The organism is Pedobacter sp. Leaf41, from assembly GCF_001422545.1.
Taxonomy (GTDB): domain Bacteria; phylum Bacteroidota; class Bacteroidia; order Sphingobacteriales; family Sphingobacteriaceae; genus Pedobacter.
Window position 1 is genome coordinate 57,672 of sequence record NZ_LMLE01000013.1, and the last position, 56,806, is coordinate 114,477.

Here is a 56,806-nt window from a genome sequence, read left to right on the forward strand (position 1 = left end):
ATATATTGGCCGCCCAACTAACATGAATTTTATAGGAAAAAGCTACATTGGTAATCCTAAGTATGAAAATATTATGCAAATGCCTGATGGAATGACAGAGGCTAATATTGGCATTAACTTATACTCTAAACCAGGATGGGGACTAGATATTTTGAGAAATGAGATTTTAGGTGAGGACCGATTCGATTATGCGTTTCGTCAATACATTAAAAACTGGGCTTACAAGCACCCAACTCCTTATGATTTTTTCCGCTCGATGGAAAATGCTGCAGGAGAGGATTTAGCTTGGTTCTGGAGAAGTTGGTTTTTAAATAGCTGGAAAATGGATCAGGCCATTGGTTCGGTTGAGGAAATTAAACAAGATGGAAACTTATCAGGATATTCTATCCGTGTAAATAATTTGGAAAAAATGCCAATGCCAATTATCCTTCAGGTAGAAACTAAAAGTGGTAAGAAAAGTATTGTAAAAGTACCTGTTGATGTTTGGATGAAAAATACCTCGTGGTTGGTGCGGTTCCCAACCACTGAAGAAATAGTATCAGTTACCTTAGATCCAAATAAGGTTTTACCAGATTCGAATCCTGACAATAATACCTGGACCGCAGGAAAGTAATATTCAGTTTTCGAAAGCCCTTAAATGCAAATTTAAGGGCTTTTATTTTTATGGTGATGAATAAAAAAGAGAACGTTTTTCAAGTTTATAATAAAATTGCTGATTGGTTTGCGGAAAACAGACCTCGTAATTTAATGGAGAAACCTTATCTGGATACAGTTATTGAGTTGATACCAAAGGGTGCAAGCCTGCTAGATTTAGGCTGTGGAAACGGAAAACCCATTATGGAATATTTCCTGCAATCAGGGTTTATGGTAACAGGTGTTGATGCAAGTGAAAAAATGTTGACATTGGCTAAACAAAATTTTCCGGCAGAAGAATTTCTCTTTCAAGATATGCGCAAGCTTAAACTTGAAACCAGATTTAATGCAATTATTGCCTGGAATAGTTTTTTTCATTTACCAGCGGAGGATCAGCCGAAAATGTTTGAGATATTTGCCAATCATCTCCTTCCAAATGGAATAATTTTATTTACCTCGGGCACAAAAAGAGGAGAGGCGTGGGGAATAAATGGTGGCGAAAATCTTTTCCATGCTTCGCTCGATACCGACGAATACCATAACTTGCTGGTTAAAAACCAATTTAAAATTTTAAATCAAACCGTAAATGATCCTTCATGCGGCAATGCAACGGTTTGGCTCGCACAATTTAATCCGCAATAGTTTTATAATTTATTTAGCTTTGTACATGGTCGATCAACAGAAAAATAATCCTCTTCACGGAATCACTCTTGAGAAAATCGTAACTGATTTGCAGGCGCATTATGGGTGGGAGCAGTTAGGGTCGCTAATTAGAATCGACTGTTTTAACAACAATCAAAGCATTAAATCAAGCCTCAACTTTTTGCGTAGAATGTCTTGGGCTCGTAAAAAAGTCGAAGATTTGTTTTTAGATACTTTTCATAAATAGCACTTACTCATATGCTTTTTGCAATCCTTTTCTCAAATCAAACAACAGCCATTGTTTGCTGGTAACTTCTTCCTTTTTCGTTTTCAATAGCTCCAGAAAGTCTTTAACACCAAGCTCTTCATTTCCATTACCATGGATAAGCACAATACTTCCATTATTTGCTTGTTGTCCTTTTGCTAACCAGGCATCGCTTCCAATTGGGATTAAACCATAAGCTTCAATTTTTTGCACAATACTTCTATCAGAAACTAAACCTGGAAAACGGAAAAAAATAGAAGGTGTCAGCCCGTTTTTGAGCATGAGTTTTTCATTCTCTAAAACCTCTGTATCCAGGTCGGTACCAGGTGCAAGTAGAAAGTTTTCGGCCAAAGGAAGGTTATTTACATCATGATTATAAGAATGATTTATCCAGGTGATATCTAAGTCTTTTTGGTTGACCAAATCTTTCAGCCAATTTAGGTCGTCCTGGTGTTTTAACATCCATTTCCCCGAAACCGAAATGGCCAGAGGCGCTGGCTGTTCTATCTTTTTAAATTCATCAAATACCGATTGAAAAATAATTCTGTCTAAGGGTTTGTGAGAGGGACAAAGGTCAATCGTTAATGTTATTCCTTGTTCTCTTGGTAGGGCATTATCGATGCCTGCATCTTGTATTTGAAAATCTTTCGCGGCAGCCGCTGTTAAAGATTTTACGTATGGGCTGGTTTTAAATTCGGTTAAGATCTGTGCCCATGGTGTTCTACTTATAACATAATTTGAAGCGCGGTCAACTTTGCTATCAAGCGTCTGCGGATTAACAAGCAATAAATATTGTTGCCCATCATTCTCAAAATTCCGAATGCCAATTAGTTTTTCAGTACCCTTATTCGCAACAAGATAATCTAATTTGTATTTCTTAATCGATTTAAAGTTTTGACCCAAACTCGAACTGGTGCTGAGAAGAAGAACAGAAATAATGAAATAAAAGAACCTGAAGCGTTTCATCTTTTGCTTATTTAAAATCTTTCTAATTTAATGCAAAAATTTTATCTTTACCACATCGCCATGAACAAAGAAAAACTAAAATTATGGTTTAAGCGTGTGGGCTTAATCGGGTTTTTATTCTTCCTGATAAAAGGATTAATCTGGCTAGTGGTATTCTATTTTATCGGCAAAAACGTTACCTAAAAGTAAACATCAGGTTGGCGATAAAATTCCAAACAAAAACAATCGCGATAGCAAAAAACTTAGCCACGTAAAAGTTTGTGCCGTTTTTACGTTGATGGAAAAGATATATAATACCGGTATTTAATGCCAATCCGATTATACTTACCACAGTAAATTTGCTAAACTCGGTTCCCCAGTGGATGTTGGTGCTTTGAAAAGTCCAAACGCGATTAATTAAATAATTGTTGGTTACAGCGAAAATGAAACCTAGCGCATTGGCCACGTATTTATTTATTTTAATTTTCTCTTTGCAAAGCCAGGTCACGCCGAAATCAATTGCCATTCCAAGCAAGCCCGTTACACCAAATTTCAGAATGCGAAAAAATAACTCCATGCTATTGTATTCTTACCAGATAAAAACGTTCTAAAACCTGAGGGCGTGTTTTAGCATTAATAAACTTTCCCGTCAGTTTTGTGATGTGAAAGTATTCAAATGATTTGAGGATTTGCGTATTGTAATCCTTTTTCAATCGCTCCATTTCTGGCTCCCAAACATAGATCACCATGTTCTTATCCCTCTTATGCTTGTTCAATGTCTCAAAATCCCAAAAATACTGGGGCTCTCCATTCGCATAGAAATCGAAAGAGTAAGCATCAGGATACATCAATACTGCTGGTTTAGCATTCGGGTGGTTTTCCTTTAACCAAATGCCCGCTTCCATTCCCGATTCATATTTGAGTAAAGCAGGATAAAAGAAACCTGAAAGAAAAATCATCAAGCTGATAGAAATCATGCTACTTCTGGCAATGATGGTTTCAATTTTTAATCCTCTAAAAAATAATACGGATAAAAATAGCAAAACACTTAGCATCGCGTTTGCAACAGAGAAGTATTCGAATTTGAAAAATATCGAAACGCAGATTAATATCACTACAATTAAAACTGCCAAAACCGTTTGAGCGATGAAAAATATTTTCAGACTTTTCCCTTCTAGTTTCTGTAAATACAGAGCGGTGATCACGGCAAATTGCGGTAAAATAATCAATATATAATGCGGTAATTGAAATTTGGACAGTGAAAATAGCAGAAAAGTGATGGCCGCACTTGTCCAGATTATAATGCTTTCTGGCGGCAAAGTAACTCTGTTTTTCTTTTTGAAAAGATTAATTACCGCAGTATAAAGTAAGATAGACCAAGGTAAAAAAGCCCAAATGGTGGTGTGCAAGAAAAATGATATATCGCCTTTGCCTTTTATTGGTCCGTTATTAAAAAAGCGACCAAACTGACTGTCCCAGAAAAAGAATTTTAATCCTGAAACTCCGGTTTTTCCAAATACAATTTTTTCTGGATGCAAATCAAACTGAACATACAAGGTGTAAAGTTCGGGAATAATAAAAACTAGAATTAGCACTATCGCAAGCCACCATTTCAGTTTTAATAACTCTTTATATTGTTTGGTGATGACCCAATAAAGGATAAAACCACCAAAAACCGGAATCAAAACAAAGATTCCTTTGATCATAATGGCGCATGCTGCGAAGAATGAACCTAAAACGATATGCCAGAAAGACCCTGATTGCGCTTTGTAATAATGGTAAATGGCTGCCAAAGTAAATGTTGTAATGTAAACTTCGGCCCTTACATCAAAAGTTGATATTAAGATGTGTAAAGAACTTAGAAAGATTAACGCACTTATTAAGCCCGTTTTATGGTTATAAATATCTTTCGCCAACTTATACAGATAACCGGCTCCAAGCAACCCAAACAAAAACGAAGGCAGCTTATAAGCAAAGGCATTTATGCCGAGAATTTTGAAAGAGGCTGCTGCCAGCCAAAAAGTTAAATGTGGTTTGTCAAGCCAATCTGCACCACGAACGTAAATGTTAATCCAATCATTACGCAAAACCATATTTTTGGCTATTGATGCATATAGCGCAGAATCTGGTTCCATAATCCCACCAAAGAGTGCCAGCGAACTGATTACAGTAATAATTCCGATTAGAATTTTATATAGCTTGATGTCTTTCAATTTCATTTACTGAAAGCAAATATGAGTAAAAATAAGTCAATTTTTTTGAACCTTTAAAGATTAACAAAGCCAAAGCCTTATCTTTGTTGCATGACAAAGTTATCGGTAAACATCAATAAAATTGCTACGTTAAGGAACAGTCGCGGAGGTAATAATCCTGACTTAGTGAAGGTTGCCTTAGATTGTGAACGTTTCGGTGCACAAGGGATTACGGTACATCCACGCCCAGATGAACGCCATATTCGTTATCAGGATGTTTACGATTTGAAAGCTGTAATTGCCACTGAATTTAATATTGAAGGCAATTGCCGTGAAGATAAATTTGTTGATCTCGTTTTAGCTAATAAACCTGCACAAGTTACATTAGTGCCAGATGCCGAAGGACAAATTACTTCTAACCACGGTTGGGATACGATAAAAAATAGGGATTATTTAAAAGAGATGGTTTCGGTTTTTCAAAAAGAAGACATTCGCGTTTCCATTTTTGTCGATCCGGTAGTTGAAATGGTTGAGGGAGCTGCAGAAACGGGCACAGATAGAATCGAATTATACACCGAGGCTTATGCTCATAACTATTACGCTGATAGAGAAAAAGCAATCGTTAACTACATCGCCGCTGCACACCACGCAAATAGATTAGGTTTAGGAATAAATGCAGGACATGATTTGGATTTGCACAATCTTCATTATTTTGCCCAAAGCATTCCTGGTTTATTGGAAGTTTCTATTGGTCATGCACTCATCAGCGATGCGCTTTATTTGGGTTTAGAAACTACAGTTCAAAAATATTTACAACAACTCGCTTAGTTACGAGTTAAAGGTTTTGAGTTGTCTGGCTCGGCAAAAAAAAATGCCTGACAAATTAAACCTTCACTCAAAATTATTTCTAAACCCGTAACCCGTAACCCGTAACCCGTAACCCGTAACCCGTAACCCATAACCCGTAACATGTTAAAAGGAATTCTCCTTGTTTTTTTTGGTGCCTGCAGTTTCGGTATCCTTTCTACTTTTGTAAAACTCGCATACCACGATGGATATTCTCTCGGCGATGTTACCGGTGCTCAGGCTTTTTTTGGCGCAGTAATTCTTTGGGTTTTGTTTTTCTTTCAAAGCAGAACTTCAAAGTATAAGACACAAAAAGTAAAGCTAATTACACCCAAGTGGAAAATGATTCTGGCTGGAATCTGTACGGGCTTAGTAAGTATTTTCTATTATCAGTCAGTTAAACTTGTGCCAAACTCAGTGGCTATCATTTTGCTCATGCAATTTATTTGGATGAGTATTTTACTGGAGTTTATCATATACAAAAAGAAGCCGTCGGGATTACAGTTTTTAGCGATCCTTTTGGTTTTGGGTGGAACAGTTTTAGCAAGTGGTATGTTAGAAACAACTATTTCAAGTTTGAGCTACAAAGGCATTGGCTTTGGTTTGCTTGCTGCGATTTGTTATGCAGGCTTTTTAATGTTAAGTGGAAGAATCGGAAACGAATATCCACCACTGCAGAAAAGTGCGTTAATGATTACTGGAGCATGTATCTTAATCTTTATTCTGTTTCCGCCTGCATTTCTATTTAATGGCGCATTAAACGGAACTTTACTTAAATGGGGGCTAATTATTGCCGTTTTCGGAACAGTAATTCCACCGTTATTTTATGCTGAAGGTGTTCCCCGCATTGGGACAGCGTTGAGCTCAATTTTAAGCGCAGCAGAATTGCCTGTTGCGGTAATGATGGCAGGCTTTGTATTGCAAGAACAAGTTTCATTTTTACGTTGGGTAGGCGTGTGTGTCATCTTATCGGCAATGGTGTTGCCCAATTTGAAGTATTTGAAGAAACGTTGATGTTTTACCGCAAAGGAAGCAAAGACAGGGCACAAAGATTACTAATTTGGGTGCTCAAATTTTTACTTCTCTTCCTTTGCGAAAAACTTAGTGTTCTTCGCGGTTAGAATAAAAAAATAAATACCTTTAAAAAGCAAAAACAAAAACATGAAAAAGCAAATTCTTTATATTCTCTCTTTTCTAATTATCGGCTTCGCCGGATGTAAAACTAAAACAACCATCAATCAGGATGAGGCGGGAGAAGTGATTACAGATTACTTAAAAGCCAACCCTGAGTATAAAACCATTCGTTTCAACTTTGGAGAAATTAAGTTTAACAGCACGAATGAAATGTTTGAGTTAGGGAAATACAAATCATTAGCAAGTAAAGGATTAGTAACTTTGAATTTAAAAGAAGCGAAAAAGAAGTTCCTTTCTAAAGATAGCAGTTTCGTATATCAAATAACTTTAACTGATAAAGCGAGTCCACTGGTTTTGAAACAAGATGCCGATAAAGCTACTGTTAAAGCCATTACCTACGTTTTAGCAGACGAAAAGCCGGTTAACTTTGAGCAGGTAAATTCGAGCACAGCGAAGGTTACCGTTTCCTTAAAAATGGTGACTACCGATTTTGAACCTTTTGATAAAGACGCCAATAAAAACAGCAACTTCATTACGAAGACTTACAAGCTGAAGTTGAGTAAAGATGAAGGTTGGAAAGTGCAGAAGTAAGGGGGTATCAAGTAATAAGTCAAATTCATTTCAGCATCCGAACTGCAAGATAAATTCGGCTCGCGAGCTTTCGGAGCTGGCCGAAGGTCGTCCTTGCGAGGCACGAAGCAATCTCATTTAAGAAAATAACTCAAGAAATTAGACTGCTTCTCCCGATAAAGAATCGGGATCGCAAAGACGGAAATTTAAAAACGTCAATTGCAGGTATGAAGCATCTGCAAGCGATGAAAAAAATGCTTCGTGCCTCAGCATAACAGAAACCTAAAAAAGATTGTAGAAAATGGCGGCAACAAACTTTAATTTTTGTAGCGTTACTGCTTTCCAAATAAATGAAATTTCTTCTTGAAATGAACAAACGTTTGTCTTTAAATACAAACTTAAAATCTACCAATTTTGTCGCCTTTAAGCGCAAATAAGACACCTTTTTTACACTGATATATAGCAAAATACAATATCGTTTTTCCTACCTTTGCAGCAAATTATTATTCATACCTGCATGAGCTTAAATATCCACTACAAGGAAGATTTTCAAAATCGTCATATTGCACCAAATGAGGCAGATACTGCTGAAATGTTGCAAGCTGTTGGCGTAAATTCTATTGATGAGCTGATTGAACAAACTGTTCCGACGGCAATTAGGTTAAAACAACCATTAAATTTGCCTGCGGCGAAGTCAGAAACTGAATATCTGGGTGCTTTAAAACAAACCTCATTGTTGAATAAAGTTTTTAAAAGCTTTATTGGTCAGGGTTATTATGATACCATTACCCCGGGTGTAATTTTACGTAACGTATTTGAAAATCCAGGATGGTATACGCAATATACACCATATCAGGCCGAAATTGCACAAGGTAGGTTACAGGCATTGTTAAATTTCCAAACGATGGTAATCGATTTAACCGGAATGGAAATTGCAAATGCATCGCTTTTAGACGAAGGTACGGCTGCGGCAGAGGCGATGTTTATGCAATACAGTACGCGTAAAAATCAAGCTGCAAAAAAATATTTCGTTTCAGATTTAGTTTTTCCTCAAACGATAGATATTTTAAAAACCCGTGCTAATCCTTATGGTATTGAATTAGTCATCGGCAGTCACTTGGATTTCGTAGCTACCGAAGATTTTTTTGGTGCGATTGTTCAATATCCGGCAGGTAATGGAGAAGTTTTCGATTACAAAAACTTTGCTTCTGAATTACACAATCAAAATATTAAATTAACGGTTGCAGCTGATATTTTAAGCTTAACCTTATTAACGCCTCCAGGCGAATGGGGTGCTGATATCGTGGTAGGTACAACGCAACGTTTCGGTATTCCGATGGGTTTTGGCGGTCCACACGCAGCATTTTTTGCAACTAAAGAAGAATATAAACGCTCAATTCCAGGTCGTATTATTGGTGTAACCATCGATAGCCACGGCGATTACGCATTACGTATGGCTTTGCAAACCCGCGAGCAACACATTCGTAGAGATAAAGCAACTTCGAACATTTGTACGGCGCAAGCATTATTGGCCATTATGGCTGGTTTTTATGCAGCTTACCACGGTCCGAAAGGATTAAAAGCCATTGCAGAACGTACGCATGGTTTGGCGGTTAGTTTAGCGTCAACTTTAAAAAGTTTAGGTTACGAGCAATTAAATTCAGCTTATTTCGATACCATTCGTTTCGATTTAGGCGACTTAAAAGGTGGCATTCATTCAGGTTGTTTAGATAACGAAATCAACTTAAATTATGTGGGTAACGTGGCTACCATCTCTATCGATGAAACTACTACTTTTGAAGATGTTGCATTAATTGCTAAAATCTTCGCTAAAGTAAAAGCGGTTGCTGCTGATCAGGTTGAGGTTGTCGAAAATGTTGAAACTGTAATTCCATCAGCTTTACAGCGTACTTCAGTGTACTTAAGTCACCCAATTTTCAATTCTCACCATTCAGAGCATGAAATGTTGCGTTACATCAAATCATTAGAGGCGAAAGATTTATCGCTTTGCCACTCGATGATTGCTTTGGGTAGCTGTACCATGAAATTAAATGCTACGGCAGAAATGATTCCGGTAACCTGGTCTCACTTTGGTCGCATCCACCCATTTGCTCCAGCAGATCAGGTTTTGGGTTACTATTCGGTTTTCAATGAGCTTGATAAATGGTTAAGTGAAATTACTGGTTTCGCAGCGATGAGTTTACAGCCAAATGCTGGTGCTCAAGGTGAATATGCGGGTTTAATGGTTATTCGTGCTTATCACCATGATAGAGGCGATTTCCACCGTAACGTTGCGCTAATTCCTGCATCTGCTCACGGTACAAATCCTGCTTCTGCAGCAATGGCTGATATGAAAATCGTTGTTGTAAAATCTTTAGAAAATGGTAACATCGATGTTGAAGACTTAAAAGCAAAAGCAGAGTTACATAAAGACAATTTATCTTGTTTGATGGTGACTTATCCATCAACTCACGGTGTATTCGAAGAAAGCATTATCGAAATTTGTGAAACCATCCACGCTAACGGCGGACAGGTATACATGGATGGTGCAAACATGAACGCACAGGTTGGTTTGACTAGTCCAGCTAATATTGGTGCTGATGTTTGCCACTTAAACTTACATAAAACATTCTGTATTCCTCACGGTGGTGGAGGTCCTGGAATGGGCCCAATCGGTGTGGCGAAACATTTAGTTCCTTATCTTCCAGGCCACGCTGTGGTTGATATTGATAAAGGAAAATCAATTTCTGCAGTATCATCTGCACCATGGGGCTCAGCTTCAATTTTGATTATCTCGCATGCTTATATTGCCATGATGGGGTCGGAAGGCTTAACTAATGCCACTAAATATGCGATCTTAAACGCAAATTATATGAAAGCTCGTTTAGAGCAACACTACCCAGTGCTTTATTCAGGTGCTCAGGGTCGTTGTGCACACGAGATGATTTTAGATTGTCGCTCATTTAAAGCCTTCGGAATTGAGGTTACGGATATTGCGAAACGTTTAATGGATTATGGTTTCCATGCGCCAACAGTTTCATTCCCCGTTGCAGGTACTTTAATGGTTGAGCCTACAGAATCGGAGCCTAAACATGAATTAGACCGTTTTTGTGATGCTCTAATTGCGATTAAAAAGGAAATAGACCAGGTAGAAAATTTGACTTTTGATAAGGTTGATAATCCACTGAAAAATGCTCCTCACACTGTTGCGGTAATTACCGCCAATGATTGGGAACACGCCTACAGTCGTCAAACTGCTGCATTTCCACTTCCGTATGTATTAGAGCGCAAGTTCTGGCCATCGGTTGGTCGGGTAAATGATAGCCATGGCGATAGATCATTAATTTGTGCTTGTCCGCCGGTTGAAAGTTATTTAGAAGAAATAGTGCCTTAAAAAGGCTGAGGGTATAAAGTCGGAAGGTTTAAGGTTTTTTCTTTCTAAAGCCTAATTCTTTCTGGCGCGGTACGAAGCAATCTTAATTAAATAAATTTATCTGCAAGTTTTGTGAATTCATTTTCATAAAGCTTGCAGATTTTTTTTTGGAAATGAATTCTCCAGAAATTTGAACCTTTTTTAGGCTGGTATGTGGTTTGTAATTATTAGGATGCATAAAACAATTTTGACGATGAAAAAAATGATTTGCCTAATGGCACTAATTGTAAGCTGTAATTGCATTCGTGCACAATATGTAGAACCTGAAAAGGCAGAGAAGGAAGCAATTAAAAGAAAAGCTACTGAAATTATTACTTATCCTTCTATAAAATTCGATTCCGTACAAACTCGAAATGCTTTAACAGAAGGAAAAGGGAAAATAACTGGGGTAGCTTTTACACGCCCAAGAGGTACTTATGGGGCAAATAATCCCCCAAAGAAAATTTTAGCTGGAAAAGTTAAGATTCAACTTTTCCCGGTAACACCTTATTTTGAAGAATATTATAAACTTTGGAAAGATAAAAGCAAGAATAACCCAAAAAATAATAAATATGTGTACATGGCTGATCGGGCATTTCGTTTGCGTTTAGAAGCGATTACCAATAGTTCCGGTGAATTTACTTTCCCCAATATGAAGCCTGGTAAGTATTATTTGTTTGCGAACGTTAATTATGATCTGAGTTATAATGATAAAGAATATACTGGGAGTGGATATAATGCTTATGGAAAAACAGATTATTACAAGCAAAACGCTTATGCTAAAAACTATAATGATTTTTTAGAAACGTTTGTTGAAGTTAAAACAGATGGAGAAACGGTAAACATAAAATTGAAAAATTAAAATATTTAATTTATTCTCATAGAACTGCTGTTTTTTTGCCCTAAATGATCTTCATCGGGTGGATATCTGCATGATGTATATATTCATCCGATGACTTATCCTTATTATTTAAACGTTCCAAAATGCCATAATATCCCAGATGGATCATGAAGGAAACATTCACTGCCCCAATCCTCATTTCGGATGGTACTCAGTTTTACATTCTCATATTTATTTGGTAAATCCAGTTTAATAAGCTCGTTGTAGAATTCTTCAACGTTCTCAACTTCCATAAAGATCATGGTGTTATCAATCCAATCTTTTACATATGCATTTTGCAAATAAAAAGACAGATTGCCCATAGTAAAAACTGACATTTGATCGCCTAAAGTAGCTTCATCAAATCCTAAATCTCTATAAAAATTTCTAGATGTTTCGAAATCTTTAGCCCCAATAAAGGGACGTATTGATTTTACCTGTTTGTTCATTTGGTCAATTTTAGATTAAAAACATTGTTATTTCTTGCAACGCAGTATCAATCATATTAATATCGATTGTAACCCAAGATTAAGAAATGTCGTCTGATACTGCAAATAAAATTTAAATGAAAAAAATACTTACGTTATTCATAGTAACAGCCATTAGTTTCAGCTTTAGTCAGGCACAAACCTTTGAAGTTAAAGTAGATAGTTTACTTAGCCAAATCTTTAAAGACAAAAACGGACCCGGAGGTGTATTCATGGTGGCCAAAAATGGCAAACCCGTTTATCAAAAAGCCTTCGGTAATGCAAATATTGAGTTAGATGTTAAAATGGCACCCCAAAATGTATTTCAGTTGGGTTCAATGACGAAACAATTTACAGCCATAGCCATCTTAATGTTAGTTGAACAAGGGAAAATGGATTTGCAAAAACCTATTTCAACCTACATTCCAGACTACCCTATGGGAGATAAGATTACAGTTCATCATTTGCTTACCCACACTTCTGGTATAAAGGATTTTACTAAAATGAAATCCCTCAATCAGATTGCGCAACAAAACCTGTCTCCCAAACAGATGGTCGATTTTTTTAAAAATGAGCCTGTAGATTTTAATCCTGGAGAAAAGTTTGAGTATAATAATTCGGGTTATGTGATCCTTGGATATCTTATTGAATTGGTTTCTGGTGATACCTATGAAAACTACATCAACAAAAATATTTTTCAAAAGATTGCTATGAAACATTCACGGTATGCCTCTGATACGGCTATTATCAAAAATCGGGCTTATGGTTATCAGCAGAAAACAACAGGCTATGTTAATAAAACCGCTATTAGCTTTAGTATTCCTTTTTCATCAGGTGCTTTAATGTCTACTGTAGATGATATGCTGCTTTGGCAAAATGCCTTAAACAAGGATGTACTCTTGAAACCCGAAACCATTAAAAAAGCATTTACAAAGTATAAATTAAATAATGGTGAACCATTTAATTATGGTTACGGCTGGCATTTAAAAGATATTGATGGAATAGCTACCAGAGAACATGGTGGTAGCATATTTGGATTTAAAACAATGGGGGTATATATCCCCGATCAGGATATTTATGTACTTGGTTTAAGCAATTGCGATTGTAATTCGCCTACACAAGTGGTTAAAGATATAGCCGGGCTGGCTTTAAAAACGTTAAATAAAAAATAAGCTTCAAGTTTAATTAAACCACAGCAATAATATGGTGTCCATAGAATGATTATGAATAAATCTTTTATTTTTGAAAAAACTTAACATAGGTCAATCATAAAGGATGAGCCTTAATTATATCTTTGTATCACAATTAAAAAAAACCAAACATGAAATTAAAAATCTCTTCAATCTTTTTATTAGTGGCAGTTGTATCATTGTCAGCTTTTAAAAGCCCTGTTAAACCAGTAGCTTATACTGTTGATCCGGCAAAATCTACCATCACTTGGATTGGTAAAAAGGTAACTGGTTCACATAATGGAACAATCGCTTTACAATCAGGAACTTTAAATGTTGATGGTAAAAAAGTAACTGGCGGAACTTTCACAATTGATATGAATTCTATCAAAGATGCTGATGGTAGCGCAAAATTAGAAGGTCACTTAAAAGCAGATGATTTCTTCGGAACAGCAAAATTCCCAACTTCAACTTTCGTAATTACTAAAGTAGCTGGTTCTGGTGCTTCATTAACGGTTACAGGTAATTTAACCATAAAAGGAATTACTAAACCAGTAAGTTTCCCAGCTACAGTTGCGGTGAATGCTGATGGTACTGTTTCTGCTTTAGCTGGTAAAATTTTAGTGGATAGAACTAAATATGACATTCGTTATGGTTCGAAATCTTTCTTCGATAGCATTGGCGACAAAGCAATTGATGATAACTTCGAAATCGGCGTGAAATTAGTAGCTAAGAAATAAAACCTCCCAACCCTCCCCTGAGAAGGATGGCTGAAAAAAGAAAGGTCTCGATTTTATCGGGACCTTTTTTTGTGTTGTCATAGCGAAGTATGAAGCAATCCTTGTACGCCTGTAGTAGACTTTTTATGAATTCTATCTTGATTTTGGAAAGCAATTGCGGTATAATTATTAAAGTTTATTCCCGCCATTCGCTGCAATCTTTTTCAAACTTATAGGTTTAAATAAAAGTATTTTCGCTGCTGTCGGGTTTAGGTACTTAATGGGCTACAAGAAACAAAGACTTTCAAACTGCAGGATTTGGTTAAAGCCTTGGTTGCTTTATTTATTTCCCGTCAGTTAAAACTGAATTAAATGAAATTCATTGCCAAGCGGTTTTGCCAGCTTTAATCTTTTTACTTTAGCTTTTAAGCTTTTCCTGTGACTTGTTTTTTCGACTTACATTCATTGCCGTTGGCTTCAACCAACGGGTGAAAATTCAATTATCTTATCCTGAACCCGCCGTCAATTTCATCAACAAAACCCGTAGCCTGATCTTTACTGTGGTAAAATAAACATTCCCAGTTTTCATCAGCAGCTCTTTTTCCAAATTCCTTTCGTAATTCCATCGCTTTGCGGCCATCGAAATCGTATTTGGCAATGAAGTTTTTGATTAATTCGCCAGGTTCTGGCAATACATCGCCTCCAAAAAAAACTTTCTGATTCCCCTCAGTTAATAGAAAAACCTGGTGGTTTGGGCAATGCGCACCTGTAAATTCAAATGCAATGGTTTCATCCAGATTTCCATCGCCTTCTACAAACTTCAACTGTGCATTACGTTGCAGGTATTCGAAAATATCGGTGTGGTAAGAGCTTGATGTGCTACTAAAAGCAGTTTCCCATTCGCCACGATTGATCACATATTCTGCATCCGGAAAACTGAGCTCCGTTTGATCACCTAATTTGTGAATCATTCCACCAGAGTGATCGTAATGCAAATGCGACATCAAAACCTTGGTAACATCTGTTGGGTCAAACCCGGCATTCCGGATGTTTTTGTGTAAAATCAGTTCGCCATGGTCATCACTGAAACCTAAACCGGTATCAAAAAGAACTAGATCATTCTTAAGTTCTACCAGAAAAGGTTGGACGTTGATAAACAAAGAAGCCGGGCGATCTTTATAATTGTGAATGGATGAATCAAACGGTACGAATTTTTTTGAGGCATCTACAGAATAGGTGCCTTCGAATAAGGTATGAACTTGCAAAATGTAGAGATTTAAATTAAAAAAGTATATTTACTGTTCGGAAACAAATATAATGGAAAAAAGATGGGTGCTGACATCAAATTGTAATGATGACACGGTAAAGAAATTAGCAGAACAACTCAATATAGATCAATCACTTTCACAAATTTTAGTTCAACGCAATGTTTGTGATTTTGACCAGGCAAAGTATTTTTTCAGGCCTGATTTAAATCAACTTCACGATCCATTCTTGATGAAAGATATGGGTAAAGCCATCGAAAGAATCGAAAATGCATTAGCAACTCACGAAAAAATTCTGATCTATGGTGATTATGATGTTGATGGAACGACATCGGTAGCTCTTGCTTTCAGCTTCTTTTCTGAAATTACCTCAAATATCGAATACTACATTCCAGATCGTTATTTAGAGGGTTATGGAATTTCTACTGCGGGTATCGATTATGCGAATGAAAACGGATTTTCTCTGATTATTGCTTTAGATTGTGGTATAAAATCCATCGATAAGGTTGATTATGCAAATGACTTAGGAATCGATTTTATCATTTGTGATCACCATTTACCTGGTGATGAATTGCCAAAGGCAGTAGCAGTTTTAGATCCTAAAAGATTGGATTGTGAGTATCCGTTTAAAGAATTGGCAGGCTGCGGAATCGGCTTCAAACTGGCGCAAGCCTATGCTCAAAAACATCATCTTCCAACAGAAACCTATTTGCAATATCTTGATTTGGTAATGGTAAGCATTGCCGCAGATATTGTTCCAGTAGTTGGCGAAAATAGAATTTTAGCGTATTATGGGTTAAAAAAATTAAATACTAATCCATGCGAGGGCTTAAGGGCTTTAATGGAGGTTTCGGGTAAAACTGAAAATTACACCATCACGGATGTGGTATTTACTTTGGGTCCGCGGATAAATGCCGCCGGCCGTATAGACCATGCAAAACATGCCGTAGCGATGTTGCTTTGCCAGGTAGATGGAAATTCTTCAGAGCAGAGTGAATTAATAAATCTGAAAAATACAGAACGCAAAACATACGATCAGGATATTACTCGGGAAGCATTGGCTTTAATAGGGAAGAGCGAAGTGCTTATTAACCGAAAAACCACTGTTGTATTTAACGAAAATTGGCATAAAGGGGTTATTGGCATTGTAGCTTCGCGGTTAACAGAGAAATATTACCGCCCAACCATTGTATTAACCAAATCAAACGGACATGTGGCAGGTTCTTGCCGATCGATTGTAGGCTTCGATTTGTATGAAGCGTTAAGTGGCTGCGCTGATTTACTCGACCAATATGGTGGTCATAAATTTGCAGCTGGCTTAACCATGCAGGAGCAAAATGTTACCGCTTTTGCCGATAAATTTGAGGAAATTGTTTCTTCAAGTATCACCGATGAATTGTTAACACCGATGATAAAGATTGATGCGGAAATAAATCTTGCTCAAATCGATGGTAAATTTTATCGTGTATTGGCGCAAATGGGTCCATTCGGACCTGAAAACATGGCGCCGATTTTTGTTACACATAATGTATACTTAGATCGGGCTGCAATGGCAGTAGGTGCAAACCACCTCAAAATGAATATAAAGCAACAGAATTCACTTATTTTTGAAGGCATTGGTTTTGGTCTGGCTGAATTTCAAAATCTCTTACAACCAAAAGTGCCATTTTCTGTTTGTTATACCATAGAAGAAAATGTGTGGAGAGAAAAGAGACGTTTACAGCTCAATATTAAAGGGATAAAGATAAAGGAATAAAGATAAAGGAGCAGGGATCAAAGAACAAGGATAAAAGAGCAAGGACAAAGGAGCAAAGCGTAAAGGATAAAAAGTAAAGATCAAAGAAAAAAGACAAGACTTAAGGATGAGGAATGAACAACCCAGTCTTTATTCATTGATCTTTGTTCTTTTATCTAAAAATCGATAAAAAATGATATTAAGAGCCGAAAATTTGGTAAAAAAATACAAGCAACGCACTGTTGTAAACGATGTTTCATTTAATGTGAGTCAGGGGGAAATTGTGGGTTTGCTTGGCCCGAATGGTGCCGGTAAAACGACTTCTTTTTACATGATTGTAGGGTTGATTAAGCCAAATGAAGGCCGCATTTTTTTGGAGGATGAAGATATTACGGAAGATGCCATGTACCGCAGGGCACAGAAAGGCATCGGTTATTTAGCCCAGGAAGCTTCTGTTTTTCGAAAGCTAACTGTTGAAGATAATATTCTCGCTATTTTAGAAATGAGTAACCTAACCAAAGAAGAACAGAGAGACAAGCTGGAAGAATTGATCAATGAGTTTAGCTTACATAAGGTTCGGAAAAACAGAGGTGATTTATTATCAGGAGGGGAGCGCAGAAGGACTGAAATTGCCCGTGCTTTAGCGGCAAACCCGAACTTTATTCTTTTAGATGAACCATTTGCTGGGGTAGATCCAATTGCTGTAGAAGAAATTCAAAGCATTGTTGCAAAACTAAAACATAAAAATATTGGTATACTAATAACCGACCATAATGTTCAGGAAACACTTTCCATTACTGATAGGGCCTATTTGCTTTTCGAGGGAAAAATTTTAGAGCAAGGTGTTCCGGAGGTTTTGGCAGAAAACGAAATGGTAAGGAAGGTATATTTAGGGTCTAACTTCGTATTAAAACGCAAGAAATTTGATGTTTAAATATTAATTGCAGAGATATAGGATAGACACATTTTTAATATTTGAAATCCATTGTAAATAAAATGAGCCCAAATAAGAGCATTTTGAGAATTGATGATAATTCTGGTTTATTGCCAGATCTGTGTTTATCTGTGGTAAAAAAATAAATCATGGCAATCGTAAATTCAATTTTTACCTGGTTAATGAAAAAGCGGATCCATCAGATCGAGCTTTTTATGAAATATCCACACGATGTTCAACAGGAGTGGTTTCAAACTTTAATTGATAGTGCAGAAAATACTGAATGGGGCAAGTTATATGATTACAAATCTATTTTAACCCCTCAACAATATCAGGAGCGGGTTCCCATTCAAAACTATGATACATTAAAGCCATTTATTGAAAGAATGCTGGCTGGAGAACAAAATATTTTGTGGCCATCAGATATCAAATGGTTTGCCAAGTCATCAGGAACTACAAGCGATAGAAGTAAATTCATTCCGGTTTCGGCAGAAAGTTTGGAAGAGTGCCACTTCAAAGGTGGTAAAGACATGCTTTCCATCTACTGCAATAATCGCCCAGACAATCAAATGTTTACTGGTAAAGGTTTAGTATTAGGCGGCAGTCATCAGGTAAATCAACTCAACGAAGACTGTTTTTATGGCGATTTATCAGCAGTGCTGATTAAAAACCTTCCCATCTGGGCCGAGTTTTACCGCACTCCCGATATGTCTATCGCATTGATGGATAACTACGAAGTAAAAATGGATAGGATGGCAGAGGCTACTATCCACGAAAATGTAACCAGTATTTCGGGCGTACCAACCTGGACCATTGTTTTGGCAAAGAAGGTTTTAGAACTTACCGGCAAGAATAATTTATTGGAAGTATGGCCAAACCTGGAAGTTTACATCCATGGTGCCGTAAACTTTGCTCCCTATCGTGAGCAGTTTAAACAGCTTATTCCATCGAGTGAGATGTACTATCTGGAAACCTACAATGCTTCTGAAGGTTTTTTTGGAATCCAGGACCAGGACGATTCTGATGAAATGCTGTTAATGCTTGATTATGGCATTTTTTATGAGTTTGTTCCGCTGGAAAACATTGGCGAAGATAATCCAAAAGCACTTTTATTGGGTGAAGTTGAATTGCATAAAAATTATGCGATTATCATTTCAACGAATGGTGGTTTGTGGCGGTATATGATTGGCGACACGATTCAGTTCACTTCACTTTCTCCTTATCGGATAAAAATTACCGGCCGTACGAAACATTTTATAAATGCTTTTGGCGAAGAAGTAATTATAGATAATGCTGAACAGGCCTTAACAAAGGCTTGCCTTGCCACTGGTGCCGAAATTAAGGATTACACTGCCGGTCCTATTTATTTTGAAGGCGAAAAAGCTGGAGGACACGAATGGATTATCGAGTTTGATAAACAACCAAACGACTTCGAAAAGTTTATCAATGTAATGGATAATACCTTGCGGGAGGTAAATTCTGATTATGATGCCAAACGATTTAAAGATATGGCTTTGTGTAGGCCTACAGTGCATAATGCTCCAGCCAATACCTTTTATAATTGGTTAAAAAGCCGTGATAAATTGGGCGGCCAGCATAAGGTTCCGCGTTTGGCGAATGAGCGAAAATATATTGACGATATTCTTGAGATGATGAACGCATCAGCTGCCTAAAAAAAAAGATGATGAGTGCTAAACAACTGATATTGTGTTTGTTTTTTCTGACCTCTTCTGGCTTAAAAACATTTGCCCAGATTAATGAAAGTAAAAAAGCAAAAATCGCTTATAAAATTGTAGAAACCTCGCCCAGATGTAAACAACTTACTAAAGGCTTGTTTGAAAGGATCAAGAAAAATGGAGGAACATCTTATGGTGTAATGTTAGAATCTAGCCCAAACCCTAAAACTGATCCTTCACAAAGCTATTCCAAAACCTATGATTTTAACTTACACGAAAGCTATCCTGACCGGATGCCCATCATTGCCAGATTCATTTTTGATCCGGTAAAAAGGCAGTTATTTGAAGAAGACACTGCAAATGATAAGCTGGTGCCGATTTCATTCGATAAAAAATTGCTTTTATTGTTTGATCAAAAATAATTGAAGCTGACTATTTATTTAAATAGCATATGGTTTAACTTTTTTGGACGTTAATTTGTAAAGCATTATTTATGAGATTTAACAGGAAGAGAGTTTTAGATTTTTTTAAGAAATCTGAAAACAGAGCAACGTTGATTTTGAACGACAAATCTAAAGCAAGTGGCACAATTAAAGATGCTTTGGGCAAAGCCATAAATAACAAAAGCGATCTTGATGGGGTTTGGACTAAAATGGTTTTGCTATTTGGCGTGGCAAAAGATTATGTAAACGGCGACTATACCGAAATCCCAAAAAGATCTATCATTGCCATTTTGGGAGGAATTATATATTTTCTTTCTCCTTTGGATATCGTTCCGGATTTTGTTCCGCTTTTAGGTTTTATGGATGATATTTTTGTACTTAATTTAGTATATAAACAAGTTTTAAAAGACCTGGAAAAGTACAAAATATGGAAAGATGCTCAATTGAAATTTATCGGCAAATTAGATGATCCTTCAACAACTTAGTTTTATCGATTGGCTAAGCCACCATTCTTTAGCTTGCCCTTTCAAAAGATATTTCGGTTATGATTGCCCGGGTTGTGGTTTGCAGCGGTCCGTAGTTTCACTTCTAGAAGGCGATTTCCTTGCTTCATTTAAGTATTATCCGGCCACCATTCCTTTAGTTTTCATCATCATCTTTACTGCATTTCATTTAAAATTTGATTTTAAAGTAGGGGCTTCTGTAATAAAATTCGCATTTTTAGGTATTGCAGCAATTGTGTTTATCAACTACATTTACAAAATATATACCCATCAACTTATCGCTTAACTATGTCAGACGAACAGCAAAATCCGCCACAAAATAATCCAATTGATTTAAATAAACCAGAACAACCCAACACTCCTCCTTCTGGTTTTGGACCAATAACTCCACCACCTTTTCAGCAACCACCTCCATTTGGTCAATTTGGTGGAATGGGCGGTCAGCAAAATCTTCCAAACGCTACGGTAGCTTTAGTTTTAGGGATTTTGGCACTTCCGGCATGTTGTTTCTACGGTATTTTCGGTTTAATATTTGGTATCATTGCATGGGCACTTGGTGGCAGCGATGTTAAAAAGTATCAGTTAAACCCAACAATGTATACTGAATCATCATTTAAAAATGCTAAAGCAGGTAAAATCTGCGGGATGATTGCGACGATATTGAGTTTGCTTTTTATTATCTTCTTCGTGTTAATTATAGCTGGTGCCATTACCCACCCAGAGGCTTACGATAGATTTTTTAAAGGATTTAACTAGGTGCTAATTTTACCTTAAAAATATAAATCGGATGGTGCATACCATCCGATTTTGTTATTTTTGTACCATTCAAATTGTAAATAAAAACTAACGATAATGTATCCAGAATATTTAGTAGAGCCAATGCGTAAGGAATTAACTAACGTAGGTTTTCAAGAATTAAAAAACGCAGAAGATGTTGACCAAGCCATTAAAGGCGAGGGCACTGTGTTGGTTGTAGTGAATTCGGTATGCGGTTGTGCCGCAGCGAATGCCCGCCCTGCAGCAAGAGCAGCAGCAGCTAACGAAAAACATCCAGATAAATTGGTAACAGTTTTTGCCGGAATGGAAAAAGAAGCTGTAGATCAGGCTAGAAACTATATGATGCCTTTTCCTCCGTCATCTCCTGCAATGGCATTATTTAAAGATGGTAAATTGGTTCACATGATCGAGCGTCATCAAATTGAAGGTCGGCCTGCACAAATGATTGCCGATAACTTGATTGGCGCTTTTGAACAATATTGCTAGTTAGGAACAAGGAGGAAAGAGTAAGGATTAAAGATTCAATGTCTATAAATCCTTACTCTTTTATTTTGCTAGCTTTTTTAGCTTTTGGTTCTCTGCTCCTTAATCTTTTCTCTTAAAAATCTTTATTAAGCAATTTCTCTAGCTCACCGAAAGAAACATTCATTCTTACTCGCCCTTGTTTGGCATAAGAAATTTCTCCTGTCTCCTCTGAAATTATTACCGCTACTGCATCAGTAGTTTCAGATACACCAATACCAGCCCGGTGTCTTAACCCAAATTGAGAAGGCAGTTGGTCGTTATCTGTTAAAGGCAAAATACAACTGGCACTTTTGATTTTATTTTCAGAAATCACAACAGCGCCATCATGCAGCGGACTGTTTTTTTGAAAAATACTTTCCAGTAATCTTTTTGAAATTTTTGCATCAACAACCTCGCAGCTGTTGGCAAAAAACTGTTCGTCGTAAAATTTGACAAACACAATCAATGCTCCTGTACGAGTTTTTTTCATTGTTTTACAGGCATCAATAATGGGTTTTATTCGCGTTAAATTATTCCGCTCAATTTCCTTTCGGCCAAATAAGTAACCCCACCAAGCTTTATTTTTTTGCAGAAATGCATTTTTGCCGATAAGCAAAAGAAAACGCCTGATTTCAGGGTGAAAAATAACAATCAGCGCAATGATCCCTACGCTCATAAATTTCTCTATGATGGTAGTTAGTAACTCCATGTGAAGGGCCTTTACTATCCAGTAAAAAACTGTGATAATAAACATGCCGACCAATAAGTTTACCGCCAACGTATTGCGTATCAGTGTGTAAACGTAGTAAATCAATATTGCAACAAGTACAATGTCTACCACATCTGTTGGCGATACCTTAAGAAAATCAAAATCAAAACCTTTCATCAGTCACAAGATACTAAAACAGTTATCAGTTTACAATTTTCAGTATCATATCTGAGGTTAACCCTGAAGCCTTTCGACCAACTTCACACATTCAACAGCTTCCTTCACATCATGAACCCTTAATATTTTGGCTCCTTTTTGCAAAGCGATTGTATTTAAAACTGTGGTGCCGTTTAGCGCTTCTGCTGCAGTTGTCCCCAATACTTTATACACCATACCTTTCCTTGAAAAACCAACTAAAATCGGGAGTTTAAATATTTTGAAAGCTTCCATTTCTCTCAGTAATTGGTAGTTGTGTTCGAGTGTTTTTCCAAAACCAAAACCTGGGTCAATAATTACGTCGTGTACCTTAAGTGCTCGAAGTTGGGCTATTTTTTTTGCCAGATAATCTAGCACTTCTAACGTTACGTTTTCGTAATGGGGGTTTTGATGCATGGTTTGTGGTGTACCCTGCATATGCATCATTAGGTATGGAACTTTTAGCTTGGCTACCATCTCGAACATTCCCTCGTCCAGATCGCCAGCAGAGATATCATTAACAATATGTGCCCCAGCATAAATGGTTTCTTCGGCCACTTTGGCTCTAAAAGTATCGATAGAAATAACTGCTTCCGGAAGCATGGTTGAAATGGCTTCAACTACCGGAACAGTGCGATATAACTCTTCTTCGATCGATACATCCACAGCTCCGGGTCTCGATGAATATCCGCCAATATCGATAAATGTGGCGCCTTCTTTCAAAAATTTTTCGGCTCTGGAAAGCGCTTCATAAATTGATTTGGTTCTGCTTGCACCGAAAAAAGAATCTGGGGTAATGTTTAGTATCCCCATCACTTTAGGCTCACTTAAATTAATTATTCGTCCCTTAGCGTTTATACTTTGCTGGGCTTCTAAAAAGTTTTTTTCTGACATAATAAAGCCTTCGGGATTTGGGTTTCGCTATAAAAATGTATCTTTAGCTTTTGTTCAATCTAGACAAAAATACACTAAAACTAATAATTTATTGATTTTGATACAAACAAATACTGCTGTAGAATTTGATGAAGTGATCGCGGTTTGCAGATCTTTATTTCTAAAAAAAACCAAGGATTATGGAACAGCCTGGCGTATTTTAAGGTTAAGTTCAATCACTGATCAGATTTTTATTAAAGCACAACGCATCCGTACTTTAGAGGAGAAAAAAGTTAGTCTGGTAGGCGAAGGCATCATTTCTGAATATATTGGCATTGTAAATTATTGCGTTATTGCGATGATGCAAATGGAGTTGTCGGAAACTGACCCAAATGAAATGCCTTACGGCGAGGTTGAACTCCAATTTGATTCAAAAATTGAGGAAACCAAAAACCTGATGTTTGCAAAAAACCATGATTATGGCGAAGCCTGGAGAGACATGCGGATCAGTTCTTTAACTGATTTAATATTAATGAAGGTTTTTCGCGTAAAGCAAATTGAAGATAACGAAGGGCAAACACTTGCTTCAGAAGGTGTAAAAGCAAACTATCAGGATATGCTAAACTACTCCGTGTTTGCATTAATTAAACTAGGCGTAAAGTAGATGAAAAATATAGTTTTAAGTATTTCAAGAATTTTCGTTGGTGTTCTCTTTATATTTTCAGGTTTAATAAAGGCTAACGATCCATTGGGGTTCGGCTATAAATTACAGGAGTATTTTGAAGTTTTCCATCTAAATTTTTTGAGTGGTGCAGCAACGGGGATTGCGATTTTGCTCTGCACCCTTGAGATTATACTTGGCGCACTGCTGCTTTTAGGTTTCTGGAGCAAAAAAGTGGCCTGGGGTCTACTTGTCCTTATCATTTTCTTTACCTTACTTACTTTCGTATCGGCTGCATTTAAGGTGGTTACCAGCTGCGGTTGCTTTGGCGATGCCATTCCGCTAACACCATGGCAGTCGTTTAGTAAAGATTTAATTTTACTGGCTTTGATATTGGTTATTTTCTTTAATAAACACCACATTAAACCAATTTTTACCAAGCTAGCTGTTCAGCGAAATATCGCGATCCTCATCACACTGGTGGCTTTAGGTTTTGGAATTTTTACTTATAACGTTTTACCGATAATAGATTTTTTGCCATATAAAGTCGGAGTGCACATCCCGTCTCAAATGATTATTCCGCCAGGCGAAAAACCAGATGAGTATGAAATTATGTATCATCTGGTAAATAAGAAAACCAAAGAAGAGAAAGATATGAGCGATAAGGCTTATTTAAAAACTGAAATTTGGAAAGATAATAATTGGGAAATCGTTGGTGAGCCAGTACAGCGCCTGGTTAAAAAAGGCTATGAGCCGAAGATAAAAGATTTAAAAATTACTGATGCTTCCGGCACCGATTATACAAAAGAACTCATTGAAAATCCATACTATAGTTTGATTTTCGTTGCTTATGATCTAAAAAATGCCAACCAGGCTGCGGTTGGAAAACTCAATGCACTGGCAATAAATGCGACGCAACAGTTTAATATTCGCACGGTTTTATTAACGGCAAATTCAGCGCAGGATGCAGAAGCATTTATTAAAAAGAATAACCTTTTCTCTGAGGTTTTTTACGCTGATGCTGTTCCATTGAAAAGCATGGTGCGGGCAAACCCAGGAGTTCTGTTACTCAAAAATGGCGTAGTGATTAACAAATGGCACTATCACAATGTGCCTACCTTTGATCAACTGAGCCGAAAATATTTCGATAGATAATGATTGGATATGCTATAAAAAAACTGATGTATGGCTTGCTGGTGATGGCGGGCGTAGTATTGGTTGTTTTTATACTCTTTAACATTTTGCCGGGCGATCCGGCCCGGATGACGATGGGTCAGCGAGCTGATGTGCAATCGTTGGAGGCAGTTCGTAAAGAGTTTGGTTTAGACCGTTCAAAACCCATGCAATTTGTACTTTATGTAAATGATCTTTCACCGATAAGCATTCTTGACAATGATGGTGTAACTCAAGCCAAATATCGTTATGCAAAATTAATCGGATTCGATCAAAAAGCACTAGTCTTAAAGTGGCCTTATTTGCGAAGCTCTTACCAAACTAAACGCGATGTAACGGCAATCTTATCAGAAACTGTTCCTAATACCTTTGTATTAGCGCTTACCGCAATGATTTTTGCGACTATTATTGGTGTGTTTCTAGGCGTATTGTCTGCCGTTTACAAAGATTCATGGATTGATAAAGCTGCCAATGCTTTCGCCATTCTGGGTATTTCTGCGCCCTCTTTCTTTGCCGGAATCATCATAGCCTGGCTTTTTGGTTTCGTATTAAGCGACTATACCGGTTTAAAAATGAGCGGAAGCCTGTATTCTTACGATCCTTTTAGTGGCGAAGTTTTAACACTAAGAAATCTCTGGTTGCCAATGATAACATTGGGTTTGAGGCCACTTGCCATCATTGTGCAACTTACCAGAAGCGCTATGCTTGATGTTTTAGCACAGGATTATATCAGAACAGCGAGAGCTAAAGGACTAAGTAGAAACGCAATTATTTACAAACATGCTTTAAAGAATGCGATGAATCCGGTAATTACCGCCATTTCGGGTTGGTTTGCTTCATTACTTGCCGGTTCTTTCTTTGTTGAATATATTTTTGGCTATAATGGTTTAGGCAGAACTACTGTAACTGCGTTAGAAATGTCAGATTTTCCAGTAGTCATGGGCTCCATCTTATTTATCGCTTTTGTGTTTGTGGTAATCAATATCCTGGTAGATATACTTTATGCTTACGTTGATCCAAGAGTAAAATTGGCTTAGCGCCCAACCATCGAAACTGATCGAAACACAAAATGGAAGAACATAATTTACAAGTAGTATATGAAGGATAGAAAATCAGATTCCCATTTAAGGGCGGAGGGATTAATTTTTCTCATTGGATATATGGGCTGCGGTAAAAGTACCAAAGCAAAACAGTTGGCGCACCGGTTAGAGTGCCCTGTTGTTGATCTGGATGCTGAAATTGTGAGCAAATCAGGCAAAACGATCGCCGAATATTTTGCAGAATTTGGCGAAAGTGGGTTTAGGAATTTTGAAAGTGAGATGCTTAAAACTTTTGATTATCCTGAGACTTGTGTGGTTGCAACCGGTGGCGGCTTGCCTTGCTTTTACGATAATATGGATTGGATGAATGCCAACGGAACAACGGTTTACCTCCAAATGGAACCTGCAGCTCTGGTTTCACGATTACACAACCGCCAAAAACGACCATTGATTAAAGATTTGAACGATGAAGAGCTTTTAGCATTTATTGAAGTAAAGTTAGAAGAGCGCAACCCTTTTTACTCGAAGGCTAAAATAATCGTTGATGCTTTTGATCTGGATGCTGAGCAGTTGGAAGAAACGATAAAAAATAAGATTAGCTAATTGGCTTATTTATTAATCAGCTAATTCATTAAATCCTGATCTATTATTTTAGCCGAAAGTAGCGCCAACGGAATTCCACCTCCTGGGTGAACACTACCACCGCAAAAATAAAGTCCCTTTATTTTAGAACTGAAATTTGCATGCCGCAGAAATGCAGCAAACTGGTTATTTGAGCTATTTCCGTATAACGATCCCTGATAAGACCCAGTTTTAGATTCTATGCTTCTTGGGTCAAGGATTTGCTCAGCTACGATGAGCTCCCCAAGATCAACTTTTAAAATCCTCTTGATTTTATTAATGATGTTTTGCCTGGCAGTAGCAATCAACTCCTCCCAGTTTTGGCCAACGTTTGCAGGAACATTAATCATCACAAACCAATTTTCACAGCCATCAGGAGCATCAGTTTTGATGTAATTTGAAGTGATGTTGATGTAAATTGTTGGGTCAGCGTAAATGGCCTTGTCTTTCCAAATGGCATCAAACTCAGCTTTGTAATCTGCCGCAAAAAGGATATTGTGCAAATCCAGCTCGGGATAACTCCCTTTAACTCCCCAGTAAAAAATCAGGGCAGAACTACTCCGTTCCTGACTTAATAATTTCTCTGGTGCTGGGAATTTCTTTAGTAGGTTCCGATAGGTAAACCAAATGTCGAGGTTAGAAATAACTACTTGCGCAACACTTTTATGTTCTTTGCAAATGATGCCTTCAACCTCTAATTTTCCTTTCTTGCTGATATAGACAATTTCGCTCACTTGGGAGTTAAAATGGAATTTAACACCCAAATCTTCTGCCAGCTTTAACAATGAAGTCGTAATGCTATACATTCCTTTTTTTGGAATAAAGGCGCCGAAATGATATTCAAAATGCGGTATCACATTTAAAGTCGCAGGTGCCTGATACGGGTTTGAGCCGTTGTAAGTAGCGTATCGGTTAAAAAGCTGCACAATTCGCTCATCTTTAAAAAAGCTTTGGTTGGCCTTTGCCTGAGTTCTAAAGGCATCTATTTGTCTGAAACGAAAGACCGATTTAAGCGTATCCCAGTGCAAGTAGCTTTTGATCTTATGAATTGATCGTTCTAAAAATACTTTATTCGTGACTTCATAAATGGTTTCACTTTTTCTAAGAAACTGATGGATTTCTTTGGCGTCGGATTTTGTTTTCGTTTCAATTTCCGCGGCGAATTTATTTACGTCAGTATGCGCTGTTAGCCGTAAACCATCTTCATAAAAATATCTGCAAACTTCATCCAGGCGTTCGTATTCAAAATAATCTTTCGGATTTTTCCCCGCCAGTTGGAAAAGTTCATCAACATATTGTGGCATGGTAAACAAGCTGGGACCGGCATCAAACCTAAAACCTTGAAAGTTCATTTCAGCGAGTTTTCCACCAGCATAAGCGTTGGCTTCGAAAACTTCTACATCAAAACCTTTTACAGCAAATCTAATGGCAGAAGCTATTCCTGCAATTCCCGCTCCGATAATAATGGCTTTTTGCTCACGCATCTTACTTCAACTCTTCGAGATAAACTTTTGTTTGGTTGTCAATTTCATTGGTTGCAAATTTTATTGCTGAACCTACATGGGTGGTTTCAGTTTTAACTGGCATTTTATTAATAGTGGCCAAGGCGTCAACGTACCATTTGCTCCACACTTCTATAATGTGTTTTTCGTCGGCTGCCAATTTGCCTTCAGTTATTGCTTTTTTACTGAGTTCGAATTCGGTTTTTAAACGGATCAGTGCATCAGATTTAACCTGTTTAACGGTGGTTAGAGCGGTATTTTCATCTGCAGAAATTAGGGTATAAGCAGCAGTTAATCCACTAATGCCCACGTTTTTCATTTCCGTTGGAGAAACTTTGTCTAATCGGTCATTATCTGTATGGTAAAATACATCGGTGAAGTGCCACATCAGCAATCCTGGAATTTTGTTTTGAAGAAATGGGGTGTGGTCACTTCCACCTTCAAAAGGATTGTAATTTACCGTCCAGTTTGCAAATTTCCCTTGTGCTTTGCAGATATCAAAAATAAAATCGTTGAAATAATGTGGAAACAGGTTTTTCTCCGAGACTTCGCCAGCGCCCCATTCGGTATGTTTATCTGTTCCTCTCGTCCAAATCGCTGATGGGTCAGGCATCTTTTCGATCAAGAATGATCCGCCTGTTTTTTTGGTATCCTCGCCAACCATATCTAAACTCATTCCCCACATAATCCCTTTAGCCCGGGCGGAATCTTCAACAATGTATCGTTTTGTTGATACAATTTCATCGCCCCATAAAAAAGTTAGGGTTCGTTGTGGTATAAGCTTTTTCGTTTGATAAAGTTCGGCTGTTAGTCTGGCCATTTCGGCTAATGTGCCTACGCCGCTAGCATTGTCGTTAGCGCCAGGTTCTTGCACATGCGCACTGAAAACGAATCGTTCATTAACTTTCACTGCGCCTCTTACATTTGCTACAATTGTTAATTCTTCCGAAGGATAGATTTTGGTTTGAATATTAACTTTCAGCTTTGTCGAACCTTTTAAACAAGCCGCCTTAAGTTTCTCTTTGGCAGCATAAGATAAAAGTAAAGTCCAAACTTCACTATCGGCCTTCATGCTCCCAAATTGTATGGAGCTTTGATGCACTTCTGGTTGTGTATATTTCGGCATGGAATAGCCAAGAACACCAATTGCACCTGCTTTTGCAGCAATAGCCAATAATCGCCCCGGATGATTCTCCGAAAAAATAATTTTCCCTTTAAGATCCAGCTTTTCTAACTCAGCCGGTTTTAAATTGTTAACCAATACCACATCTGCCATAACGCCACCAAGGGGTGTAGATTTGCAGTTTATAGGAATCATGTTCCTGTTGGTTTTGAAAGAAATTAACGGCTGCTGTTCTCCAACAATTTCTACACTCGCATCTATAGGTTCCCAGGTATTGTTTTTGAGCGGTCGCTTTTCAATTCGGTAGGTCAGGGGTGCCTCTAATTCGTTTTTTGTTTCTGCAACAAATCCCGCTTTTTTAAGAATGTTTTCTACATAATAAATACTTGCGTTAAAACCGCTATTTCCTGGAACGCGAAAATATTTCTCAATAAAAGCTGTGGTTTCGTAAGCGTTTTTTTCTTTGAAACCATTTCTGGTTAATTTAAAATAGTCGTCAGTAGTATTTTGAGCAAATCCTGCCAATCCCGCAAGAAGAAGAGTGAAAAGTATCCTTATTTTCATTTTGAATTAAAGGGTGAAAGATACTAAGAATATTTAGTCGTAACTAAAATTGTTTTCCGTTTTGCTGCTAAATGCCCGCTGATTTGGATGAAATCTGAAGCACAAATAAAGTTTTAACCAACTGATTTAAAATTAACACAAAGTTAATTAATACCGTTATGGTTTTCGGTATGAATTTTGTATTATTGTCCAAATAAATAGGTTTTTTATCATGAGCAAAGAAATATTAGAGTTTTCTGTATTAGTAGATGAAAAGTTTGACCTAAAATTTAATTGGCTTGAAGGTTTCTGGGAAACTGCATTTAAAATTTTTGGGAAATAAGTTTTTCAAATCAATTTTCTGAAGGAACAGTTCCTGTTCAAATGGAATGTTACACCCCTGTGTTTAGGTTTTTCTGGCTTTGACCTTTCTATCTTCAACGTTTAGCCTCTTTTTTCTATCTTTGCAAAATAATGAGTAGAAGAAAACCAGGTACGGTAACAATAGTTCCAAACGTACATATAATTGATATTGCTGAAGAAGGAAAAGGTGTAGGCAAAGCCGATGAGTTGGTTATATTTGTTGATAAAGCCGTTCCAGGCGATGTGGTTGACGTTCGTTTAACTAAAAAGAAAAAGAATTTTGCTGAAGCAGTGATCGATCAGATCCACGAGAAATCAGCATTGCGCACCGATCCTTTTTGTCCTCATTTTGGAACTTGCGGCGGTTGCAAATGGCAACACATGGGTTACGATTCGCAATTGAAGTTTAAGCAGAAAAATGTGGAGGCAGCTTTACAGCGACTGGGTAAAATAGATACTTCCCATGCTGAGCCAATTCTAGGTTCTGTTAAAAATAGATATTACCGGAATAAGTTAGAGTTTACTTTTTCGAATAAACGTTGGTTAGAAAGGACTGATGTGGAGCGGGATGAAGATTTTGATATGAATGCACTGGGTTTTCACGTTCCTTTGCGTTTTGATAAAATTTTGGATATTCAACATTGTTATCTGCAAGATGAACCTTCTAATTCTATTAGAAATGCCGTACGTAAATTTGCTTTAGAACATGAATTATCGTTTTACGATCTACGTAATCATGAAGGGGTTTTAAGAAATCTGATTATTCGTACTTCGAGTACAGGAGAGGTGATGGTTGCAGTGGTATTTGCTTATCCTCAGCCAGAACAGGTGGATGGCTTAATGAATTTCCTAAAAGCCGAATTTCCTCAGATTACTTCACTGCTGTATATCATCAACCAGAAGAAAAATGATACTATTTTTGATCAGGACGTTAATGTTTTTGCTGGTCGCGATCATATTTTCGAAGAGATGCCTTCTGGTTTGCCAGGAGGGGAAGCCATTCGCTTCAAAATTGGGGTGAAATCTTTTTATCAAACCAATTCGGAACAAGCTTTCGAATTGTATAAGATTACAAGAGATTTTGCAGGGTTTAAAGGCGATGAACTGGTTTACGATTTATATACCGGAGCCGGAACCATTGCTAACTTCATTGCTAAGCATGTAAAACAAGTGATTGGAGTAGAATATGTGCCAACAGCTATTGAAGATGCTAAATTCAATGCGCAACTGAATGGAATTGATAATACCATTTTCTACGCTGGCGATATGAAAGACATTTTAACCTCAGAATTTATTTTGGCTCATGGTAAACCTGATGTCGTAATTACTGATCCGCCAAGGGCAGGGATGCATGCAGATGTGGTTCAGCGCTTGCTGGAAATGGAATCGGAAAAAATTGTATACGTAAGTTGCAATGCAGCAACCCAGGCCCGCGATTTAGAACTGTTAAGCGCTAAATACGATGTCGCCCGTATTAAACCCGTCGACATGTTTCCACATACGCAACACGTAGAAAATGTAGTTTTGTTAAGGTTAAAGTAATAAAATGATTGAATGATTGAATGAGAGAATTGGGCAATTTGCCTTTAACATTCAGTGTTCACTCCTTCAAAATTTAATCACTAGTTAAGGTATGGATAGAGAAGAATTATTAAGTGCAACACCAGAAGATAGCGGACAACCGCAGAAAAAGCAGGAGAGTCCTCTGGTAAGTTTAGAAAAGGACCTTGAATTTTATGCTGATGCCATTAAAGAGGTTTCAATAGAAATTATGGTGGAAGGAATTTCTGCGCATCCAGTTTTTATTGCGCATCAACATGAGGTTAATATTGGAGAGTTAATTCTGAATAAAGAAGAGTTGAATACCGATTGGACAATACAGGCTTCGACTTTAGAAGAATTCGTAGAAAAAGGGATCATCAAAAAAGATAAAAAAGAAGCTTTTTTAAAGGTTTACAAAAAGCCGGAAGATTTTATGTGCGTATTTGTAGTGGTACCCGAAGGCGCTAATTTTATCTATTATCCTTATAACAAGAGATAGAGGCTTTAAGGATTGCTATCGATACGTGAATTAAAATCTGTAAAATCAGTATTGAAAAAGAGCCGCTTTGCATCCACAAAGCGGCTAATTTTATCATTAACTAAACTAAGTTCTTAATTTACGTGGTGCACATCGCCACTTTTTGAGTTTGAAGTTTTCTTCAAAGAAGCATTACCTTTATAACTCACATCGCCACCGCCGCTGGCTGCAGCTTCTAATCCTTTATTTACATATAAACTTACGTCAGAACCGCCCGAAGCTTGTACTTTGGCGTAATCAGTAACAAATTCATAAGCATCAATGTCGCTTCCACCGCTTGATTGAATGCTCATATTTTCAGCTTTTCCTTTTAAATCGATATCGCTACCACCGCTAGATTGGATGGTTAAATCCTTACAAACAACATTTAGCTTCAAATCTGATCCACCAGAAGAGTGAATAGCCAACTTATCCGTTTTTAATTGATTTTGAGTGAAAACATCAGATCCACCTGAAGCCGCTAAAGCGTTTAAAGTTTTATAATTAACATAAGCTTTAATTGTTCGGTTTTTAAACATCCCACTCCAATTGATTCCATCCTTAAACTTAATAGAAATGTTACTGCCGTTTTGTTCAACAATAAGATCTTTCAAAGTTTCCGCATCCGATTTTATAGTAACTGCTTCACTACCGCCTTGAGTTAAATACAAATCAATACCGCTACTTACGCCGACACTGTTAAAGTTTTTTACGGGATAATTTTTTGACTCTTGTGCCTTTGCCATATAGCTAATCACTATAATGAACAAAAAGGCAGATGATTTAAGAAATAACTTCATGGGTTTTGTTTTTGGTTATTGATTAGACGCATCCACATCCAAAACGTTGCAGGCAATCGAAATTATTTTTCAAATAGTTTGAATTTCAGGCTTAAAATCGTTCTTTTTGTATTCAACCTTTTTATACAATGGCATCGCAACTACTTATTCTTAATAAGAAACAAATCCAACAAAAGATAGATCGTATCGCTTACCAAATTTTAGAGGATAATTTGAACGAAAAAGAGATTGTACTGGCTGGAATTTGGGATCGTGGATATAAACTTGCGCTACGTTTAGAAAAGGTTTTGAAGAAAATATCCTCTTTTAAGCTGACTTTGTTACGTATTGATTTACAAAAAGAGAGCAGTAAGTTAATTGCCAGTACCGATTTAGATGAAAGCCATTGGAAAAATAAAGTAGTAATCATTGTTGATGATGTACTCAATAGTGGTAAAACATTAGCCTATGGCCTTGGTGTATTCCTTAATACGCCACATAAAAAAATTCGTACGGTAGTTTTGGTAGATAGAAGTCATAAAATTTTCCCGATAGCCACAGATTTTGTCGGTTTAGAATTGGCGACGATTTTAAAAGAACATGTAGATGTGGTAATGGATGTAGAAGGTGAAGAGGATCGGGTTTACTTAAGTTAATCTTTATTCCTGTAATATTCGCTTTAATCCTTAATATCTAACACTCCCGTTTGCAATTCACCTCAATTTTTTGCAACTTTCATGCATGTATCAGCCCAAAAAGAATACAATCATCTTTAATTTTTTTTCCTGGTATATTCAATTCATCATCAGGAAAGATTTTGCCGCCTATAAATATGATGAAGCAGCAATAAATACAGCGTCTTCTATTTTAATTCTGAGTAATCATTTCAGTTGGTGGGATGGTTTTTTTATCTTTTATCTCAATAAGAAAGTTTTCAAGAAACAATTTCATGTTTTGGTTAATGCTGATAACTATAAAAAAGTTGGTTTTTTGAAATACCTCGGAGCCTTTGCGCCAGAAACGAGGGGTAAAGATGTATTGGCCACACTTGATTATGCTGGTAAACTGCTAGATGAACCACAAAATTTGGTTCTTATTTTTCCGCAGGGGAAATTACATTCGAATCATGAAAAAACTGTCAAATTTGAAAAAGGAGTGATGCAGGTAATAAATGCCAGCAAAAAGAAGCTTAACGTTGTGTTCGCCGCAACTTTTATTGATTATTTTTCAAAAAGAAAACCTTCTGCTTACACTTATTTGCAAAATTGGACTAACGAAGAGTACGTAAGCTTGCAGTTATTAAAAAGCGAATACAATAAACATTACGATCAGTCGCTTGTTAAACAAACACAAATTACTGAATGACAATTTTTATTTACGCAGTTTTAATTTTTCTGGTGATTAGGTTTTCGGTAACAGTATTCAACTTTTTATCTAATCCAAAGCTACCACGAACAGTTAAGCATTATCACGATAAGGTCTCGATACTCATTCCTGCAAGAAATGAAGCTGAAAATATACTTCTTCTGCTAGAATCTATTCGCCACCAGGATTATAAAAATTACGAGGTAATTGTCCTTGATGATAATAGTACCGACGAAACCTACAACTTAGTCGAAAACTTCGCCAATAAGAATCAAAATTTTAAGGCTGTCAAGGGCAAAGTGCTTCCAACGGGATGGCTGGGAAAAAACTACGCTTGCCATCAGTTGGCTGAATTAGCTACCGGAAAATATCTTTTTTTCCTCGATGCAGATGAATCAATTCAACGTGGATTGATTAACAGTTTGATTGAACGAATGGAAGTTGGCCAGCTGGCATTGCTCAGTGTTTTTACCAATCAGGTTATGAAAACACTTGGCGAAATACTAACCGTTCCATTAATGCATTTTATACTGTTAAATTTACTTCCGCTGCGGTTAGTTAAGTTCTCTGCCAATCCGGCTTTTGCCGCGGCCAGTGGGCAATGCATGTTTTTCAATGCTAAAAACTACCATGAAAACCAGTGGCATCAACAGGTTAAGAAACAGATAGTAGAAGATGTAGAGATTATAAAATTGGTGAAACAATCAAATTACACCGCTGAAGCACTTTTAGGTAACCAGCTGATTCATTGCCGCATGTATAAAAACCTTGCTGAGTGCCTTTCAGGCTTTAGTAAAAATTTGCTGGCAGGTTTTGGTAATAACATTTTAATATTGCTAATTTACCAGCTTTTGGTAATTGTGGGGCCAATCATTTTGTTATTTTACTTCAACTTCGATCTGCTTGCCTTACCAATAACATTGATCATTTTAAGTAGAATGATGATCTCTTATTTATCAGGACAAAATGTTTTAATAAATTTGATTTTACATCCTTTACAGATGTTATTCTTCTTGATAATATCATTAATCTCTATAAAAAAACACATTCTTAAACAAGGCACATGGAAGGGCAGAACGATCAAAGCGATTTAAAAATTAAAAGAATTGCAGTTGCTATAATTGTTATATTCCATTTGGTAGGGATGATCGGCTTTTTGATTCCGGCTACACAACCTTATTTTATCCGATTAGTGCCATTCCACTTGTTGTTAATGTTTGCTGTGATTATTTTTTCTTACAATGCAGATGTTAAACGTTTATTGCTATTCGTTTCAGGCGTTTTTCTCAGCGGCTATTTAGTAGAAGTTTTAGGCGTACACACGGGTAAAATTTTCGGAAGCTATTATTATGGCGATACATTAGGTTATAAAATTGCAGCAGTTCCGCTATTGATGGGCGTTAACTGGGTGATTTTAATTTTCAGCATTGGCCAGATGATGAAAACCTTTAAAGTTAGAAATACCATTATCGCATCATTATTGGGTGCTGTGGCGCTGGTAACACTCGATTATTTTATTGAACCCGTAGCCATGAAATTTGATTATTGGCATTGGGACCTTCACGAAATTCCGGGCCAGAACTTTGTGGCTTGGTTTATCGTTTCCGTGATATTGCTTAAGTTTTATTATGCCTTAGGTTTAAAACAACAGAAATATATCGGTGTTACTATGTTTGTTTCGCAATTAATCTTTTTTGTTGTTTTATACATGACAACCGGAACAAATATTTTTGCTTAATTTTGCGACATAATGGGTTATAATTTACAAGTCAATATCGATAAATCATCAGGCTTTTGCTTCGGCGTAGTTTACGCTATAGAAATGGCGGAAGATATTTTAGAAAGTGAAGGCTATCTGTATTGCCTTGGTGATATTGTTCATAACGACGAAGAAGTTGAAAGGTTAACTAAAAAAGGGTTGAAAATCATCGATCATGATGTTTTGAAAGGCCTTAAAAATGAGAAAGTTCTAATCAGGGCACATGGCGAGGCACCTTCAACTTATCAATTGGCTTTAGAAAATAACCTAACCCTTATCGATGCTTCTTGCCCGGTTGTATTAAAACTACAAAACAGGATCAAAAACTCTCATGATGATGACGAGCAAGTTTTGATTTTTGGGAAACATGGTCATGCTGAAGTGATTGGTCTGCAAGGCCAAACAGACGGAAAAGCAATTGTTTTCCAGGATTTAGCAGAGCTTGATCAGGTAGAACTTCCATCAAAATTTACCCTTTATAGCCAAACTACAAAGAGTACTGATAAGTTTTATCATATTAAAGATGAACTCATATCCAGAGGTTACGACGTTAAAGCAAATGATACCATTTGCAGGCAGGTATCTAACCGTTACGAAGAATTGGAAAATTTTGTAAGTAATTATGATAAAATCGTTTTTGTTTCTGGCAAAAAGTCATCCAACGGAAAAGTGCTTTATGATGTTTGCAAAAAGTATAATGATAGTTCCTATTTCGTTTCCAATGTAGAGGAGTTGGATCAAAACTGGTTTGCAGCAAATGATAAAGTGGGGATTTGTGGCGCTACATCAACTCCAATGTGGCTAATGGAGAAGGTGAAGGATGCATTGGAGCAATACTAATCTAGATTATTAGATAACCTTTTTGAATGTTAACTGTTTAAATATTATTGCAGTTCAACTATAAATCATACTAGTGGTATCCCAATGGGAAAAAATCAAAGCTCATTTCTTGGTGTAATAGTAGCTTCTATTGTAATCTTATGCTGGTTTCTTTCGTTATATTTTCTTTTGAGATGGGATTTCGCTTGGAATAATCCATTAGTTTACCTGATGATTTTTGTGCAAATGCACTTGTACACCGGTTTGTTTATTACCGCTCATGATGCAATGCATGGCACTATTTCCTCAAATAAAAGCATCAATAATTTTTTCGGCTATTTATCGGTATTTCTTTACGCAGGTTTTTTCTACAATAAACTTTATTCGAAACACCATAATCATCATAATCACGTTCACACGCCCAATGATCCTGATTTTGCACCTCATGGTTTCTGGCGATGGTATCTTCGTTTCATGTTAAATTATGTAACTATTATTCAGTTGGTTATTATGGCGGTTGCTTTTAATGTCCTTCAAATCTGGTTGAAACAAGAAAATTTGCTACTTTTTTGGGTACTACCCTCATTGCTCAGTACTTTTCAGCTTTTCTATTTCGGCACTTATGTGCCTCACCGGGGGGAACATGACAACGAGTATCATGCATCAACCTTACAGAAAAATCATTTTATAGCTTTTATAACTTGCTATTTTTTCGGTTATCATTTAGAACATCATCAAAAGCCGCATATGCCTTGGTGGCAATTGTATAAAACTAAATAGATTAAAAAGGGTTTTTACCAAATCTTGATACTTACGACACCAAATTTGACGCTAAAAAACCGATATTTGCGGTACAAAACATATTCTGAAATTAAATGAGCAAGAAGGGAATTTTACTGGTAAATTTAGGAACACCCGATAGTCCACAAACTGCAGATGTTAGAAAATATCTCGATCAATTTTTGATGGACGAAAGGGTAATCGATATTCCTAAATTAAACAGAACATTATTGGTGAAAGGCATAATTGTTCCGTTCCGAAGCCCAAAAACAGCCAAATTATACAAAGAAATATGGAATGAAAATGGCTCGCCACTATTGTATTATAGTCGCTTGCAGGCAAGGATGTTGCAAGAAAGATTAGGTGATGATTACCACGTGGAGTTGGCCATGCGTTACCAAAGTCCTTCCATAGCTTCGGCGCTGGCAAACCTAAAGGCAGGTTTGGTAGAAAGCATCCAAGTGATCCCAATGTTTCCTCAATATGCTTCAGCGAGTTCTGGTTCCGTTATACAACTGGTGATGGAGCTGGTAAGCAAGTGGCAAACTGTGCCGCCGATATCTTTTGTCAACTCCTTTCATGATAATGAGTTGATGATTAAACTGTTTGCAGAAAATGCCCGCAAGCATGGAGTAGAAAATTATGATCATGTATTATTTAGTTTTCATGGATTACCAGAAAGGCAATTGCTTAAATGTGATCATACTGGAAGCTATTGCTTAAAAAATGCTGATTGCTGCCAGACATTAAATGATACAAATAAATTTTGTTACTCAGCTCAAGGTCATGATACCGCTCGACTAATTGCGACCGAATTAAACTTACCAAAAGAAAAATATACTGTTTGTTTTCAATCTCGTTTAGGTAAAGAACCTTGGGTGCAACCTTACACAACCGATGTTTTAAAGAAATTAGCCGCTGAGGGAAAAAAACGTTTACTTGTTTTTAGTCCTGCTTTTGTAGCCGATTGCTTAGAAACACTCTACGAGATTACAGTAGAATACCATGAAGAATTTAGAGCTTTAGGTGGCGAACATGTTCAGTTGGTAGAAAGTTTAAATGATAGTCCGGTATTTATTGAGGCACTTGCCGGGATGGTTAAATAAATTAAGAATGGCAAGATTTATCATTTTAATGGGGGTTTCTGGCAGTGGCAAAACGGTTATTGGTAAATCCCTTGCCCCAAACCTTAACGCTGAATTTATTGACGGTGATAATTTGCATACTCAACGAAATGTAGATAAAATGGCTGCCGGCATTCCGCTTACTGATGAAGATCGGTTGGATTGGTTAAATCTTATCGCAAAGGTTGGTCATGATCATGCTGAACATGGAACCACCTGCATTATTGCGTGCTCGGCATTGAAACGTAAATACCGTGATATTTTAAGAGCAACCAATCCGAAAATGGGTTTCATTTATTTAAAGGGAAGTTATGAGCTAATCTTTGATAGGATTTCAAAACGCTCTCACCAATACATGCCAAGTAGTTTATTGCAAAGCCAGTTCGATACTTTGGAAGAACCGCAAGCCGATGAAAAGGATGTGTTCGTAGTTTCAATTGACCAGGAAGTTTCAGAAATTGTGGATGATATTGTTAAGGCTGGTTTGGTTGAATAATTGTTGAAATAATCTTATCCGTTGCACCTTTTTTGTCACCTACATATTTTTTAGCAGCAATTCTAGCAATTTCGTTTGCTGCGAACGATTCAAATGCAGTTAGTAACTCATCCCCTGCAGAAATACTTTTTGCTACACTGAGTATAATCAAATCTTTAGCTTCCTGAAATTTATCGTACTTCGGGCCAAAAATTACAGGTAAACCGAATGCTGCAGCTTCGAGCGTATTATGTATTCCAGCTCCAAAACCACCTCCAATATAAGCCAGTTTTCCGTATTGATATAAAGAGGAAAGCATACCAATGTTGTCTACGATGAGCGTTTGGTATTCTGCGTTTGGCGTTTGATTATTAGAATTGAGAACTGAAAACCTTACACTGCCAATAGGAAACTGTTTCTCGATACTTTCGATATGGCTTTCATGAATTTCATGCGGTGCAATAATAAATTTCCAATCAGGATATTTCTCCGGCAAAGCCGATAGTAAATTTTCATCTTCCGGCCAGGTACTTCCACAAATTAATGTCGGCGAATTACCGATAAAAGCTTCTACTTTGGTAAGCTTCTTAGGAGATTTAGCGTTTTCGTAAACCCGATCAAAACGGGTATCGCCGCTAACCATCGCGTTAAACAATCCAATTGAGTTCAGAAGCCTTTTACTTTCCTCGTTCTGAACAAAGAAATAGGAAACTGCTTTTAAAATCTGGCGATAAAAACCTCCATACCATTTGAAAAAAACTTGGTTTGGTCTAAAAATTCCCGAGATGACATAGAGTGGAATATTGCGATTTTTTAATTCTTTGAAATAAAAATGCCAGAATTCATATTTGGTAAAGATAGCCATCTCCGGATTAATCAAGTCCAGGAATCGCCTGGCATTGTGAGCGGTATCGATCGGAAGGTAAAAAACATCTGCAAGTGCATAGTTTTTTCTAATCTCATATCCCGAAGGAGAAAAAAACGTTACTACAATCTTTTTTGCTGGAAAAAGGACTTTAAGTTTTTCTAATACTGGCCTTCCTTGTTCAAATTCTCCCAATGAAGCGAAGTGAAACCAAACATGTTTTTCTCCAGCATCCACCTGTTGCTTTATTTCATTAAAAAGGTTTTTACGGCCCCTTATAAATAATTTCGCTTTGCTATTAAACAGCGAAAAAATCAAAATAATCACATGGTAAACTCTAATTCCTAATATGTAAAGCAAAAGCATTGTTGTAAATTCCTATCTTCGTGGCCAAGATAAAACGAATATATTTAAAAAGCTTAAAAATATATGAAGATAGCCGTTATTGGTACCGGATATGTAGGGTTGGTTACCGGAACATGTTTAGCCGAGACAGGAAACGATGTGATTTGTGTGGATATAAATGAGGATAAAGTTCTGAAAATGCAGAACGGCGAGGTTCCCATTTACGAACCTGGTTTAGATTTATTATTTCATAGAAATATAGAACAAGGTCGACTAACCTTTACTACAATTTTGGGCGATGCGATAAAGGATGCTCAAATTATTTTCATGGCTTTGCCAACGCCTCCGGGTGGAGATGGGGCTGCAGATTTATCTTATATTTTAGGTGCAGCAAAAGACATTTCAAAGCTAATCACGGAGTACAAAATCATTGTCAACAAATCTACTGTTCCGGTAGGGACGGCCGATAAAGTAAAGGCGGTTTTTACAGAGAATACCAGTATTGAAGTTGATGTGGTTTCGAACCCAGAATTTTTAAGAGAGGGTGTTGCCGTTGATGACTTTATGAAGCCCGATCGTGTGGTACTTGGCACAACAAGTGAGAAAGCAAAAAAAATAATGGCCGAACTTTATGGTCCTTATGTTCGCCAGGGAAACCCCATTCTTTTTATGGATGAGCGTTCTTCTGAATTGACAAAATATGCTGCAAATTCTTTTTTAGCCACTAAAATCACCTTCATGAACGAAATTGCAAATCTTTGCGAGTTAGTAGGTGCTGACGTTGATGCCGTAAGAAAAGGAATAGGTTCTGATGACCGGATTGGAAAACGCTTTTTATTTCCAGGTGTAGGTTATGGTGGCTCTTGTTTCCCAAAAGATGTTCAGGCGCTGGTTAAATCTTCGGATGATTACCAATATGATTTCCAGATTTTAAAATCGGTGATGGAGGTTAATGAACGCCAAAAAACCATTTTAGTTGATAAGGTGTTAAAATATTATAAAAACGATATTAAAGGCAAGCATTTTGCACTTTGGGGTTTGGCTTTTAAGCCAGAAACGGATGATATCCGCGAAGCGCCAGCTTTATATATTATTGATTCACTGCTTGGCAACGGAGCTACTGTAACCGTTTTCGATCCGGAAGCAATGGAAAATGTAAAAAATACCATAGGTGATAAAGTGAATTATGCTAAAAACCAATATCAAGCCTTAGAAAATGCAGATGCATTGCTTATTGCTACAGAATGGTCGGTTTTTAGAAACCCTGATTTCGATAAGATTGATGAAACCTTAAAAAGTAAAGTAGTTTTTGATGGTCGCAATTTGTACGATTTGCAAAAAATGATCGATCTTGGCTACTATTATAACAGCATAGGAAGAAAGCTAGTAGACTAACATGGGCAAAAAGAGGATTTTAATTACAGGCGCAGCAGGTTTTTTAGGCTCGCATTTATGCGATAGGTTTATAAAAGAAGGTTTTCATGTTATCGGGATGGATAATTTGATTACCGGCGATATGGCAAATATCGAACAGCTATTCAAGCTGGAAAATTTTGAATTTTACAATCACGATGTTTCCAAATTTGTTCACATTCCTGGTAAGCTTGATTATATTTTACATTTTGCTTCGCCAGCCAGCCCGATAGATTACCTAAAAATCCCCATTCAAACATTAAAGGTTGGTTCATTAGGAACGCACAATTTATTAGGCTTAGCCAGAAATAAAAGCGCCCGAATGCTGATTGCTTCTACATCTGAAGTTTATGGTGATCCAAGCGTAAACCCACAGCCCGAAGAATATTGGGGAAATGTAAACCCGGTGGGTCCTCGTGGGGTTTATGATGAAGCAAAGCGTTTTCAGGAAGCCATCACTATGGCTTACCATACTTTCCATGGCGTAGAAACGAGGATTGTAAGAATATTTAATACTTACGGACCAAGAATGCGACTGAATGATGGTCGGGTTTTACCAGCTTTTATTGGTCAGGCATTACGGGGTGAAGATTTAACTGTCTTCGGTGATGGTAGCCAAACCCGTTCATTCTGTTATGTTGATGATTTGATTGAAGGGATTTACCGCCTGTTGATGAGCGATTATGCCCAACCAGTGAATATCGGTAATCCAGATGAAATTACCATCAAACAGTTTTGCGAAGAAATTATCAAGCTCACAGGCACCTCGCAGAAAATAGTTTATAGGGAGCTTCCTCAAGATGATCCAAAGCAAAGAAGGCCCGATATTACAAAAGCAAGAGAAATTTTAGGATGGGAGCCGAAAGTTGGGCGTGCAGAAGGACTAAAAATTACCTACGAATATTTTAAATCGTTACCTCCCGAGGCATTAGCGAAAATAGATCATAAAGATTTTACCACATTTAACCGTTAAAAATGACAAAGATATTAGTTACCGGCGGAACAGGATATATTGGTTCGCACACCGTAGTAGAGTTGCATAATGCAGGTTATGAAGTGATTATCGTTGATAATCTTTCAAACTCGAGCATTAAAATTTTAACCCAATTGCATGCCATTACTGGTAAGTGGTTTGAGTTTGTAGAAATAGATCTTCAGGATGATAAAGCTGTTCAGGATTTCGCGGAGAATAATACCGATATCACAGGTATTATCCATTTCGCGGCTTCGAAAGCGGTTGGGGAATCGGTAGAAAAACCTCTAAAATACTATAAAAATAATTTTTATGGGCTAATCAACCTCCTTGTATCATTCAATAAAAAGATCGATTTTGTATTTTCGTCATCTTGTACGGTTTACGGTCAGCCAGATAGCCTACCGGTTACCGAAGCTGCTGAGATTAAGAAAGCGGAGTCGCCATATGGAAATACAAAGCAAATTGCCGAAGAAATTTTAGCCGAGACGGCTGCCGTTACTCCAGATTTAAATGTAATCGCTTTGCGTTATTTTAATCCGGTTGGCGCTCATGAAACTGCATTGATAGGAGAACTACCAAACGGTGTTCCGGCAAATTTGGTTCCCTTTATTACACAATCGGCTATTGGCAAACGTGGTCCAATTACGGTATATGGCGATGATTATGAAACACCAGATGGTTCTGCTATTCGGGATTATATTCACGTAGTAGATTTAGCTAAAGCTCACGTTGCTGCTATTAAGCGCCTGGAAGAAGGTAAAGGAAGCTCAAATTATGAGGTTTTTAATATCGGAACAGGTAAAGGATCATCAGTTTTGGAAATCATTTCGGCCTTTGAGAATGTTACCGGCGAAAAACTCGATTATAAAATCGGACCAAGAAGAGCTGGCGATGTCGTTCAGGTTTATGGAGATGTTGAAAAGTCAAAAAATGACTTGGGCTGGAAAGCAAATCTTGATATCAATGAAATGATGCGTTCTGCTTGGGAGTGGGAAAAATACCTAAAGGCTAACCCATTTTAAATGAAATTATCAGAGCATAAAGATCTAAAAACGGCCATTACAGATTTGCCTATCAAAGAAAAAGATAAGCTCTTGTTACGTTTAATAGCCAAAGATAAAGTGCTCACAGAACATCTTCACTACAAACTTTTAGAATCTGAAAGTGATCTGGAAGACCGCAAAGAAAAAATTAAGACCGATGTGAGCGAACAGGTTCCTGAACTTAAAAAACTTAATGCAAAAGAAGCTTTGGTTAAAGTAAGGAAAATGATCACATCGGTTAACCATTTTTACAAGGTTACAAAAGATCCGATCGGAGAAGTAGAACTCAAGCTTTTCATTCTAAATATCATTCCCTTCGATTACCGAAAATCTATTTTTGGCTATCGCGATTACATGATTTTGTTTTCATCGTTTTACATTAAAACAGCTGCAATAACCATTAATAAGTATAAGAAACTGCATGAAGATTTGCAGTTTGATTTAAGCGAAAGCTTAAATAATTTGCTCGATAAAATCTATTCTTCTAAATTAGCAGCGGCAGCTGAGGCATCAAATTTGCCAAAAGAATTAAGTTAAAGTCATGATCTATCGCCATGTTCGGATTGTTTAAGAAGAGAAAAATAGTTCCCGAATTTAACTTTTCAAATATTGGAACTGATATGCACTCTCATATTATTCCTGGGATAGATGATGGTGCCCAAACGATAAACGACTCTATTCTCTTGGCTAAAAAGTTTAAATCATTAGGATTTAAAAAACTAATTGCCACCCCGCATATCATGGCCGATTATTTTCGCAATACGCCTGATACCATCAATCGCAGTCTAGATATTTTGAGGAAAGGCTTACAAGAAATTCAGCTCGATTTAGAAATTGATGCCGCCGCCGAATATTATCTGGATGAAACTTTAGAAAAGAAAGTTAAACAAAAAGAAGTGCTCACATTTGGTAGCAACTATTTACTCTTTGAGCTTTCCTATATCAATGCGCCTCAAAATTTATTCGATATTATAAAAATGATGCAAGATGCAGGTTATAAGCCAGTACTTGCTCATCCCGAACGCTATCCATATTACTATGGCAGTTTAGAATATTACAGCCAGATCAAAGAAACAGGTTGTTTATTGCAAATGAATTCAATTGCTTTAACAGGATATTATGGTTCTGGAGCTAAAAAAATTGCTGAAGAAATGGCAGAAAACCATTTGGTAGATTTTATTGGAAGTGATATGCACCACTTAAAACATGCAGCTGCGCTGGAAGAGAGTTTGACTACCCCAATAATGCAGTGCCTATTAAGCCAGCATCAGCTAAATAATGTGTTGATTTAATCAGCTAGCTTCCGAAACTGGGGTTTATTCATAACGCAAAGCTTCAACAGGATCTAATTTCGAAGCTTTTTTTGCTGGATAATATCCGGAAACGATTCCTACCAATACACAAAGGGCAAAGCCTCCAATAATGAAAAACCATGGAATAATGAAGGCACCGCCCATGGCGAGAGATATCACATTTCCTAAAACAATGCCTAAAAATATACCTAATACCCCACCCATCAGGCAAATAACCACAGCCTCAATTAGAAACTGTCTGCGAATAACCTGAGGATTAGCACCAATCGCCTTTCTGATTCCAATTTCACGTGTACGCTCGGTAACACTTACCAGCATAATATTCATCAAACCAATAGAAGCGCCCAGTAACGTGATAATACCGATCGCTACACCGCCAACGGCGACAAAAGCCAGGTTTTCGAATAAGGTCTGCGCAATGGCATCGCTCTTGGTAATTTCAAAATTATTGCCCTCGCCAATTTTTACTTTACGGATATTTCTAAACAGTGCGGTCGATTCGCCAATTACATTTTCCTGATCATTATTGTCAGATACCATAACGGTGATGGTGTAAGATGGATTAGCATTAGCGTTAATCTGTTTGGCTTTTAGCAAAGGTACATATACTGCCCTATCTCCGCTAAAACCCATACTAGAACCTTTTTTCGCTAACACGCCGATAATTTTAAAACGATTGTTTCCTACGTTGATCAACTTATCCATCGGATCAGAATCCTTAAAAAGTCGTTCTACAACTTCTCCTCCAACAATACACACATTGCTTCCCATGGCAACTTCAGAAAGTCCGAAATTTCTGCCTTCTGATAAACTCAAGCCTTGCGAAGCTAAGCCATTCTCATCTATACCCTGAACGTTAATGTTCGGATTTGTTTTTAATGTACCATACTTTACCGTTGAGCCACCGCTGGCAAAAACACTAACGGCAACCGTAGCCGGGGCATTTAAGCCATTCTTAAATTTAACAGCATCCTCATAACGGATAGATTTAAAAGGTTTTGGTCTTTTTCCGTTTCCGATTCTAATTCCCGTTCCGCGGTTTCTAATTGTAAATGAGTTGGCACCCATGCTACTAAAAGCATCAGTCATACTTTTCTTTACAGCATCAAGTGTGGTTAAAATACCTACCAGAGCCATTAAACCTATGGCAATTATTAGGGCAGTAAGCATGGTGCGTAAGCGATTACCCTTGATAGATTCTAATGCCAGTCTGATGTTTTCTCTGTAGTTCATTTAGTATTGCGCTAAGCGTTTGGCGGACAAAGCCTGTAAAAATAAAAAAAGTCCCGATGTTTAGACAAAGGGACCGCACTATATGTTACAATAATATTTTATTTATGCCGAGAAACTCGTTCCGCAACCGCAAGTGCTTGTAGCATTCGGGTTAACAAATGTAAAACCGCGAGAGTTTAAACCGTCTTGCCAGTCAATCATCATACCCATAAGGTACATTTGATGTGCTTTGTTCATAAAAACCTTAATGCCATCAATAAAAAATTCCTGATCGCCTTCTTTTTTCTGATCGAAACCTAAAACGTAGTTCATTCCAGCGCAACCGCCACCTTCAACGCCTACACGTAAACCATAATCCTCACTAATCTCCTGCTGATCTTTTAATTTATATAACTCTTTTGCTGCACCTTCCGAAAAAGTAACTGGTGCAAATGATGTATCAACTGTTGTGCTCATGTTATTTAAATTTTATCTGTTACAAATATAAATAATAATGCACATTTTTGCTTTTAGCGGTGGGTTAATATTACCGTATTTAAACAATAGTATGAATATTCAACAGATTTTAACAGATATAGTTATTCTATTTGCAGGTATCTTTTTAGCCTTGATGGCAGTTTATTATATTTTAAAGAACGATATACAACGTTTTTTCAACTTAAAAAATATTGAACTTAATAAGGAAAGTAGAGCGCATTTGTTACCGCTGCGCTTACAGGCGCACGAACGATTGATTATTTTTACTGATCGCATCAATCCTGCTAATTTGTTAGTACGCCTCCACCAGCAGGGGATAGGAATTGGAACATTACAAGCCGGAATTTTAAATGAAGTGCGGTCGGAGTATCAACACAACATTACGCAACAGCTCTATGTAGATAGCGTAACCTGGAATGTGGTACGGAAACTTAAGGATGATACCATTGCCATGATTAACAATGCTGTGCAAGGATTACCCGCTGATGCAAATGGCATTGAACTAAGTAAAGCAATTTTACAGCACATGGCCAGTATCGATGAAAATCCTTATGATTTGACTATAGAGTTGATCAAAAAAGATATTCAGAAGCTATTCTAAATTGATAATGAGCTATTCGCTTTTAAGTTGATCAATTTAAAAAGAAGTATTAATTGATTTAGTGATATTACAAGTGGCGATCAGTTAACCAATCAACAAGGCCTATTGAACTAACCAAATATGAGCGATAACAAACATACTACCACTTCCGGCATCGAAATTAAAGAGATTTATACTTCGGCAAAGCCGATGGAAGAAAAAGCTGGTGAATTTCCTTTTACCCGAGGAATTCAGAAAGATATGTATCGCGGAAGGTTATGGACCATGCGTCAATACGCGGGGTTTTCAACCGCAGAAGAATCAAATAAACGTTACCATTATTTATTAGCCCAGGGAACTACCGGGTTGTCGGTAGCGTTCGATTTACCTACTCAAATCGGTTACGATTCTGATCATGAAATGTCAGATGGAGAAGTTGGAAAAGTTGGTGTTGCTATCGATTCATTAAAAGATATAGAGATTCTTTTCGATGGTATTGAATTGAAAAACATTACCACTTCGATGACGATCAATGCGACGGCATCAATTTTATTGGCCATGTACATTGCATTAGCTAAAAAACAGGGAGCAGATTTGAAACAGATATCGGGTACCATCCAAAACGATATTTTAAAAGAATACGCCGCCCGAGGAACGTATATCTATCCTCCAAAGCCATCTATGAGGTTAATTACCGATATTTTTGAGTTTTGTAGCAAAGAAGTACCAAAATGGAACACCATTTCTATCTCTGGTTACCATATCCGCGAAGCGGGATCTTCTGCGGTGCAAGAGCTGGCATTTACTCTGGCTAACGGAAAAACCTATTTGAAAGCTGCGATAGATAAGGGTTTAGATATTAATGTATTTGCAAAACGTTTGTCATTCTTTTTTAATTGCCACAATAACTTCTTTGAAGAGATTGCCAAGTTTAGGGCAGCCCGAAGAATGTGGGCAAAGATAACGAAAGACCTCGGTGCTACCGATGAAAAAGCGCAAATGTTGCGTTTCCATACTCAAACGGGTGGCTCAACGCTAACTGCGCAGCAGCCACTCAACAATGTAATCAGGGTAACCAACCAAGCCATGGCTGCGGTATTGGGCGGAACGCAGTCGCTCCATACCAATGGCTATGATGAAGCGCTTTCATTGCCTACTGAAGCTGCAGCAAAAATTGCTTTGCGTACACAGCAAATTATAGCTTTTGAAAGTGGCGTAACCGATACAGTCGACCCTTTAGCAGGCTCATTCTTTATCGAAAATCTAACTGATGAAGTTGAAGCCGCGGCTTGGGCTTATATTGATAAGATCGATGCGATGGGTGGATCGGTAAATGCCATAGAAAGTGATTACATGCAAAATGAGATTGCCAGTGCATCTTATCAATATCAAAAAGAAATTGAAACAGGTGAGCGGATTTCGGTGGGTGTAAACAAATTTACCCAACAAGAGGAGGGTTTAACAGAGGTTTTTAATATCGATGATTCTATCCGCGTGTTGCAAACCGAAAAACTTCACCGCTTAAAAAGCGAACGTAACAACGATGAAGTAGCTAAAGCACTGAGTGCATTGGAGGAAGCAGCAATCGGTACTAAAAATTTGATGCCGCTCATTATTGATGCTGTAGAGAAATATGCAACACTAGGCGAAATTGCCAACGTATTGCGTAAAGTATTTGGAGAGTATTAACAACGGATACTTCATTTTTTAGCCTGAGCTTTTCATATAAGAAGCGCTTCCAGTCTGGTCGTATGTTTTCTATTATAAAGTTACGAGGCTACAAGCGCAACTGCGTATGTGAAAACTAAACTGGCATCAGACATTAATTAGAAATCTAATCTACTCATGATGTAAAAAGGGGAAATCTTACCACAATGTATCCCGTTTCAGCGGGAAAATTTTAACGCCATTTTATCTGCTTTAAAGTAATTGATTTGATAGTCAGCTTTTTAATTTTTCAAAACAAAAACTAAAGCAAATGCCTCCCCCCAATCTGGTGTGGTGGCTTGGATTTTGCTTCTATGAAGGAGATTCAAATAAGGTTCGGATATTGGCGTTAAATGAGGGGAAATGTGGGAAACCGGTGTTAATAAATAGTTATCAACACAAAAAATTGAGGTTAAGCAAGCTACCATATTCCTTATCAGTACGTTACGATTTATTTGAGATTTTTGTTTAAAATGTTGATAATTTTCTCAATATTCGTAGTCCCGAAACGGACCATCCTTTTAATTCGAATCGGTACTGTAAACCAATAAATTATAAAAATCGCAATGGAAAAAACTTGTACAGAAGTGTGGAAGAACTGTCTTCAAATTATTAAGGATAACATCCCGAACCAAAGTTTCAAAACCTGGTTCGAGCCTATCACAGCCCTTAAATTGGAAGGTAAGGTTTTAACCATACAAGTACCAAGTTTGTTCTTTTACGAATGGCTTGAAGAACATTATGTAGGCTTACTACGTAAAACAGTAAAAAAACAACTTGGAGAGGATGGCCGGTTGGAATATAATATTGTTGTTGATAAATCATCGAACAGTGGTAGTCCATATACCACAAACATGCCATCAAATGGAAATGGGGCAGAGGCAAAAGTGCAATCGATGCCAATCCCAGTTTCAATAAATAAGGACATCAAAAACCCTTTCATCATCCCTGGATTAAAAAAGTTAAATGTTGATCCACAATTAAATTCCAATTATACTTTTGAAAATTATATTGAGGGAGATTGCAACCGTTTAGCTCGTTCTGCAGGATATGCAGTAGCGGCAAAACCGGGTGGTACATCTTTCAACCCATTGATGATTTATGGTGGGGTTGGTTTGGGTAAAACTCACTTAGCGCAAGCAATTGGTAATGAAATTAAACGCAGCATGCCAGATAAACTGGTGATTTATGTGAGCTGTGAGAAATTTTGCCAGCAGTTTGTTGATTCATTAAAGAATAATACCATTAACGACTTTGTGAATTTCTATCAGGCAATGGATGTAATCATTATGGATGATGTACACAATTTTGCCGGTAAGGAGAAGACTCAGGATATTTTCTTCCATATTTTTAATCATCTGCACCAATCTGGTAAGCAAGTGATCTTAACTTCAGATAAAGCACCAAAAGATTTAGCTGGCCTGGAAGAACGCCTTTTAAGTCGTTTCAAATGGGGTTTATCTGCCGATTTGCAAATCCCTGATTTGGAAACGCGTATTGCCATTTTAAGAAAAAAAATGTATGCAGACGGAATTGAATTGCCGGGTGAGGTAGTTGAATACGTTGCGCATAACATTGATAATAACGTTCGTGAGCTGGAAGGTGCTATGGTTTCGTTACTTGCCCAAGCAACGTTGAATAAGAAAGAGATTGATTTAGCGTTAGCTAAACAAATGTTGAAGAACTTTATCAAAAATACATCGAAAGAAATTTCGATGGAGTATATCCAGAAATTGGTTTGCGAATATTTTGAAGTTCCGGTTGATATGGTAAAGTCGCAAACCCGGAAACGGGAAATTGTACAAGCCCGTCAAATTTCAATGTATCTTTCAAAGAGCCATACCAAATCATCACTAAAAACTATTGGTGCTTTCTTTGGTGGCCGCGATCATAGTACGGTAATTTATGCTTGCCAAACGGTAGAAGATTTAATCGATACGGATAAGAAGTTTAAAGCTTATGTTCATGATATTCAAAAGAAATTGAAAATGAGCTAATCAGGTTTTTAAGGAAGAAGACCTATCAAAGAATACTTTATATCCATCACTGAAAAAAGAGGCCCTGATTTACATCAAATCAGGGCCTTTTTTTTTGTTCTCGTCGAGTGCTACGTTCCCAAATATGGAAAGAGTCTTATACTTCTTTCATCTCCGCCAGTGCAGCTAAACCATAATGAAGTGCAGCCACGTGTATACATTGGGCAATCTTATTTTCTTTTAGTAATAGTTTTACTTCATCAATGTTATATTCTTCAACGCTTAGAATTTCGTGTTCATCTAAATGTTGTTCATGCGTTTTAACCCCGCCTGTTAATACATAAGTAAATGCTCTATTATTTGCTGTAGCCGGATTGGGATAGAGCTCAGCAACCAGTTTGCAGGTTTTGAAGGTATAACCAGTTTCTTCCAATAACTCCCGCTTTACACCCGCCTCCGGACCTTCATCTCCATCTATTACTCCACCAGGAACTTCCAAAGAAACGATATCAGCAGCATGGCGGTATTGCCGAACCAATATCATGTTGCCTTCTTCAGTTAAGGCGATCGCATTGGCCCAATCAGGATATTCGAGTACGAAATAATCATCTTTCACAGTCCCGTTAGGAAGCACCACTTCGTCTACCCTTAGCGTAGCCCACTTTTCTTTCACTAAATATTTAGAAGCAAGCTTTCGCCACTTTTCAATTTTGGTCATATTTCTTCAATCTGAAATCATAAATTAAATATATTGCTGAATCGTTTTCTGTCGATGCATATTAACCAAATGTACAATCTTATGTTTATCCGATAAATAATTATAGATCATATTTAGTTTAGGGGCGATAAGCTTGTTTCGTTCAGCGTTTACTCCCAGTTCATAATATAAAAATTCGCTTAGCGAATCAAGCTTCTCAGGGGAAAAATTTACCGATTCGAGCCAGGTTTTAAAAATAGCTAAATCGGTATCTTCTAAGCTTCCGGTTGCTAAAGTGAAACTTTTTTCCATTGTTTCGTCAAACATTGCTTGAGCATCTCGAAGTTTACCTTCTAGTTTCAACCCCATAATCCGGGCTAAAACTTCAGCAAGCTTTTGTATCTCCGCGGTGATTAAGTCTTTTCTATACATTTAATCAATGTCTAATTGCCTAAAAAATAATAGGTGTTAGTAAAAAATAGTTAGGTGTGTATTCCAAACCTATAACCTATAACTCAGTTCTACCAGCTACCGCTTGATCCGCCACCGCCAAAACTTCCACCGCCGAAGCCACCAAATCCACCGCCTCCTCCAGAAGAACCTCCTCCAAAGCCGCCGCTACCCCAACTACTTCCACCACCTCGGCCACTTCCGCTGCCGAAAAGCATAGCCCAAAAAAGCGCATTTGAAGCACCACGACCACCAATAATTTCGCTGCCGCCTCCTCCACCACCTTTACGCATGATGATAATCACTACAATAACAATAATGATAATTACAGCAATACTACCCACGCCGCCTTTTTTTGAGGCATTCGATGTTCGAGGTTTATCATTCTTATACTCGCCCTTGGTATACTTAATTATTTCTGTGGTTGCCTGGTCTAATCCCGTATAGTAATCACCTGTTCTAAAATTTGGCTTAATATCTTCATCTATAATTCGCTTTGCGTAAACATCAGGCAAAGCACCCTCCACGCCGTAGCCCGTTTGAATAGAGATTTTGCGATCTCCAACTGCCACTACAATCATGATTCCGTTGTTTTTACCTCCCTGGCCTACGCCCCATTTTCTGCCGAGTTCTACAGCATATTCATTAATATCATAATCCCCAACCGATTTTAATACCGCAATCGCTATCTGCGTGGAAGAAGAATCATCAAAAGCTACAAGTTTTTTCTCTAAGGATGCTCTTTGTTCAATAGAAAGCACACCCGCATAATCGTTAACCAGAGTAGATGGTTTTACGGGAAAATCTTGGCCAAAGCCAATGCTTGCGGTGAAGATAAATAAGAATAAAAGGAATATTTTTCTCATCTCTTATTTATTTTTTTTGTCGTCCATGTAAACAATATCATTTGGCAATTCATTTATATCTCCATTTTGAGGAGGAAAAAATAATGCTAGTTTTTCTCCAGCCAAAGCTACCCCTGCAATTATTCCATCGGCTAAATCGCCTTTTGCAAAATGGGCAGTCATGGCAATTTTAGTAGTTTCCCAGAAATTTTCCGGTACCAGAGCATTAATCCCGGAGTCACCGATGATGGCAAATTTATGATCGGCATGTGCCAGGTAAATCAAAACGCCATTTCTTCGAGATGTTTTGTCCATATCCAAGTCAGAGAAATACTGTGTAGCTCTGATAAACGGATCATCGGGGCAGTGCTTTTCTATCGCAATCCTGATTTCACCCGTGGTAGCTTTTTCGGCATCGGCAATAACCTTTGCAATTTTGTCTTGTTCCAACTCTGAAAATAACGACATGTCTTTAGTTTTAGAAGTAAAAAAGGGTAATACATGTTAAAACAGTTAAACACGTATTACCCCGAAATGTTATCGTTAAATAGTTAGAATTCTACCTTTGGTGCATCTTTTGCAGTGGCATCCGCTTCAAAATAACCTTTCGGCTTAAATCCAAACATCCCTGCTGTTAAATTCGTAGGAAAAGATCTGATCTTACCATTATATTGCTGAACAGCATCATTAAAATCTTTACGTGCCACAGTAATTCTGTTTTCGGTGCTTTCCAATTGAGCAGATAGATCACTAAACTGCTGGGTAGCCCTAAGTTCTGGATAGTTTTCGGTGATGGATAATAATTTACCCAAAGCCTGACTTAACTGGCCTTGTGCGGCTTGATATTTCTGAATATTTTCAGGAGTCAAATCATCTGCTTTAACAGTCATTTGGGTTGCTTTGGCTCTTGCTTCGGTAACTGCAGTCAATGTTCCCTGTTCAAATTTTGCTGCACCTTTAACAGTCGCTACAAGGTTCGGAATCAAATCTGCTCTTCTTTGATACTGCGTTTGTACCGTTCCCCACTTCGATTTCACATTCTCGTCCAGGCTCACCATACTGTTGTATCCGCATGAGCTTAAAGTGCTTACCGCAATTACAGCAGCAATAATTCCAAATACTAATTTTTTCATATTTATGTTTTTTGTCCTTGTTCCAATTAAATTTTATTCAATTTACAAATTAGATATCAAATTGTATGCCTTTGTTACAAACTGTCATATTTACCTGTTTGTAGTAAAGTCGATTTTGATTTGTACATCTAATTATTAATGTATAAGTTTGAGGCGTTCAACTATTCGTTTGAAACGTTGAATATAAACTCCCTATATTTCACATCCAAATTTTACAACCTAGAAATTTACGGCTAAATACGTGTTTCTACATAATTTCCAAAGTAAAATTTAATAATGAAATATCTACTTTTTCTGCTTTTATTCTCTTGCTCCATTAAAAACGGCAAAGCTCAAATTTTATACAAAATCAATAAGAACGACAAGGTCGGTTTGTTAAAATATAATGGAGGGCTGTTTGCTGAACCACTTTACGAAGAGTTTGGAGATTATAAACATGGTTTAATTTCTGCAAAAATTAATGGAAAATATGGCTTCTTAAATTCTGGTGGAAAAATGATTATCCAACCACAATTTGATTTCGCTAATGATTTTCAAAATAAGATGGCAGTGGTTGATTTTAATGGTAAATCGGGTATAATTGATCAAAATGGTAAATTATTGGTCCCGTTTATTTACGATCTGATCACATTCTCAACTGATGGGACAATTATTGCTAAGCAAAAAGAAAAGTTTGGTGTGATAGGGAAAACTGGTAAAGTGATAATCCCTTTCATTTATGATTTCATTTATCCTTTTCATAAAAACTTTGCTGTTGTTAAAATTAATGATAAAAACGGTGTGATTTTAAAAGACGGAAAATTGATTGTAGGAACGAAGTATCATTATATCAATGATTTTTTGAATGGATGTTCAGCTGGCTTTTCTATCAATGATAAAAAAATGGGGTTAATTGGTAGCCATGGTAAAATACTAATGGAGCCGATTTACGATTTTGTATTTGCACATCATGATGGTTTGGTTTACTTTACTGAAAATAAACTTGCCGGCCTAGCCAACAAATTTGGAAAAATTATTTTACCTGCCGAATACACTAAAATTAGCCAGATGAGGGATGGTTTATTAAAGATTGAGAAAAATAAACATATCGGATATGCCAATGCACAAGGGAAAATTGTAATTCCGCTATTATACGAAGAGGCTGGTGATTTTTCAGAGGGACTGGCGCCAGTATTAAAAGGCGGGTTTTGGGGTTTTATAGATAAAAAAGGTAAAATCATAATTGATAATCGTTTCATAGGAGTAATGACGGCTTTTAAAAACGGCTTTGCTGCTTACGGAAAACGCGACTTTTCTTCTGGCGCTCATTATACTACAGATTTATGGGGTTTAATAGACAAAAACGGCAAAATTGTTATCCCCAACAAATACTCTTCAGTAGGCATTCCCTATAAAGGATATTTAGCTGTTGAAAAAAATGGAGGAAAGTATTTAATAAATATGAAAGAAGAAATAATAGCAGATTTGCAGTACAAAGAACGGCCCGTTCAATTAGGTAATTAAATATCAGCACAATAATTTGTATTTTTGTGTCTTATCAGGATAAAAACCTGACATCTTGTATGCAAAAAGACATCGAAATTACGCTTCTTCCTCATCAGCTGGATCAGGATGAAATCATCAAAAACAAGCTTTTAGAGTCCTTAAAATTGTCGGAAAACCGAATCAAGTCTTTCGAAATTTTGAAACGTTCCATTGATGCCCGCTCCAGAAAGGTTATTTTTCGCCTGCAAGTCAGAGTTTTTATTGATGAAGAACCTGCAATAGATATCTCGGTGGTCACTTATCAAAATGTAAGTGATGCAAAACCTGTATTAATTATTGGGGCCGGGCCGTCAGGATTATTTGCCGCCTTACAATGTATTGAGAATGGTTTAAAACCCATCATCATTGAGCGTGGAAAAGATGTGAAACAGCGCCGCAGAGATTTAGCAGCTATAAATAAACAAGGTTTGGTCAATACCGAATCAAATTATTGTTATGGAGAAGGTGGTGCCGGTACCTATTCTGATGGGAAACTTTATACACGCTCTAATAAAAGGGGGGACATAAATAAAGTATTACAGGTTTTTGTTGATC

Annotated in this window: 62 protein-coding genes (2 of these 62 only partly in view); 44 read left to right on the forward strand and 18 right to left on the reverse strand. The window is 37.3% G+C overall.

Translation table 11 applies throughout. The features are described 5' to 3' along the window. The 3 genes in view from ASE92_RS20330 to ASE92_RS20340 are tightly spaced (at most 56 nt apart) and all read left to right on the forward strand, a layout consistent with a single transcriptional unit that may run on beyond the window. On the forward strand, positions 1-613 hold the end of the coding sequence (locus ASE92_RS20330; protein WP_056851961.1) for a M1 family metallopeptidase. Its footprint begins 1,361 nt before the window's first position; 613 of the gene's 1,974 nt are visible here — the last part of the coding sequence; its start codon lies off the left edge, out of view; its stop codon occupies positions 611-613. A gap of 56 nt (positions 614-669) precedes the next feature. Then, the gene (locus ASE92_RS20335; protein ID WP_056852021.1) at positions 670-1,275 is read left to right on the forward strand and encodes a trans-aconitate 2-methyltransferase; all 606 of its coding nucleotides are present in this window, start codon (positions 670-672) and stop codon (positions 1,273-1,275) included. 25 nt (positions 1,276-1,300) lie between these two features. Beyond that, positions 1,301-1,522: a VF530 family DNA-binding protein gene (locus ASE92_RS20340; RefSeq protein ID WP_056851962.1), complete on the forward strand. Its 222-nt coding sequence runs from the start codon at positions 1,301-1,303 to the stop codon at positions 1,520-1,522. Between the two features lie 3 nt (positions 1,523-1,525). Here the strand turns inward: ASE92_RS20340 and ASE92_RS20345 are convergent, their stop codons facing one another. Continuing rightward, on the reverse strand, positions 1,526-2,506 hold the full coding sequence (locus tag ASE92_RS20345) for a hypothetical protein (protein ID WP_056851963.1): 981 nt from the start codon (positions 2,504-2,506) through the stop codon (positions 1,526-1,528). A gap of 30 nt (positions 2,507-2,536) precedes the next feature. Here ASE92_RS20345 and ASE92_RS21245 point away from each other — a divergent pair, with 30 nt between their 5' ends. Continuing rightward, the gene (locus ASE92_RS21245) at positions 2,537-2,689 is read left to right on the forward strand and encodes a hypothetical protein (RefSeq protein ID WP_157255805.1); all 153 of its coding nucleotides are present in this window, start codon (positions 2,537-2,539) and stop codon (positions 2,687-2,689) included. Here the strand turns inward: ASE92_RS21245 and ASE92_RS20350 are convergent. Together ASE92_RS20350 and ASE92_RS20355 are read right to left on the reverse strand one after the other, a co-directional pair. Further along, positions 2,682-3,062 carry a GtrA family protein gene (locus ASE92_RS20350; RefSeq protein ID WP_056851964.1) on the reverse strand — a complete coding sequence of 127 codons (381 nt, stop codon included), beginning with the start codon at positions 3,060-3,062 and terminating at the stop codon, positions 2,682-2,684. The two genes, ASE92_RS21245 and ASE92_RS20350, sit on opposite strands and share 8 nt — an antisense overlap. Position 3,063: 1 nt before the next feature. Beyond that, positions 3,064-4,704, reverse strand: a complete 1,641-nt coding sequence (locus ASE92_RS20355) for a glycosyltransferase family 39 protein (RefSeq protein ID WP_056851965.1) — start codon at positions 4,702-4,704, stop codon at positions 3,064-3,066. Between the two features lie 84 nt (positions 4,705-4,788). Between ASE92_RS20355 and ASE92_RS20360 the strand changes: the two genes are divergently transcribed. From ASE92_RS20360 to ASE92_RS20380, 5 genes are all read left to right on the forward strand, one after another. After that, positions 4,789-5,505, forward strand: coding sequence for a pyridoxine 5'-phosphate synthase (locus tag ASE92_RS20360; RefSeq protein WP_056851966.1), 717 nt, complete (start codon positions 4,789-4,791; stop codon positions 5,503-5,505). 141 nt (positions 5,506-5,646) lie between these two features. Next, positions 5,647-6,537 carry a DMT family transporter gene (locus tag ASE92_RS20365; protein WP_056851967.1) on the forward strand — a complete coding sequence of 297 codons (891 nt, stop codon included), beginning with the start codon at positions 5,647-5,649 and terminating at the stop codon, positions 6,535-6,537. Between the two features lie 147 nt (positions 6,538-6,684). Then, positions 6,685-7,248 carry a hypothetical protein gene (locus ASE92_RS20370; RefSeq protein WP_056851968.1) on the forward strand — a complete coding sequence of 188 codons (564 nt, stop codon included), beginning with the start codon at positions 6,685-6,687 and terminating at the stop codon, positions 7,246-7,248. 496 nt (positions 7,249-7,744) lie between these two features. Then, the gene (gcvP, locus tag ASE92_RS20375) at positions 7,745-10,621 is read left to right on the forward strand and encodes an aminomethyl-transferring glycine dehydrogenase (protein ID WP_056851969.1); all 2,877 of its coding nucleotides are present in this window, start codon (positions 7,745-7,747) and stop codon (positions 10,619-10,621) included. A gap of 232 nt (positions 10,622-10,853) precedes the next feature. Continuing rightward, positions 10,854-11,501 carry a hypothetical protein gene (locus ASE92_RS20380; RefSeq protein ID WP_056852022.1) on the forward strand — a complete coding sequence of 216 codons (648 nt, stop codon included), beginning with the start codon at positions 10,854-10,856 and terminating at the stop codon, positions 11,499-11,501. Positions 11,502-11,605: 104 nt separating this feature from the next. Here ASE92_RS20380 and ASE92_RS20385 read toward each other — a convergent pair whose 3' ends face one another. Beyond that, complete coding sequence (locus ASE92_RS20385) at positions 11,606-11,968, reverse strand: glyoxalase (protein ID WP_056851970.1); 363 nt, start codon at positions 11,966-11,968, stop codon at positions 11,606-11,608. A gap of 116 nt (positions 11,969-12,084) precedes the next feature. Here ASE92_RS20385 and ASE92_RS20390 point away from each other — a divergent pair, with 116 nt between their 5' ends. Together ASE92_RS20390 and ASE92_RS20395 are read left to right on the forward strand one after the other, a co-directional pair. Beyond that, a complete protein-coding gene (locus tag ASE92_RS20390; RefSeq protein ID WP_056851971.1) occupies positions 12,085-13,158 on the forward strand; it encodes a serine hydrolase in 1,074 nt (357 codons plus the stop codon). Positions 13,159-13,307: 149 nt separating this feature from the next. Continuing rightward, positions 13,308-13,895: a YceI family protein gene (locus tag ASE92_RS20395; protein ID WP_029286450.1), complete on the forward strand. Its 588-nt coding sequence runs from the start codon at positions 13,308-13,310 to the stop codon at positions 13,893-13,895. A gap of 479 nt (positions 13,896-14,374) precedes the next feature. Here the strand turns inward: ASE92_RS20395 and ASE92_RS20400 are convergent, their stop codons facing one another. Next, positions 14,375-15,139, reverse strand: a complete 765-nt coding sequence (locus tag ASE92_RS20400) for an MBL fold metallo-hydrolase (RefSeq protein ID WP_157255806.1) — start codon at positions 15,137-15,139, stop codon at positions 14,375-14,377. 52 nt (positions 15,140-15,191) lie between these two features. Between ASE92_RS20400 and recJ the strand changes: the two genes are divergently transcribed. From recJ to ASE92_RS20440, 8 genes are all read left to right on the forward strand, one after another. Then, on the forward strand, positions 15,192-16,895 hold the full coding sequence (gene recJ / locus ASE92_RS20405; RefSeq protein WP_056851973.1) for a single-stranded-DNA-specific exonuclease RecJ: 1,704 nt from the start codon (positions 15,192-15,194) through the stop codon (positions 16,893-16,895). Positions 16,896-17,067: 172 nt separating this feature from the next. Beyond that, positions 17,068-17,808, forward strand: coding sequence for an LPS export ABC transporter ATP-binding protein (lptB, locus tag ASE92_RS20410; RefSeq protein ID WP_056851974.1), 741 nt, complete (start codon positions 17,068-17,070; stop codon positions 17,806-17,808). Positions 17,809-17,957: 149 nt separating this feature from the next. Next, entirely contained in the window at positions 17,958-19,481 is a 1,524-nt protein-coding gene (locus ASE92_RS20415; RefSeq protein WP_056851975.1) for a GH3 auxin-responsive promoter family protein, read from the forward strand. 11 nt (positions 19,482-19,492) lie between these two features. Further along, positions 19,493-19,906, forward strand: coding sequence for a hypothetical protein (locus ASE92_RS20420; protein ID WP_157255807.1), 414 nt, complete (start codon positions 19,493-19,495; stop codon positions 19,904-19,906). A 71-nt stretch (positions 19,907-19,977) separates the two neighbouring features. After that, positions 19,978-20,412, forward strand: coding sequence for a YkvA family protein (locus ASE92_RS20425; RefSeq protein WP_056851977.1), 435 nt, complete (start codon positions 19,978-19,980; stop codon positions 20,410-20,412). Then, a complete protein-coding gene (locus ASE92_RS20430; RefSeq protein ID WP_056851978.1) occupies positions 20,393-20,716 on the forward strand; it encodes a DUF2752 domain-containing protein in 324 nt (107 codons plus the stop codon). Before ASE92_RS20425 ends, ASE92_RS20430 begins: the two co-directional genes overlap by 20 nt. 2 nt (positions 20,717-20,718) lie before the next feature. Continuing rightward, the gene (locus ASE92_RS20435) at positions 20,719-21,186 is read left to right on the forward strand and encodes a CCC motif membrane protein (RefSeq protein WP_200926478.1); all 468 of its coding nucleotides are present in this window, start codon (positions 20,719-20,721) and stop codon (positions 21,184-21,186) included. A 96-nt stretch (positions 21,187-21,282) separates the two neighbouring features. Further along, complete coding sequence (locus tag ASE92_RS20440; protein WP_056851979.1) at positions 21,283-21,693, forward strand: BrxA/BrxB family bacilliredoxin; 411 nt, start codon at positions 21,283-21,285, stop codon at positions 21,691-21,693. Between the two features lie 112 nt (positions 21,694-21,805). On the opposite strand, the gene cdaA is transcribed toward ASE92_RS20440, so the two are convergent. Further along, positions 21,806-22,597, reverse strand: a complete 792-nt coding sequence (cdaA, locus tag ASE92_RS20445) for a diadenylate cyclase CdaA (protein ID WP_010602775.1) — start codon at positions 22,595-22,597, stop codon at positions 21,806-21,808. 57 nt (positions 22,598-22,654) lie between these two features. After that, positions 22,655-23,509: a dihydropteroate synthase gene (gene folP, locus ASE92_RS20450; protein ID WP_056851980.1), complete on the reverse strand. Its 855-nt coding sequence runs from the start codon at positions 23,507-23,509 to the stop codon at positions 22,655-22,657. Positions 23,510-23,609: 100 nt separating this feature from the next. On the opposite strand from folP, the gene ASE92_RS20455 reads away from it, so the two are divergent. The 4 genes from ASE92_RS20455 to ASE92_RS20470 are packed head-to-tail and all read left to right on the forward strand — an operon-like array spanning position 23,610 to position 26,965. After that, the gene (locus tag ASE92_RS20455) at positions 23,610-24,152 is read left to right on the forward strand and encodes a DUF1599 domain-containing protein (protein ID WP_056852024.1); all 543 of its coding nucleotides are present in this window, start codon (positions 23,610-23,612) and stop codon (positions 24,150-24,152) included. Further along, positions 24,153-25,304, forward strand: coding sequence for a BT_3928 family protein (locus tag ASE92_RS20460; protein WP_056851981.1), 1,152 nt, complete (start codon positions 24,153-24,155; stop codon positions 25,302-25,304). After that, positions 25,304-26,359, forward strand: a complete 1,056-nt coding sequence (locus ASE92_RS20465) for an ABC transporter permease (RefSeq protein WP_056851982.1) — start codon at positions 25,304-25,306, stop codon at positions 26,357-26,359. Before ASE92_RS20460 ends, ASE92_RS20465 begins: the two co-directional genes overlap by 1 nt. 60 nt (positions 26,360-26,419) lie before the next feature. Further along, complete coding sequence (locus ASE92_RS20470) at positions 26,420-26,965, forward strand: shikimate kinase (protein WP_056851983.1); 546 nt, start codon at positions 26,420-26,422, stop codon at positions 26,963-26,965. A 20-nt stretch (positions 26,966-26,985) separates the two neighbouring features. Here ASE92_RS20470 and crtD read toward each other — a convergent pair whose 3' ends face one another. Both crtD and ASE92_RS20480 read right to left on the reverse strand, forming a co-directional pair. Beyond that, positions 26,986-28,467: a 1-hydroxycarotenoid 3,4-desaturase CrtD gene (gene crtD / locus ASE92_RS20475; protein WP_056851984.1), complete on the reverse strand. Its 1,482-nt coding sequence runs from the start codon at positions 28,465-28,467 to the stop codon at positions 26,986-26,988. Position 28,468: 1 nt separating this feature from the next. Next, positions 28,469-30,172, reverse strand: a complete 1,704-nt coding sequence (locus ASE92_RS20480; protein ID WP_056851985.1) for a M28 family peptidase — start codon at positions 30,170-30,172, stop codon at positions 28,469-28,471. A gap of 211 nt (positions 30,173-30,383) precedes the next feature. On the opposite strand from ASE92_RS20480, the gene ASE92_RS20485 reads away from it, so the two are divergent. The 3 genes from ASE92_RS20485 (at position 30,384) to ASE92_RS20495 (ending at position 32,555) form a co-directional block, all read left to right on the forward strand. Further along, positions 30,384-30,494 (forward strand): hypothetical protein, encoded by a 111-nt coding sequence (locus ASE92_RS20485; RefSeq protein WP_056851986.1) that lies wholly within the window; start codon positions 30,384-30,386, stop codon positions 30,492-30,494. Positions 30,495-30,625: 131 nt separating this feature from the next. Continuing rightward, positions 30,626-32,056 carry a 23S rRNA (uracil(1939)-C(5))-methyltransferase RlmD gene (gene rlmD, locus ASE92_RS20490; RefSeq protein ID WP_056851987.1) on the forward strand — a complete coding sequence of 477 codons (1,431 nt, stop codon included), beginning with the start codon at positions 30,626-30,628 and terminating at the stop codon, positions 32,054-32,056. Between the two features lie 91 nt (positions 32,057-32,147). Continuing rightward, the gene (locus ASE92_RS20495; protein ID WP_056851988.1) at positions 32,148-32,555 is read left to right on the forward strand and encodes a hypothetical protein; all 408 of its coding nucleotides are present in this window, start codon (positions 32,148-32,150) and stop codon (positions 32,553-32,555) included. A 113-nt stretch (positions 32,556-32,668) separates the two neighbouring features. Here the strand turns inward: ASE92_RS20495 and ASE92_RS20500 are convergent, their stop codons facing one another. Further along, on the reverse strand, positions 32,669-33,373 hold the full coding sequence (locus ASE92_RS20500) for a head GIN domain-containing protein (protein WP_056851989.1): 705 nt from the start codon (positions 33,371-33,373) through the stop codon (positions 32,669-32,671). Positions 33,374-33,501: 128 nt separating this feature from the next. Here ASE92_RS20500 and ASE92_RS20505 point away from each other — a divergent pair, with 128 nt between their 5' ends. The 8 genes from ASE92_RS20505 (at position 33,502) to ASE92_RS20540 (ending at position 39,695) form a co-directional block, all read left to right on the forward strand. Then, positions 33,502-34,008, forward strand: a complete 507-nt coding sequence (locus ASE92_RS20505) for a phosphoribosyltransferase family protein (RefSeq protein ID WP_056851990.1) — start codon at positions 33,502-33,504, stop codon at positions 34,006-34,008. Between the two features lie 85 nt (positions 34,009-34,093). Then, on the forward strand, positions 34,094-34,717 hold the full coding sequence (locus ASE92_RS20510) for a 1-acyl-sn-glycerol-3-phosphate acyltransferase (RefSeq protein WP_056851991.1): 624 nt from the start codon (positions 34,094-34,096) through the stop codon (positions 34,715-34,717). Beyond that, positions 34,714-35,811 (forward strand): glycosyltransferase family 2 protein, encoded by a 1,098-nt coding sequence (locus ASE92_RS20515; protein WP_056851992.1) that lies wholly within the window; start codon positions 34,714-34,716, stop codon positions 35,809-35,811. Before ASE92_RS20510 ends, ASE92_RS20515 begins: the two co-directional genes overlap by 4 nt. Then, positions 35,781-36,455, forward strand: a complete 675-nt coding sequence (locus ASE92_RS20520) for a carotenoid biosynthesis protein (protein WP_056851993.1) — start codon at positions 35,781-35,783, stop codon at positions 36,453-36,455. The genes ASE92_RS20515 and ASE92_RS20520 overlap by 31 nt, the downstream gene beginning before the upstream one ends. Before the next feature lie 12 nt (positions 36,456-36,467). Then, entirely contained in the window at positions 36,468-37,316 is an 849-nt protein-coding gene (locus ASE92_RS20525; protein WP_056851994.1) for a 4-hydroxy-3-methylbut-2-enyl diphosphate reductase, read from the forward strand. An 84-nt stretch (positions 37,317-37,400) separates the two neighbouring features. Next, the gene (locus tag ASE92_RS20530) at positions 37,401-38,075 is read left to right on the forward strand and encodes a fatty acid desaturase (protein ID WP_056851995.1); all 675 of its coding nucleotides are present in this window, start codon (positions 37,401-37,403) and stop codon (positions 38,073-38,075) included. 95 nt (positions 38,076-38,170) lie between these two features. Continuing rightward, positions 38,171-39,181, forward strand: coding sequence for a ferrochelatase (gene hemH / locus ASE92_RS20535; protein WP_056851996.1), 1,011 nt, complete (start codon positions 38,171-38,173; stop codon positions 39,179-39,181). Between the two features lie 7 nt (positions 39,182-39,188). Beyond that, positions 39,189-39,695, forward strand: a complete 507-nt coding sequence (locus ASE92_RS20540; RefSeq protein ID WP_056851997.1) for a gluconokinase — start codon at positions 39,189-39,191, stop codon at positions 39,693-39,695. On the opposite strand, the gene ASE92_RS20545 is transcribed toward ASE92_RS20540, so the two are convergent. After that, on the reverse strand, positions 39,673-40,905 hold the full coding sequence (locus tag ASE92_RS20545; RefSeq protein WP_056851998.1) for a 3-deoxy-D-manno-octulosonic acid transferase: 1,233 nt from the start codon (positions 40,903-40,905) through the stop codon (positions 39,673-39,675). The two genes, ASE92_RS20540 and ASE92_RS20545, sit on opposite strands and share 23 nt — an antisense overlap. Positions 40,906-40,968: 63 nt before the next feature. Here ASE92_RS20545 and ASE92_RS20550 point away from each other — a divergent pair, with 63 nt between their 5' ends. The 5 genes from ASE92_RS20550 to ASE92_RS20570 all read left to right on the forward strand — a co-directional run bounded on the left by ASE92_RS20550 (position 40,969) and on the right by ASE92_RS20570 (position 45,608). Next, the gene (locus ASE92_RS20550) at positions 40,969-42,279 is read left to right on the forward strand and encodes a UDP-glucose/GDP-mannose dehydrogenase family protein (protein WP_056851999.1); all 1,311 of its coding nucleotides are present in this window, start codon (positions 40,969-40,971) and stop codon (positions 42,277-42,279) included. A 1-nt stretch (position 42,280) separates the two neighbouring features. Further along, entirely contained in the window at positions 42,281-43,270 is a 990-nt protein-coding gene (locus ASE92_RS20555; protein WP_056852000.1) for a UDP-glucuronic acid decarboxylase family protein, read from the forward strand. A 2-nt stretch (positions 43,271-43,272) separates the two neighbouring features. Next, entirely contained in the window at positions 43,273-44,295 is a 1,023-nt protein-coding gene (gene galE, locus ASE92_RS20560; protein WP_056852001.1) for a UDP-glucose 4-epimerase GalE, read from the forward strand. Further along, entirely contained in the window at positions 44,296-44,853 is a 558-nt protein-coding gene (locus tag ASE92_RS20565; protein WP_056852002.1) for a hypothetical protein, read from the forward strand. Positions 44,854-44,936: 83 nt separating this feature from the next. Beyond that, entirely contained in the window at positions 44,937-45,608 is a 672-nt protein-coding gene (locus ASE92_RS20570) for a tyrosine-protein phosphatase (RefSeq protein WP_235527412.1), read from the forward strand. Positions 45,609-45,632: 24 nt separating this feature from the next. Here the strand turns inward: ASE92_RS20570 and ASE92_RS20575 are convergent, their stop codons facing one another. Continuing rightward, the gene (locus tag ASE92_RS20575; protein WP_056852004.1) at positions 45,633-46,862 is read right to left on the reverse strand and encodes an ABC transporter permease; all 1,230 of its coding nucleotides are present in this window, start codon (positions 46,860-46,862) and stop codon (positions 45,633-45,635) included. 102 nt (positions 46,863-46,964) lie between these two features. Next, positions 46,965-47,318 (reverse strand): iron-sulfur cluster assembly accessory protein, encoded by a 354-nt coding sequence (locus ASE92_RS20580; RefSeq protein ID WP_010601380.1) that lies wholly within the window; start codon positions 47,316-47,318, stop codon positions 46,965-46,967. A gap of 91 nt (positions 47,319-47,409) precedes the next feature. Here ASE92_RS20580 and ASE92_RS20585 point away from each other — a divergent pair, with 91 nt between their 5' ends. From ASE92_RS20585 to dnaA, 3 genes are all read left to right on the forward strand, one after another. Continuing rightward, the gene (locus ASE92_RS20585; RefSeq protein ID WP_056852025.1) at positions 47,410-47,940 is read left to right on the forward strand and encodes a hypothetical protein; all 531 of its coding nucleotides are present in this window, start codon (positions 47,410-47,412) and stop codon (positions 47,938-47,940) included. Positions 47,941-48,060: 120 nt separating this feature from the next. Beyond that, complete coding sequence (locus tag ASE92_RS20590; RefSeq protein ID WP_056852005.1) at positions 48,061-49,608, forward strand: methylmalonyl-CoA mutase; 1,548 nt, start codon at positions 48,061-48,063, stop codon at positions 49,606-49,608. Positions 49,609-50,192: 584 nt separating this feature from the next. Continuing rightward, positions 50,193-51,623: a chromosomal replication initiator protein DnaA gene (dnaA, locus tag ASE92_RS20595; RefSeq protein ID WP_056852006.1), complete on the forward strand. Its 1,431-nt coding sequence runs from the start codon at positions 50,193-50,195 to the stop codon at positions 51,621-51,623. Positions 51,624-51,759: 136 nt separating this feature from the next. On the opposite strand, the gene ASE92_RS20600 is transcribed toward dnaA, so the two are convergent. The 5 genes from ASE92_RS20600 to ASE92_RS20620 all read right to left on the reverse strand — a co-directional run bounded on the left by ASE92_RS20600 (position 51,760) and on the right by ASE92_RS20620 (position 54,727). After that, on the reverse strand, positions 51,760-52,320 hold the full coding sequence (locus ASE92_RS20600) for an NUDIX hydrolase (protein WP_082455148.1): 561 nt from the start codon (positions 52,318-52,320) through the stop codon (positions 51,760-51,762). A gap of 24 nt (positions 52,321-52,344) precedes the next feature. Beyond that, positions 52,345-52,731 (reverse strand): hypothetical protein, encoded by a 387-nt coding sequence (locus ASE92_RS20605; RefSeq protein ID WP_056852007.1) that lies wholly within the window; start codon positions 52,729-52,731, stop codon positions 52,345-52,347. Between the two features lie 89 nt (positions 52,732-52,820). Further along, positions 52,821-53,615, reverse strand: a complete 795-nt coding sequence (locus tag ASE92_RS20610) for a YgcG family protein (RefSeq protein WP_056852008.1) — start codon at positions 53,613-53,615, stop codon at positions 52,821-52,823. Positions 53,616-53,618: 3 nt separating this feature from the next. Next, entirely contained in the window at positions 53,619-54,062 is a 444-nt protein-coding gene (locus tag ASE92_RS20615; protein ID WP_056852009.1) for a TPM domain-containing protein, read from the reverse strand. A gap of 83 nt (positions 54,063-54,145) precedes the next feature. Then, positions 54,146-54,727 carry a LemA family protein gene (locus ASE92_RS20620; protein ID WP_056852010.1) on the reverse strand — a complete coding sequence of 194 codons (582 nt, stop codon included), beginning with the start codon at positions 54,725-54,727 and terminating at the stop codon, positions 54,146-54,148. Positions 54,728-55,003: 276 nt separating this feature from the next. Here ASE92_RS20620 and ASE92_RS20625 point away from each other — a divergent pair, with 276 nt between their 5' ends. Both ASE92_RS20625 and ASE92_RS20630 read left to right on the forward strand, forming a co-directional pair. Continuing rightward, entirely contained in the window at positions 55,004-56,230 is a 1,227-nt protein-coding gene (locus ASE92_RS20625; protein WP_056852011.1) for a WG repeat-containing protein, read from the forward strand. A gap of 59 nt (positions 56,231-56,289) precedes the next feature. Beyond that, on the forward strand, positions 56,290-56,806 hold the 5' portion of the coding sequence (locus ASE92_RS20630) for an NAD(P)/FAD-dependent oxidoreductase (RefSeq protein WP_056852012.1). Its footprint extends 1,025 nt past the window's final position; only the first 517 of its 1,542 coding nucleotides appear in the window; its start codon is at positions 56,290-56,292; the stop codon falls past the right edge of the window.

Bases quoted from the DNA above. Each gene is read 5' to 3' on its own strand.
- ASE92_RS20525 (WP_056851994.1), top strand. From the start codon at position 36,468: ATGGGTTATAATTTACAAGTCAATATCGATAAATCATCAGGCTTTTGC.
- ASE92_RS21245 (WP_157255805.1), top strand. From the start codon at position 2,537: ATGCAAAAATTTTATCTTTACCACATCGCCATGAACAAAGAAAAACTA.
- rlmD (WP_056851987.1), top strand. From the start codon at position 30,626: ATGAGTAGAAGAAAACCAGGTACGGTAACAATAGTTCCAAACGTACAT.
- ASE92_RS20520 (WP_056851993.1), top strand. From the start codon at position 35,781: ATGGAAGGGCAGAACGATCAAAGCGATTTAAAAATTAAAAGAATTGCA.
- ASE92_RS20500 (WP_056851989.1), bottom strand. From the start codon at position 33,373: ATGAAGTTATTTCTTAAATCATCTGCCTTTTTGTTCATTATAGTGATT.
- ASE92_RS20550 (WP_056851999.1), top strand. From the start codon at position 40,969: ATGAAGATAGCCGTTATTGGTACCGGATATGTAGGGTTGGTTACCGGA.
- ASE92_RS20435 (WP_200926478.1), top strand. From the start codon at position 20,719: ATGTCAGACGAACAGCAAAATCCGCCACAAAATAATCCAATTGATTTA.
- dnaA (WP_056852006.1), top strand. From the start codon at position 50,193: ATGGAAAAAACTTGTACAGAAGTGTGGAAGAACTGTCTTCAAATTATT.
- ASE92_RS20465 (WP_056851982.1), top strand. From the start codon at position 25,304: ATGATTGGATATGCTATAAAAAAACTGATGTATGGCTTGCTGGTGATG.
- ASE92_RS20555 (WP_056852000.1), top strand. From the start codon at position 42,281: ATGGGCAAAAAGAGGATTTTAATTACAGGCGCAGCAGGTTTTTTAGGC.
- recJ (WP_056851973.1), top strand. From the start codon at position 15,192: ATGGAAAAAAGATGGGTGCTGACATCAAATTGTAATGATGACACGGTA.
- ASE92_RS20370 (WP_056851968.1), top strand. From the start codon at position 6,685: ATGAAAAAGCAAATTCTTTATATTCTCTCTTTTCTAATTATCGGCTTC.
- ASE92_RS20360 (WP_056851966.1), top strand. From the start codon at position 4,789: ATGACAAAGTTATCGGTAAACATCAATAAAATTGCTACGTTAAGGAAC.
- ASE92_RS20625 (WP_056852011.1), top strand. From the start codon at position 55,004: ATGAAATATCTACTTTTTCTGCTTTTATTCTCTTGCTCCATTAAAAAC.
- ASE92_RS20580 (WP_010601380.1), bottom strand. From the start codon at position 47,318: ATGAGCACAACAGTTGATACATCATTTGCACCAGTTACTTTTTCGGAA.
- ASE92_RS20510 (WP_056851991.1), top strand. From the start codon at position 34,094: ATGTATCAGCCCAAAAAGAATACAATCATCTTTAATTTTTTTTCCTGG.
- ASE92_RS20415 (WP_056851975.1), top strand. From the start codon at position 17,958: ATGGCAATCGTAAATTCAATTTTTACCTGGTTAATGAAAAAGCGGATC.
- ASE92_RS20350 (WP_056851964.1), bottom strand. From the start codon at position 3,062: ATGGAGTTATTTTTTCGCATTCTGAAATTTGGTGTAACGGGCTTGCTT.
- ASE92_RS20480 (WP_056851985.1), bottom strand. From the start codon at position 30,172: ATGAAAATAAGGATACTTTTCACTCTTCTTCTTGCGGGATTGGCAGGA.
- crtD (WP_056851984.1), bottom strand. From the start codon at position 28,467: ATGCGTGAGCAAAAAGCCATTATTATCGGAGCGGGAATTGCAGGAATA.
- lptB (WP_056851974.1), top strand. From the start codon at position 17,068: ATGATATTAAGAGCCGAAAATTTGGTAAAAAAATACAAGCAACGCACT.
- ASE92_RS20390 (WP_056851971.1), top strand. From the start codon at position 12,085: ATGAAAAAAATACTTACGTTATTCATAGTAACAGCCATTAGTTTCAGC.
- ASE92_RS20570 (WP_235527412.1), top strand. From the start codon at position 44,937: ATGCACTCTCATATTATTCCTGGGATAGATGATGGTGCCCAAACGATA.
- ASE92_RS20600 (WP_082455148.1), bottom strand. From the start codon at position 52,320: ATGACCAAAATTGAAAAGTGGCGAAAGCTTGCTTCTAAATATTTAGTG.
- ASE92_RS20565 (WP_056852002.1), top strand. From the start codon at position 44,296: ATGAAATTATCAGAGCATAAAGATCTAAAAACGGCCATTACAGATTTG.
- ASE92_RS20610 (WP_056852008.1), bottom strand. From the start codon at position 53,615: ATGAGAAAAATATTCCTTTTATTCTTATTTATCTTCACCGCAAGCATT.
- ASE92_RS20380 (WP_056852022.1), top strand. From the start codon at position 10,854: ATGAAAAAAATGATTTGCCTAATGGCACTAATTGTAAGCTGTAATTGC.
- ASE92_RS20460 (WP_056851981.1), top strand. From the start codon at position 24,153: ATGAAAAATATAGTTTTAAGTATTTCAAGAATTTTCGTTGGTGTTCTC.
- ASE92_RS20585 (WP_056852025.1), top strand. From the start codon at position 47,410: ATGAATATTCAACAGATTTTAACAGATATAGTTATTCTATTTGCAGGT.
- ASE92_RS20470 (WP_056851983.1), top strand. From the start codon at position 26,420: ATGAAGGATAGAAAATCAGATTCCCATTTAAGGGCGGAGGGATTAATT.
- ASE92_RS20515 (WP_056851992.1), top strand. From the start codon at position 34,714: ATGACAATTTTTATTTACGCAGTTTTAATTTTTCTGGTGATTAGGTTT.
- ASE92_RS20545 (WP_056851998.1), bottom strand. From the start codon at position 40,905: ATGCTTTTGCTTTACATATTAGGAATTAGAGTTTACCATGTGATTATT.
- ASE92_RS20620 (WP_056852010.1), bottom strand. From the start codon at position 54,727: ATGAAAAAATTAGTATTTGGAATTATTGCTGCTGTAATTGCGGTAAGC.
- ASE92_RS20590 (WP_056852005.1), top strand. From the start codon at position 48,061: ATGAGCGATAACAAACATACTACCACTTCCGGCATCGAAATTAAAGAG.
- ASE92_RS20395 (WP_029286450.1), top strand. From the start codon at position 13,308: ATGAAATTAAAAATCTCTTCAATCTTTTTATTAGTGGCAGTTGTATCA.
- ASE92_RS20530 (WP_056851995.1), top strand. From the start codon at position 37,401: ATGGGAAAAAATCAAAGCTCATTTCTTGGTGTAATAGTAGCTTCTATT.
- hemH (WP_056851996.1), top strand. From the start codon at position 38,171: ATGAGCAAGAAGGGAATTTTACTGGTAAATTTAGGAACACCCGATAGT.
- ASE92_RS20355 (WP_056851965.1), bottom strand. From the start codon at position 4,704: ATGAAATTGAAAGACATCAAGCTATATAAAATTCTAATCGGAATTATT.
- ASE92_RS20485 (WP_056851986.1), top strand. From the start codon at position 30,384: ATGAGCAAAGAAATATTAGAGTTTTCTGTATTAGTAGATGAAAAGTTT.
- ASE92_RS20575 (WP_056852004.1), bottom strand. From the start codon at position 46,862: ATGAACTACAGAGAAAACATCAGACTGGCATTAGAATCTATCAAGGGT.
- ASE92_RS20385 (WP_056851970.1), bottom strand. From the start codon at position 11,968: ATGAACAAACAGGTAAAATCAATACGTCCCTTTATTGGGGCTAAAGAT.
- gcvP (WP_056851969.1), top strand. From the start codon at position 7,745: ATGAGCTTAAATATCCACTACAAGGAAGATTTTCAAAATCGTCATATT.
- ASE92_RS20335 (WP_056852021.1), top strand. From the start codon at position 670: ATGAATAAAAAAGAGAACGTTTTTCAAGTTTATAATAAAATTGCTGAT.
- ASE92_RS20340 (WP_056851962.1), top strand. From the start codon at position 1,301: ATGGTCGATCAACAGAAAAATAATCCTCTTCACGGAATCACTCTTGAG.
- ASE92_RS20440 (WP_056851979.1), top strand. From the start codon at position 21,283: ATGTATCCAGAATATTTAGTAGAGCCAATGCGTAAGGAATTAACTAAC.
- ASE92_RS20365 (WP_056851967.1), top strand. From the start codon at position 5,647: ATGTTAAAAGGAATTCTCCTTGTTTTTTTTGGTGCCTGCAGTTTCGGT.
- ASE92_RS20420 (WP_157255807.1), top strand. From the start codon at position 19,493: ATGAGTGCTAAACAACTGATATTGTGTTTGTTTTTTCTGACCTCTTCT.
- ASE92_RS20345 (WP_056851963.1), bottom strand. From the start codon at position 2,506: ATGAAACGCTTCAGGTTCTTTTATTTCATTATTTCTGTTCTTCTTCTC.
- ASE92_RS20495 (WP_056851988.1), top strand. From the start codon at position 32,148: ATGGATAGAGAAGAATTATTAAGTGCAACACCAGAAGATAGCGGACAA.
- ASE92_RS20540 (WP_056851997.1), top strand. From the start codon at position 39,189: ATGGCAAGATTTATCATTTTAATGGGGGTTTCTGGCAGTGGCAAAACG.
- ASE92_RS20605 (WP_056852007.1), bottom strand. From the start codon at position 52,731: ATGTATAGAAAAGACTTAATCACCGCGGAGATACAAAAGCTTGCTGAA.
- folP (WP_056851980.1), bottom strand. From the start codon at position 23,509: ATGTCAGAAAAAAACTTTTTAGAAGCCCAGCAAAGTATAAACGCTAAG.
- ASE92_RS20615 (WP_056852009.1), bottom strand. From the start codon at position 54,062: ATGTCGTTATTTTCAGAGTTGGAACAAGACAAAATTGCAAAGGTTATT.
- cdaA (WP_010602775.1), bottom strand. From the start codon at position 22,597: ATGAAAGGTTTTGATTTTGATTTTCTTAAGGTATCGCCAACAGATGTG.
- galE (WP_056852001.1), top strand. From the start codon at position 43,273: ATGACAAAGATATTAGTTACCGGCGGAACAGGATATATTGGTTCGCAC.
- ASE92_RS20430 (WP_056851978.1), top strand. From the start codon at position 20,393: ATGATCCTTCAACAACTTAGTTTTATCGATTGGCTAAGCCACCATTCT.
- ASE92_RS20505 (WP_056851990.1), top strand. From the start codon at position 33,502: ATGGCATCGCAACTACTTATTCTTAATAAGAAACAAATCCAACAAAAG.
- ASE92_RS20425 (WP_056851977.1), top strand. From the start codon at position 19,978: ATGAGATTTAACAGGAAGAGAGTTTTAGATTTTTTTAAGAAATCTGAA.